Below are 56,344 nucleotides of genomic sequence, written 5' to 3'. Positions count from 1 at the left end.
CGCCGCCTGGATGGAGGCCGGTCTGCGAGGCACCGCGTCGGGGGAGTCCCTGCCCATGCTGTCCGCCGTGACCGGGTCCTTCGCCGGGACCACCATCCTTGTCGTCGTGCTCGTCGTCGCCTCCGCCTACGCGGCTGCCCTGCGCGAGCGTCGTGCGCAGTTCGCGCTGCTGCGCGCCGTCGGTGCGACACCTCGGCAGGTTCGCTCGATGATCGCGGCGGAGGTCTCGATCGTCTTCACCGCCGCGACCGCCGCCGGAGCCGTCCCCGGTCTGCTCCTCGCCCGGGCCGCGACACCGTTGCTCACCTCCGACGAGATCGTCCCCGTCGGCTTCGAGCTCCCGCTGTCCCCGTGGCCCGTCCTGGCGACCGTCCTGCTGCTCGGGGCAACCGGCGCCGTGACCGCCCGTGTCGCGGCCCGGGAGACCGCCCGGCTCAGCCCGACCGCGGCCGTCCGGAGCAGCGCCGTCGAGCCCTCGGTCCTGAGCCCGGGCCGCCGCATCGCCGCGTGGTCCACCCTCGGACTCGGTCTCGGCGTCGCCGGCGTGCCCTTCGTGGTCCCCGGGATCATCGGCAGCGCGACCGGCGCGTCGTCCGCGTTCCTGCTCATCACCTCCGCCGCGCTCGCCGGACCGGCGGTCGTGGCCACCCTGGCCCGCCACGGGCTGGTGCTCGCCCGGGGGACCGGGAGCTCGAGCCTCACCCTCGCGCTGGCCAACGCCCGCGGCTTCTCACGACGGCTCACCGCCGCGATCATCCCGCTCGCGCTGCTCCTGGCGCTCGGCACCGTCCAGACCGGCACCAACCGCGCGGTCCTCGCCGCGACCGGCCTCCAGCTCGAAGAGGGCATCACCGCGGACCTCGTCGTGCGGCCTGGGTCGGAAGAGTCAGGCCTCAGCGCGCAGGACGTCGCCACGGTCACCGCGCTGCCCGGCGTCGACGGCACGACGACCCTGCGCGCGCAGGACGCCGAGGTGCGCACCGACGAGGAGATGGACGGCGTCCCCGGCCTCGGCGCGTTGGCCTGGGAACCGACGGCGCTGCAGGTGCTGTCCGGCGACGGGCTGCTCGTCGACCCCGACGTGCGGTCCGGTGACCTCGCCGACCTCATGACACCGGGCACCGTGGCCGTCGGCCGCGACTCCCTGCTCGGGTCGGGGACCGGGCTCGGGGGAGAGGTCACCGTCCGCGTCGACGGTCAGGAGTCGGCGCTGACGATCGTCGCCGTCTACGACAGGTCGCTCGGGTTCGGCGACTACCTCGTCGGCGAGGACAACCTGCCGGCGGGCAGCACGGCGGACGCACTGCTCGTCCAGACTGCCGGAGGCGACGGGCCGGGTGCCGAGTCGGTGCGCTCAGCCGTGCAGCACCTCGGTCTGCGGGCCGACGACCCCGCCGCCTACGCCGATGCGGCCGTCGACGCCGCGGCCGGCCAGCAGCGCCTCTCCGCCGTCCTGCTGGCCGCGCTCCTCGTCTTCGTGGCCGCCGCCGCGGCCAACACCCTCGCGATGCTCGCCGGGTCGAGGCGCCCCGAGCACGCCCTCCTGCGCCGCACCGGCGCGACCCGGCGCCAGGTCCTGACGACCTCCGTGGTCGAGGCGACCGCCGTCGCGGTGGCCGCCCTCGTCATCGGGACGCTCTCCGTGCTCCCCGCGCTGGTGGGCGTCGGGTACGGGCTCGTGGGGTCGGTGACGGCAGGCTTCGACCTGCCGGTCTTCGCAGCGCTGGCTCTCGCCGTCGTCGCGGTCGCCGGCTCGACGACGGTCGTCGGGGCTGTGCGGGCGACTGCGACGCGGCCCGTCGTTCCCGTCGGGTGAGGTCCGTGGCCCCGGCGGCACGATGCCCTGCCTCCAGGCCAGGAACTGCTGTCGACGGGGCACGGACTTCTCCTCAGTCGTCTGCGCTGGTCTGCGTCGCGTCCTCCGTGAGGAGCAGCCCGAGCAGTCCCGGCAGGTCCCGGTCGATCTCCGCGCGACGGAGGGTGAGAGTGCTGCCGTTGCCGTGGTCGCGCTGGGTGACCAGCCCGGCCTCGCGGAGCACCTTGAAGTGGTGGGTCTTGGTCGCCTTCGACACGGGGAGGTCGAAGGAGCCGCAGGCGCGCTCGCGGTCGTCGGCGTCGTGCGCCAGGTCGACGACGACCTGGCGGCGTGACGGGTGGGCGAGCGCGGTGAGCGCCGCGCCCAGGTCGAGCTCTCGTGGCATGACCCCTCCTTCAGGTATGGCTTGCGTCGTACCTAGGTCGATCTCTACAGTGCAGGTATGTCCATCACCATACCTTCGTCCTCTGGTCCCGTCGCCCTCGTCGGAGTCGCGCGACCACGTCCCGAGCGCGCAGCAGACCTCGCCTCGCTGCTCCAGTCCTTCGTCGCACCGACCCGTGCCGAGGAGGGGGCGGTCGACTACGTCCTGCACACCGCCGAGAACGGCGATCTCGTCTTCTACGAGCGGTGGCGGTCGGCCGAGGACCTCGCGGCGCACCTCGCCCTCCCGCACATGCAGGAGTTCCAGGACCACCGCATGGAGTACCTCGCCGAAGACCTCCAGATCCGCTGGCTCACACCCGTCGGCGACTGACGGCACGAGGGAGGCGCCGTGGTCACCGCGCTCACCAGATCTCCTCTCGACGACGTCCGTCGCGCAGCGCGCGCACGACCCGTCTGCTGACGACGGCACCGACCACGAACCAGACCGCGCACACGAGCAGCTCCCTGGTCATGAGTGTCGCGACCAGGGCGGCGTCCCCGCCGTCCTGGAGGACCCGCATCGCCTCGACGGCCGCGGTGAACGGGAGCGCCGACGCTGCGTGCGCGAGCACCGCCGGATAGGACGACAGCGGCACGACCACCCCAGCGGTCAGCGGCAGGACCCCTTGAGCGACGTTCGCCACGAGGTACGGATCGCTGGCGCCCACAGAGAGCGTCGCGACCCCGACGGCAGCCAGGCTGGCTCCGACGGTGACGACAGGCAGCAGGGCGACCGTGCCGACGAAGGCCTGCGCGGAGCGTTCAGGGTCGACGAGCAGCACCGCGAGGCTGGATGCCACAGCGACCGCAGCCCCGAGGACCGCCGGTACGGTGACCTTGCCCAACCAGTACGGCAGGTAGAAGAACCGTGACATGAGAGCCTCTTGCAGCACCCCGATCTGCCGGTCCCTCGTGACCTGCCCGACGGTCCCGGTGATGATGCTCAGCCCGTAGGCGAGGATGATCGCCGCGTAGGCGGTGCGGACGAGGTCGTCACCACCCAGAGACGCCGAGACGGCGACGATGAGGAGCACCTCGAGCAGCGGCACGGCGACGAGGGACGTGAGCGCGGTCGACGCGGTCGTCAGCTCCGGGGTCGACACACGAGCGATCCGCAGCGACGTCCCGACAGGTCCACGGCTCGTCATCTCAGACCACCTCCAAGGTGCCCGTGACGCGAGCCCGACGTGCCGCGCGAGAGAGCGCCCACCGGGCGGCGGCACCCCAGAGGAGGCACAGGCCGACGCAGGCGAGGACGAGCGTGGCGAGCTCGGTGCCGGTGGGCTGGTCCAGGACGATCCGCACCGCAGGCGTGGTCGGCAGCGCGTAGGTGAGGGTCACGACGGCCGAGGGAACGGCCGCCGGGATCCCGAACACGCCGCTCAGGAGCACCAGGGGCACGGTGAGGAGCCCTTCGTAGGTGATCGCGTTCGGGGTGAGGACGAAGACTGCCGACACCAGCGACGAGATCGACAGGCAGGAGAGCCAGAAGAGGAGAACACCCAGGGCGAGGACCGTCCACGAGCCTGCCGACGGGACACGACCGAAGACGGCCGAGCCCAGCCCGGCGAGCGGGAAGGCGAGAAGGCCGAAGGTCGCGGCAGACGCGACCAGCGGGAGCAGCGTGCGTGACGGCGAGGACGGGGTCATCAGCAGGTGCACCAGCGTCCCCTGGAACCGTTGGAAGCCGATCATGCCGGCGGCGACCGTGCACACCGACCAGGTGCCGACCATGCCGGCACGCAACCAGAGCGGTTCGCCGTCCGGTGCACCGTTCCCGTGAGCCGCGAGCAGCTGGAGGGCGAGGATCGACAGGGTAGATGTCACCATCAGCTGGGAGAAATAGGTGTTCTTCCCGAACAGGCGCAGGTGGAACACGAGCATCCGCAGCCAGGGCATCAGCCGGGCTGCCCGACGGTCACGAGAGCGAGGTAGCTCTCCTCCAGGGTCGCCCGACGGGTCACGAGGTCTGGCGGGACCGCCCCGTGAATCTCGACGAGCTCGCCGGTGAGCCTGTCCAGGGCAGGCTCACCGGTCCACGGCAGACGGAGGTGCGTGCGGCCGTCACGGACGTCGGTCGTCACGGTTCCCAGACCGCCGATCGCGGCGATCCGGTCGAGGTCGGCGTCGGTCAGCACGTCCACGGACAACGTGGTCACGGTCGTCACGCCTGACCGGGCGACGACATCCGCCACGTCTCCCTCGATGACGATCTTCCCGGACATGATGAGTGCGAGGGACGTCGCCAGCTGCTCGGCCTCGGCCAGATAGTGGGTGGTGAGCAGGATGCCGGTGCCCTGGGCGGCCAGGTGCTTGACCAGGTCCCGGATGTCGCGGGCGATCTCCGGGTCTAGGCCGTTGGTCGGCTCGTCGAGAAGCAGCAGCCGTGGCGCGTTGAGCAGCCCTCGGGCGATGTGCAGACGCTGGCGCATCCCTCGGGAGAAGGCGTCGACCGCGTCGTCAGCCCGGTCCACGAGGGCGACGGCGTCGAGGGCGTCCCGGACGCGGCGCTCGCGGTCTCCACGACGCACACCGAGCACGTCCGCGAAGAAGAGCAGGTTGTCGCGTGCGCTCGCCCGCAGGTAGAAGCCGCGCTCGCCCCCGAGCACCAGGCCGAGACGCGACCGTGCCTCAGCGGGTGACGCGACGGCGTCGACACCGTCGATGACCACACCGCCAGACGTGGGGGAGAGGAGGGTCGAGATCATCTTGACCGTGGTCGTCTTGCCGGCGCCGTTCGGCCCCAGCAGGCAGAGCACCTCCCCGGCGTCGATCCGGAGGCTGACGTCGTCCACGGCGACGTGCCGGCCCGGGCCGAACTCTCGCCGCAGGTGGTGGGCCTCGAGAGCTGGAACGCTCACGCCTGTCCTCTCGTCGTGCAGTGGTCGTCCTCCGTCGAGCGCGTGCGGCTCTGCCGGGGGCTGACTCGATACTGTGCGGGGCCTCGACGTATGACAAGACAAATCGCGATGGGCAAGGTCACGCCGTCTCCGAGTGACAATCGAGTGATATCGGCAGCGTGATCCTCCGGACTGATGCTCGCCGTCGCCAGTTCGTCGTCTGTCCTCCGCGATGCTCCACTCACAGCGCTGCTCCTTCTGGCGGGGGTGGTCTGGGCCACTCATGCCTCCGGCGTCGATACGGTGTTCGGATGCACGACCACCGACGAGCCGCAGCGCGCCGCACCCACCTGAGCCTCGGGCTCGGTGAGCTCGCGGCGGCTGCGGTCTTCGTGCTGGTAGGGACCACCGTCGTGAGCCCGTGGCTCGGTGACGACAGCTCGTTCGCGCTGTGGGCGGCCCTCGTTCCGCTCGTCGTCGTCTTGGTCCAGGGCGGCGCCTACTGGCTGCTGGCGCGCCGGTGGGTCCTTCGCTCGTCGATGCCCGCGCCCGTGGCGCAGGTCTACCGCGCGCTCCGGGCCGTCGACCCGGTGCTCCTGGCTGCTGGGCTCGTCGGCGTGCTCGCGTGGCTCCCGGAGCGTCCCGTGGCGACGCTCGCGGTCCTCGGCATCTGGGCCTTCGGGGTGGTGGAGTACGTCAACTACTTCGTCGTCCGTCTCGCGTACCCGGCGCGCGGCTGGGTCTCCGACGTCCGCCGGGGGAGACGCCCCCGCCTGGTCCGCGACCTCGCGCGGTAACCTGACCATCGCGCCTGCGGGGGACGGCTCCCGCTCGACCGCGCTCACGACCTCGAGAGGGACCGTCACGATGAGACTCCGGACCGCGTCCGCCTGCCTGGTCGCGCTCGTGCTGCCCCTGAGCGGCTGCATGACGCCCGCCCCGAAGGACTCTTCCCCCGTGGTCGCCGCCCCGAGCCCCGCCCCGAGCCCGACACCGTCCGACGACCCGAGCGACGAGCCCACCGAGGAGGAGCTCCGCCCGCTCGACCCGGAGGCGGACCCGACCGGGTCCACGTCCTCGGGAGCCGGCTCCCCGTCGGCGACCGAGGAGCAGATGTTCGGCAGCGGCGTCCACGACCTGCTGGCCGACGTCGAGGCCGCCGACCTCAGGTCCAGCGACGCGATCTGCCGGGGCGCGGGCCTGCTGCTCTCCGAGATGAGCCGCTCGCAGGTCGAGGCCCGTCAGGACGCGATGGCCGAGGAGGACCTCGATGCGCTCAAGGACCTCCTGGCGCTGTGCGACAAGGTGCTGTCGAGCTGACTCAGAGGTCGACGCTCCACACGGTGACGTGCAGGTGGGTGCCGCGGAACTCGATGTCCTCTGTCCCGCGGACCGTGAACCCCGTGGCGGCGCACAGCGCGTTCGACGCGAGGTTGTCAGCGCTCGGGAAGGCCGTGAGCAGCGGGAACCGACCGTGCTCCCGTGCGTCGTCGACGACGAGCCGGACAGCCGCCGCTGCGTGCCCGCGCCCCTGCGCCTCGGGCACCACGAACCAGCCGGTCTCGTGGACGTCGGCACCGCGCCACGTCGTCGACCACCAGCCGACCGCGCCGACCGGGTCGCCGTCGGCGACGATGCGGAACATGCGGGCCTCGCCCGTCTCCCAGTACCGCAGGTATCGCTCGTGCCGGTCGAGGACCTGCGCCTCGGTCTCCGGTCCGCCGAGGTGGGCCGTCATGCCGGGCGCGTTGCCGGCGCGGAGCAGCGCGAGGTCGTCGTCCGACCACCGGGCGAGGCTCACCTGTGCCATACCCCGAGCATAGGAGCCGCCGGGAGGGCGTCGCTAGGCTGAGGCGATGACGTCGGTCAAGCAGGTCCAGGTCACCTTCGACTGCGCACAGCCGGGACTGCCCGCTGCCCGTCATCCTGCCGGCTGCTCGACGCCGGGTCGTGACCGCGGCCGCCATGCCACCGCCCGCCCCGCGCGCAACGACGCCGGCACGTCGAGGACCCGCTGGTTGCGGCTGCCGCGAAACGGCAGCGTGAGGTCGCGCTCGGCGAGGGTAAACGGTCCGTCGACGAGCACGTCGAGCTCGTGCAGCAGCGCGACCTTGTCGGCGCTCGCGGTGAGCAGCTGCTCGAAGGTGTAGCCGGACCACGCCCAGACGTCCTTGCGGCGCCCGTGCTCGGCGCGCAGCCTGCGGGTGACCCGCAGGCACACGGAGGTGTTGAGGAACGGCTCCCCGCCGAGCAGGCTCAGGCCCTGCACGGACTCGTGGCCGAGGTCCGCGAGGATCTGGTCCTCGAGCCCGGCGGAGTACGGCTGCCCGTACCGGAAGCTCCACGCGGCCTCGTTGAAGCACCCCTTGCACGCGAAGAGGCACCCGCTGACGTAGAGGCTGCAGCGCACGCCCTCGCCGTCGACGAACACGAAGGGCTTGTAGTCGGCGACGTGGTCCTGGCTGAGCCTCGCGGAGAGCCAGTCCGGCTGTGGCTCGCGCACGGCTCAGGCCTCGGTCGTCGGCCGGGGTCGGAGCGCGCCCTCGTCGCCCGCGGGCATGTGCTTGACGCGCGAGGAGATCTCGACGTGCCGCCCGTGCACCATCGGCCGCGCCTGCGGGTTGCCGAGGTACCCGCAGGTCCGCTTGACCACGTCGCAGGTGCGAGGGTCGGAGTTGTCGCACCCCGGGCACGCGAAGCCGCGCGCCGTCGGCGTGAAGTCGCCGGAGAACCCGCAGGCGTAGCAGCGGTCGATCGGCGTGTTGGTCCCCAGGTACCCGACCCGGTCGTAGGCGTAGTCCCACACCGCCTCGAGCGCTCGCGGGTTGTGCTGGAGGATCGGGTACTCGCAGTAGTGGATGAAGCCGCCCGCGGTGAGCTGCGGGTAGTCCTTCTCGAAGTCCAGCTTCTCGAAGGGTGTGGGGTTCTTCCGGACGTCGTAGTGGAAGCTGTTGGTGTAGTAGTCCTTGTCGGTGATGTCCTCGACGGACCCGAACTTGGCCTTGTCGAGGCGGCAGAACCTGTCGGTGAGGCTCTCCGACGGCGTGGAGTACACCGAGAACTTGTAGGAGTGCTCGTTGGTCCACTGCTGCGCGCGGGCGGCGAGCGTCCCGAGGATGTCGAGCGTGAAGTCCTTGGCTGCGGCGTCGCCTTCCCACGCCCCGCCGAAGAACGCTGCAGCGGTCTCGTAGAGCCCGATGTACCCGAGGGACACCGTCGCGCGGCCGTCCCGGAACAGGGTGTCGACCGCCTCGTCGGGGTCGAGCCGCTGCCCGAAGGCGCCGTACCGGTAGAGGATCGGGGCGTTGCCGGGCGTCGCCTCGCGGCACCGGTCGACCCGGAACAGCAGGGCGTCGCGGACGGTGTCGAGCCGCTCGTCGAGCAGCGCCCAGAAGGTCTCCGTGCTCCCGTGCGACTCGAGGGCGATGCGGGGCAGGTTGAGGGTGACGACCCCGAGGTTCATGCGCCCCTCGACCACGTCCTCGCCGTGCTCGTCCTCCCAGCCCTGGAGGAACGACCGGCACCCCATGGGTGCCTTGAAGCTCCCGGTGAGCTCGACGATCTTGTCGTAGCTGAGCACGTCGGGGTACATGCGCTTGGTGGAGCACTCGAGAGCGGTCTGCTTGATGTCGTAGTTGGGGTCGCCTGCCTCGAGGTTCACCCCGCGGCGCAGCGTGAAGATCAGCTTGGGGAAGATCGCCGTGCGGTGCTCCCCGCCGAGCCCCTCGATGCGGATGCGGAGGATGGCCTGCTGGATCTCGCGCTCGAACCAGCCCGTGCCGAGGCCGAAGCCGAGCGACGTGAACGGCGTCTGCCCGTTGGACGTGAACAGCGTGTTGATCTCGTACTCGAGGGACTGCATCGCGTCGTGGATGTCCTTGCGGGTCTTCGCCTCGGCGTACTCGCGGCGACGCCCCGGCTCGCTGACCCACTCCATCGCGTCGGCGAGGTGCTTGGCGAAGTTGCGCTCGGCGTAGGGCGCGAGCAGCTCGTCGATGCGGTTCACGGTGCAGCCGCCGTACTGGCTGGAGGAGACGTTGGCGATGATCTGCGTGATCTGCGCCGTGGCCGTCTGGATGGAGCGCGGGGGCTCGACCTCCGCGTTGCCGATGCGGAACCCCTCGCCGAGCATCGACCGGAAGTCGATGAGGCAGCAGTTGGTCATCGGCGAGTACGGGTGGTAGTCGAGGTCGTGGTAGTGGATCTCGCCCTTCTGGTGGGCGTTGGCGACGTGCGCCGGGAGCATCGTCAGGCCCACGGCCTTGCCGACCGCGCCCGCGGTGAGGTCGCGCTGGGTGTTGAAGACGTCGCTGTCCTTGTTGGCGTTCTCGTTGACGACGCTGCTCGCCTTGCTCAGCAGCTCGCCGATCGAGTGGTTGACGTCCGTCGTGCGGTTGCGGGCCACGTCGCGGCGCACGCGGTAGGCGATGTACGCCTCGGCGACCTCGTAGTGCCGGCTCTCGAGCAGCACGTGCTCGACGACGTTCTGGATCTCGTAGATCTGCACCGTGTCCGTGAACCGTCGGGCGATCTCGGCCCCGACCTGCTCGGTGAGGCCGAGCACCGCCGGGCGGACGAGCTGCGCGGGTCCGACGTGGACGTCGGCGAAGGCCGAGGTGAGCGCGCGCTCCACGCGGGCCGGGTCGTACTCGGCGACCCGGCCGTCCCGCTTGAGCACCGCTGGTGCGAGGCGGGCGGCCGCGCCGACCGGCGCGGCTGCCTCGTCCCTGTCCGTTGCTGCTGCGGTCTGGTCTCCCTCGACGACTGTCACTGCGGGTCTGCTCCCTCGGGTCACGGCTGCTGGTCCGACGCCCACCACCGCGAGCCGAACCAGATCACCGATCTGAAGGCCACTACATACGGGGTTGGTGCGTTGTGAAGAGACTAGATCTTGTGTTCTCTTCGCAGCGGGCCCTAGGTCCCAGGTGCCCCCGGGACGGCAGCCCTCAGGCGGTCGTGACCTCGACCTCGCCGGAGCCGGCGGCGCCGAAGACGATCCGGCGGGTGGCGATCTTGTCGGTGAAGAACCTGTCGTGGCTGACCACCACGACCGCGCCGGGGAAGTGCACGAGGGCGCGCTCCATCACCTGCGTGCTCGAGAGGTCGAGGTGGTTGGTGGGCTCGTCGAGCACCAGCACGGACGCACCCGACAGCAGGCACTGCGCCATGGCGACACGTGAGCGCTGACCACCGGACAGGTTGCCGATCTTCTGCTTGAGGTCCGCGTCGGAGAACTGGAACATCGCGAGGAACCTGTTGACCGACTTGCGGGTCGCGGTGAGCGCGAGGCTGTCCGGCATCGCGTTGACCGCGTGGCTCACGGTGTCGGCGTCGTCGAGCTCGTCGAGGACCTGGTTGTACGAGATCACCGAGGTGCCCTTGGTCCACGCGGCCTGCCCGGAGTCGGCGTCCTCCTCGCCCGTCAGCACCCGCAGGAGCGTCGACTTGCCGGAGCCGTTGGCACCCAGCACGACGATCCGGTTCCCGCGGCGGATCTCGAAGGTGAGTTCGTCGAACAAGCGCTTGTCGCCGTAGGCCTTGCTCAGGCCCTCGACGCGGCACATGACGTCCTTGACGTGCAGGCCGCCGTAGATCTCGGTGATGATCTGGTCGACCGGGCGCGGGGCGCGCGACTTCTTGATCTTGGCGAGCTGGTTGCCCAGGCCCTTGCTCGCGGCCTTCGCCGCCTCGCGCCGGTCGGCGATGCCCTCGGACTCGAAGGCGAGGAGCTCGGACTCGTGGACGAACTGCGCCTCGAGCGTCTTGAGGCGGAACTGCTTCTGCACCACGTACTCCTCGAAGTTCCCCGAGTACTCGTGCAGGTGGAAGTTCTCGACCTCGATGGTGCGGGTGATGACCGCGTCGAGGAACTTGCGGTCGTGCGAGACGACGATCGCCGCGCCGCGGAAGTCTCGGAACCACGCCTCGAGCCACTCGACACCGGCGACGTCGAGATAGTTGGTGGGTTCGTCGAGCAGCAGCACGTCGGGGCGCTCGAGGACGATCTTGGCGAGGGCCGCGCGGTTGCGCCAACCACCGGAGAGCTCGTCGATCGAGCAGGTGCGGTGCGCCTCGTCGAAGCCGAGGGTGGTGAGCGCGGTGTCGATGTGGCGGGAGTAGTCCCAGCCGTCGAGGTGGTCCATCTTCTCGAAGAGGTCTGCCTGGCGCTGCACGAGGGCGTCGAGCGCGGGCCCGTCGGTCGGGTCGGCGGCGATGGCGGCGTCGATCGACGCGAGCTCGGCCTCGACCTCTTTGATCTCGACGAAGAGCGCGTCGAGCACCTCGGTGATGGTCGCGGTGCCGTCGAGCTCGGAGAACTGCGAGAAGTACCCAATCTTGAGCCCCTGGTCGAGGGTGACCGTTCCGCTGTCCGGCTCGACCTGACCGAGCACCAGCTTGAGGAGCGTCGACTTGCCGGACCCGTTCTTGCCGATGAGGCCCACACGGTCTCCAGCCTCGAGGCGGAAGAACGCCTCGCGGAGGATCTGGGTGGAGTCGTAGCGCACGTGGACGTCGTGCAGCCGGATCAGGCTCATCAGGTGTGACCTCTCGGGTGGGGCGCGCAGCTCGGAGAAGTCCGGCCTGGGGGCGGGGTCGATCCTACCGAGTCCGTCGCCCGCTCGGCTGCGTGCGCCCTCCGTCCGACGCGCGCACCGACCGGGGTCTTCCCACCGGGGCTCGCGCAGGTCTAGTTTGCGAGGTGAGTCACCTCTGCGTCCCGGTCCGCCGGGGCGCAGACCTGCGGACGCCGGCGTCCTCGGGTCTGTCGGTCCCGGTCGTGCACCACGCCGCGCTGCGGCAGGAGGTAGGCGTCAGATGGGCAAGAAGCCGAAGAGCCCCGAGGGCTCCAGGGGTGCCGGGGGCACCGAGACCGCCGTCGCGAAGACGACGGTCCTGCAACGGTCCCTCGACGCGATCGAGCGGGCCGGCAACAAGGTGCCGCACCCGGCCGTGATCTTCGTCGGGCTCATCCTCCTGGTGATCGTGCTGTCGCACGTGTTCTACCTCGCCGGCACCTCGGTGACCTTCGACCAGGCGTACGTCAGCGAGCAGGTGACGCCGAGCGGCGAAGAGCTCGTCGGGGACGAGGCGCTGCAGAGCGAGGACCCGCAGGTCGAGCAGGTGACCGTGGGCGTCGAGTCGCTGCTGAGCGCCGACGGCATCCGGTTCCTGTTCACCTCGGCCGTCGACAACTTCAACGGCTTCGGCGTGGTCGGCGTCATCCTCGTCGCCATGATCGGTGTGGGTCTCGCCGAGGAGGCCGGGCTGATCGGCGCCTTCATCAAGCGCCTCGTGAAGATCACGCCGTCGCGCTTCATCACGCTCATCGTCGTGTTCCTCGGGGTGCTGTCCTCGATCGCGACGGACGCCGGCTACCTCGTGCTCATCCCGCTCGCCGCAGCGGTCTTCCACTCGCTCGGGCGGCACCCGCTGGCCGGGCTCGCCGCGGCCTTCGCCGGTGTCGGTGGCGGGTTCGGCGTCAACCTGCTCATCACGCCCATCGACGGGATGCTCACCGAGATCACCAACGAGGCGATCGCCGACCCCGCCCAGCACGTCTCGATCACCGGCAACCTGTACTTCGCGATCGTCTCGACCGTCGTCGTCACCCTCGTCGCGACGCTCGTGACGGAGAAGTTCGTCGAGCCGCGCCTGGGGACCTACCGGGAGGACGAGGCGCCCGCGCCGCTCGGCACCGCTGCCACGCCCGGACCGGACGACCGGGGTGTCTCGGTGGCAGAGCCCGGGGGAGAAGGCACGACGACGATCGCGGCGGCAGGCACCGCACCGCAGGCCGCGGGAGATCTCACCGCAGCAGAGCGTCGCGGGCTGCGGTGGTCTGGGTACGGCCTCGCCGGGGTGACGGCCGCCGTCCTGCTCCTCGCGCTGCCGTCCTGGGGGCCGCTGCGCAACCCCGAGACCGGGAGCCTCGTCGAGGGCTCGCCGCTCATGGGCAGCATCATCGTGCTGATCTTCGTCTACTTCTTCATCATGGGGCTCTGCTACGGCCGCGGTGCCGGGACCATCCGCACGACCACCGACGTCATCGACCCCATGGTCAAGACCGTCGCCGGGCTCTCCGGGCTGATCTTCCTCCTGCTCGTCATCAGCCAGTTCATCGCGTACTTCAACTACTCCAACCTCGGCACCGTCGCCGCGGTGGGCATGGCCGACGCGCTCGAGCAGGCGAACCTCGGCACCGTGCCGCTCATCATCGGGCTCGTCGCCATGACCGCGGTGATCGACATCTTCATCGGCGGGGTGGTCCCCAAGTGGGCGATCTTCGCCCCGATCTTCGTGCCGCTGTTCATCCAGCTCGGCATCTCCCCGAACCTCGCGGTTGCCGCGTACAGGGTCGGGGACTCCCCGATCAACGTCGCGACGCCGCTCATGCCGTACTTCGCGCTCATCGTCATCTTCGCCGAGAAGTACCGCCGGAAGGTGGGTGTGGGGTCGATCATCTCGCTCATGCTCCCGTACACCGTCGCGCTGCTCGTCGTGTGGACCGCGCTGCTGATCGGCTGGTACCTGCTCGGGCTGCCGCTGGGACCCGGCGCGGACGTCTACCTCTGAGGATCCCGCCGCAGCTCAGAGGTCGAGCGCGAAGTGGTGGCTGACGATGCTCATGCGCTCGCGGAGGTAGAAGCGGTGCGCGCCGTGGCGCTGGACGCCCGAGTCGAGGTCGAGCACGGTGCAGCCGACGGAGACGGCGTGCTCGCGCAGGTGCGCGAGCAGCAGCTGGCCGACCCCGCGCGACCGTGCCGCGTCGGCCGTCACGAGGTCGTCGACGTAGAGCTTCTTGAGGGCGGAGGCGTTGACCAGGACGCGCCACCCGGCGACGCCGAGGCAGGTGTCGCCGTCGAAGGCCCCGGTGAACCGCAGTCCCTGGGCAGCGCCGTCGGCGACGACCTGGAGGAGCTCGTCGACGGTCCGGGTGGTGCGCAGCTCCTGGAGCACCAGGGCGGCCTGCGCCCATGCGGGGTGTCCGGCGGGGAGGTCGACGATCTGCACGCGGGGTCCTTCGGTCGGGCGACAGGTGGTCCTCGATCCTAGGTCCGACGACCTGCGGAGATCACCCGGACCGCCGTTCGATCCCAAGGTAAGGTGAGGCTCACCTATCTCGACGGACGACGGAGCTGCACGTGGCACGCACCAACCTCAGCGCGACCCGGCTCAAGCCCGAGGTCTCCGAGCTCCTCACCCTCGAGGTCTTGCGACGCGAGCAGGTCTCGCCCAGCTTCGTCCGCGTGACGCTCGGCGGAGGCGACGCGGAGAAGTTCGTCCCGATGGGCTTCGACCAGTGGTTCCGGCTCTTCATCCCCGTCGCCGACGGCACGCTCGGTCGCCTCCCGCAGAAGCTGGACACCCTGTCCTACCTGAGGTTCCTGACCATCTCGAAGGCCACCCGACCGGTGCTGCGCAACTACACCGTGCGCGCCTACCGTGCCGACGGACCGCGTGGCCCCGAGATCGACGTCGACCTCGTGGTCCACGGCTCTGTCGCCGACGGCACCTCGGGTCCCGCCGCCACCTGGGCCCAGACCTGCACCCCGGGCGACGTCGTCGCGATCCTCGACGAGGGCATCGGCTTCAACCCGCCCGCCGGCGTCGACCGCGTCCTCCTCGTCGCCGACGAGACGGGCCTCCCTGCCGTCGCCGGGATCCTCGCCTCGCTGCCCGCGACCGCCACGGGGACAGCCGTGGTCGAGATCCCTGCCGACGGGGACCAGCAGGACATGACCGCGCCCCCGGGCGTCGAGGTCCGCTGGGTCGTGCGCACCGACCCGCACGCCGTCCCGGGGCGGGCCGCGCTCGCGGCCGTCCAGGCGTTCCCGGTCACCGACGAGCCGTTCTACGGCTGGGCCGTCGGCGAGGCAGCCCTGCCGGTCGCCCTCCGCAGGCACTGGGTCGCCGCCGGGCTCCCCAAGGAGAACATCATGTTCTGCGGCTACTGGAAGGTCGGCAAGGCGCACTGAGGGCATCGGCTTGTCCGGCTGCAGCACCTCCGGCATGCTGTCGCGCGTGACCGTCTCGAGCGCCCCCGTGACCCCGTCGACGCTGCAGACCGTCCTCGTCGGCCCGCCTGCGAGCGGGAAGTCGACCGTCGGCGAGCTGCTCGCCGAGGCGACCGGGCGCCCCTTCGTCGACGCCGACGCGGCCAGCGCCGACTTCTACGCGGAGGTCGGCTGGTCGGTCGAGCGTCTGGGGGAGCGTGCCTCGGAGGTCGGCTTCGCCCAGGCGCACGGCGAGTGGGAGGTGGCGCTGGCCCAGGCGGTCGAACGCCTCGTCGAGACCTCGCCCGGAGCCGTCCTGTCCCTCGGGGTGGGGCACTCGCACGTCACCGACGACGCGCTCTTCGCACGCGTGGTCCGTGCGCTGGCCTCGGCGGACCAGGTGGTCCTGCTCCGGCCGTCGGCCGACCCGGCCGTCTCGCTCGAGGTGCTGCGGCGGCGCTGCGTCGCCGACAAGGGCACCACCTGGCACGTGGGCGACGAGGACTGGCTCGCGATGTGGCTCACCGACGGGCGCGACGAGGCGGTCGCGACGCACCTGGTGCTCACCGGGGACGACACCCCGGCCGAGACCGTGGCGGCCGTCGCGGCTCTCGGCGGCCGCTGAGGTCTCACCCTCGACACCCCTGGGGCTGCTGGAGGGACGCGCGCTAGCCTCGGACGATGCGACTCGTCCGCGCGAACCTCTTCCCTGCCCTCGTCGTCCTCGGGGCGCTCTTCGTCACGGGCGGCGGGATCGTCGTCATGCGGGGCCAGGAGTCGGCGTCTGCGGGGTGGTGGACCTCGTGGTCGTCGCCAGACTCCGTGGGCATGCTCTCGTCCGAGCTCCAGACGGTCAGCACCGTGTCCCTCTGGGGCGCGGCGGTGACCGTCGCGGGCCTGCTCGTGCTCGTCGGCACCTTCGCGTACGTCGCCGGCCTGGGGCACGGCAGGCGCGACGCTGGCGTGGAGCGAGACAGCCAGGCATAGGCACAGGGGCCCTCGGCCTGCTGACCTGCGCGGCTTGGGCGCAGCCGGTCAGGCGACGGCAGTCGCCTGTGAGCCGTTGCGCAGCCGCTCGCCCTGCGCCCGGTCGCGGATGCCTCGCAGCATCCGCTGCGTCATGACCGCGCTCACCCATCCGACCGGCTCGGCGACGGCTGCCGACCATGCTGCGGTGTACCCGTAGCGCTCACGGACGACGAGCCGGCAGGTGTCCTCGCCCGTGGGGACGAGCACGAACGCCCAGGAGAACTCGTACGGGGCGGGGCCGGTCGAGGTCACCGCCCGGCCGTGGTCGTCGAGGACGAGGGGCTCGCGCGGGTCGGTGGGGTCGCAGTCCCCGGAGAGCACGACGGCGCGGCCAGGGACGACCTCCTCGACCGTCAGGGCGACCCGCGGGGCGAGCCGCACGGTGTCCCCGACGTCGAGCGACTGCAGCTCGGGCATCACGCGGTCCGCGCTCCGGACCCCCAGGCCTGCGAGGTTCTCGAGCCGGTCGTAGCTGTAGAAGCCACCCCGGCCCTGGCCGACCTGCACCACCCACGGCCACACCTCGCGGCACGGTGCGTCGATGGTGATCGCACGGGTCGCGACGAGGTCGGGGTGGGCGACGAGCTCGTCGCCCGGGAGCGGGCGCCAGCGTTCGTAGGCGGTCGAGCCCCAGCCGAGCGCCGCAGACCGGGCGGCTGTGATGCAGGTGGCCGCTGCGGCGGCAGAGGCGGCGAGCAGTGCGAGCTGGACGGGACGACGAGTTATCACCCCAGTCAAGCGTGGTGGCCGCGCGTGCCGCATCGGACGAACGTCCCGTACCGGACGTGACGTGGCGCCGACATCACCCTCGATCTCGGCCCCTGAGCGGCGCATACTCAGGGGGTGGGCTCGGTGCGGTGCTCTGGACCGGTCCCGCAGGCAGACCATCCGCCACGACGATCGGGACGACGATGACCACGCTGAACCCCTACCTCAACTTCCGCGGCACCGCTCGTGAGGCGATCACCTTCTACCAGTCCGTCCTCGGCGGCGAGCTGACGCTGTCGACCTTCGGCGAGTTCCAGATGGCTCAGGACCCGTCGCAGGCGGACCTGGTGATGCACTCCCAGCTCACCACCGACGGTGGGCTCGTCCTCATGGCCTCCGACACCCCCGACGGCATGGACCTCACCGTCGGCTCGAACGTCTCGATCTCCCTCAGCGGCGACGACGAGGCCGAGATCCGCGGGTACTGGGACGGCATCACCGCCGACGGCCAGGTGACCGTGCCCTTCGAGCAGGCGCCGTGGGGCGACTACTTCGGGATGGCGGTGGACCGCTTCGGGATCAACTGGCTCTTCAACCTCACCGGCGCCGCCGCACAGGGCTGACACCCTGTCCTGACGCAGGAGTGTTGACGCCCTCGCGTCGTGGTCGACCGGCGTCCGTCGGTCGACCACGACGCAGATGGACATCTCGCTGCTCTCGTGCCAGCCTCGTCCCAGCCCTGGTCGTCGCCCCAGGCCCGCGCGGGACCGGCGGGCCCGTGGCTCCGCCCACCGGCTGAACAGCGGTCGGGCGACGTGCGCCGGCTGCGAGGACCCGACGGTGCCCTGCGGACCGTCGCCGACGAGAGAAGATCGATGGTCACGCTTGCCTATGTCATCGCTGGATCCGAGGCCACTGGTGGCGCGGGGATCCAGGCCGACCTGAAGACGTTCCAGCAGCTGGGCGTCTACGGCGTCGGGACGCTCACCTGCATCGTGTCGTTCGACCCGAAGGCCGGCTGGGGGCACAGGTTCGTGCCGGTGGCGCCCGAGGTGATCGCGGACCAGTTCGAGGCTGCGACGAGCTGCCACGACCTCGACGTGGTGAAGATCGGCATGCTGGGGACCCCTGCGACCATCGACGTGGTCGCCCGCTCGCTCGCGAGCCAGCCGTGGCGGCACGTGGTCCTCGACCCCGTCCTCATCTGCAAGGGCCAGGAGCCCGGCGCGGCCCTCGACACGGACACGGCGCTGCGCGAGCAGATCCTCCCGCTCGCCACGGTGATCACCCCGAACGTCTTCGAGGCCAAGACCCTCGCGGGCATGGACTCGATCACGACGGTCGCGGACCTCGAGGAGGCAGCACGGCGCATCTACGACCTCGGGCCGCGCTACGTGGTGGTCAAGGGCGGCGTCGAGCTCGACGGCCCCGACGCCGTGGACCTGCTCTTCGACGGCGAGGAGGTCACCGTGTACTCGACGCCCAAGATCGGCCAGGAGCGGGTCAGCGGCGCCGGGTGCACCTTTGCCGCGGCAATCACGGCCGAGCTCGCGAAGGGCACGGACGTGCCGGAGGCCGTCGCCGTCGCCAAGCGGCTCGTCACGGCGGGCATCACCGAGCGCGTCAGCTCGAACGCCCCCTTCGACGCCGTCTGGCAGGGCGCTGGGGTCTGAGCAGGCGTTCACGCCCGGACCCAGACCCAGGCGGCCCGGGCGGCGACCGCATCCCCGGGTGAGGGATGATGGTCACCACCGATCGACGAACGAGGTAGCTGTGAGCGAGAAGACCGAAGAAGAGCTGACCGTCTGGATCAAGGAGCAGATCGACGCGTACGACGCCGGGACCATCGACCCCGACCTCGCTGCGCACCTCGACGCCGAGATCCCCGGCTGGAACGACGCGGGCGCGCGCGCCCGGGTGACGCCCGAGCCCGCGATCGAGGACACCGAGGCCATGGCCGCGTGGATCGAGGTCAACCGTGCGGCGCACGTCGCCGGATCGCTCCCCGAGGGGCGTGCCGCGTACCTCGACTCGATCGCGCCCGGCTGGTCCGAGCCGACCGCGGCCGACGAGCAGCCTGCAGCCGACGAGAAGCCCGTGGAGTCGACGGAGGCCTGACCTCCGCTGTGCCACTCGTGCCGCTGCGCGCAGCACGATGCCCTCGCCCCCTTCTGGGGGCGAGGGCATCGTCGTCTGCGGGGAGCGGCCGTGCTCAGCGGCGGGCGCGGCGGACCAGGGCCCACGTGGTCGGCAGGGCGGCAGCCACCAGGAGGGCCTTGACCGTGTCTCCGACGAGGAACGGTGCGACGCCCAGGCGCAGGGCGGTCGCGAGGTCGACGTCGAGGAAGGCCATGAGCCAGGGGACGCCGCCGGCGTAGACGACCACAGAGGCCAGCAGCACCAGACCGACCGAGCGCAGCGGGGTCTTGTCCTGCCCGCGTCGGGCGAGGTACCCGGCGAGGGCGGCCGCCGGCAGGTACGCCAGGATGTAGCCGAAGGACGCGAAGGCCCACCCGCTACCACCGTCACCGTAGACGGGCGCTCCGAGCATGCCGACCAGGACGTAGAGCGCGATGCTCAGGCTGCCGCGTGCGGTCCCGAGCGCCGCGCCGGTGAGAAGCACGCCGAGCGTCGCGAGGCTGATCGGCACGGGCGTGAAGGGCAGCGGGACCGCGACCTGCGCGAGCACCGTGACCACGAGCGTGCCGGAGAGCACGAGCAGCGTGTCGACCGCGGTCTGTGAGAGCGCGACGGGCCGGGGCAGCAGGTCGGCCAGGACGAGCCGGTCGAGAGGTGCTCGACCGGGGCCGAGCGGGAGGGCGGTGGACATGGGAGGCTCCTGACATGAACGGCGTTCAAGTAGTTGAACGGCGTTCAAGGTATCTGGCCTGTGCGGTAGCGTCAAGCACCGCGAGCGACCCCGCGCCCCCGCAGGCGCACGCACCACCAGACCTGCACCTCCGACGTCCAGCCAGAAGGGTGAGAGCGCAGACCGTGGCACTGACCAGCAAGGACGTCGTCGACGCGGCGATCGCCATCCTCGACGAGTACGGTCTCGGCGACCTCACCATGCGGCGGCTCGCGACCGCGCTCGGCGTCCAGCCCGGCGCCCTGTACTGGCACGTGGCCAACAAGCAGGCGCTGCTCGGTGCCGTCGCCGACACGATCCTCGACGGTCTCGACGACGACATGCCGTCGGGCGACTGGGACCTGCGCTTCAACGAGCTGGCCCACCGGCTGCGCGCGGCGCTCCTCGCGCACCGCGACGGCGCCGAGGTGGTCGCGGCCGCGCACGCGCTGCGCACCGGGCGGGGGAGCACCCTCGTCCTGCTCACCCAGGTGCTCACCGACGCCGGCTTCACCGAGGTCGAGGCGGAGCTCGCCGCGCTGGCGGTGCTGCACTACGTGCTGGGCCACACCGTCGACGAGCAGGGGCACGCCCAGTCGGCGGGCCTCGTCGCGGGCGCGGCGTCACCGGGCGCGACGGAGGGGATCGCCGACGGTCCGCAGACCGTTGACGACCCCCTCCTGGGTGAGACCGCGCGCTTCGGCTTCGGCCTCAGCGTGTTCGTGGACGGGCTCCGGGCCCGGCTGACCTGACCGGTCCGCCCGAGCCGCCCGGCCCCTGCCTCAGGAGACCCCGAGGTCCGAGATGATCTGGACGCGGGGCATGGTGGCGAGGAGCACGCCGGGCAGCGTGATCTTCGACCGGCGTACCCCCGAGCCGATGACGATCCACCCGGCCTTGGCGCCGTCGTCGAGGAGCACGGGCCACTGCTTGCCCAGCCCGATCGGGCTGATGCCGCCGTACTCCATGCCCGACTCGGTGACGGCGCGGTCGACGGGGACGAACGACGCCTTGCGCACGTTGAGCAGCGACTTCACGGTCCCGTTGATGTCGGCCCGCGACGACGCGCGCACGGCGGCGGCCGCGGTGCGCTCGACGCCCTCGCGCTTGCCCGCCACGAGCACGCAGTTGACCGACTGGGTCATCGTCACGTCGTAGGCGTCGCACATCGCGGCGGTGTCTGACACCTCGGGGTCGATCTCCGCCACGAACACCTTGTCCGCGACCGTCGGGTCCGCCTCGGCCCACTCGAGCAGCGCCGCGTGCGTCACGGGGGCGAGGAGCTCGGGGTGGTCGACGGCGCGCAGCCACGTGAGCGTCCCGATGGACGGGGTCGCGGCCGGGGGCTGTGTGCTGTCGGTCCCGGGGTGGGCGATGCCGGACGTAGAGATGTCGGGAGTGTGGTGGTCAGGCATGGTTGCAGGCTATCCCAGCTGGAACGTGGCGGTGAGCGTGGCCCGCGCGATCGTGTGGAACACGGCCGTGAAGTGCACCACGGCGGGGCTGACCTCGGGGTCGAGGTCGAGGGTGTCGACGTCGAGGGCGTGCACGGCGAACACGTAGCGGTGCGGGCGGTCGCCCTGGGGCGGGGCCGCGCCGAGGTAGTCGAACTCGCCGCCGTCGTTGCGCACGTGGAAGGCAGCGCCGGGCAGCATGAGGTCGCTCGACCCGTCGCCCTGGGCGAGCTCGGTCACCTCGAGGGGCACGTCGACGACGTTCCAGTGCCACCAGCCGGAGGGGACCGGGGCGTCGGGGTCGAACATGCTCACCAGGAACGACTGGGTCGCCTCGGGGAAGCCGGACCAGGTCAGGTGCGGAGACGTGCTGCCGCCACCAGCGGAGAACTCGTCGGCGAGGGGGGCGCCCTCGGTGACGTCCTCGCTGGTGAGCGAGAAGGACGGGACGGCGGGGAGGAGGGAGTAGGGCTCGGGTGCGATCGCGCGGCTCAGATCCATGTCTCCATCATGGACTCTCGGGAGGGGGCGACGCACACCCGGACCGTGACGAGGCCCGGACCACCAGCCACGGGTCGAGCGACACCGAGCGCCGCGGGCGGTGCTGCCCGTCGCCGAGCCGGGCCGTCAGCAGCTCGACAGCGGTCCGGCCCACCTCGCTCTTGGGCGGGCGGACCGCTGTGAGCGCCGGCTCGGCCATGCTCGCGACCTCGTCGTCGTAGGCGACGACCGCGAGGTCCTCGGGTACCCGGACCCCGTGGTCCGAGCAGAGCTGCAGCAGCGCGACGGCCTCCGGGTCGGAGTGGACGAGCAGGGCGGTGGTCCCGGTCTGCCGGACACGCCCCAAGTGCTCGAGGAGCGCCCGCTCCCGGGCCTCGTCACCGGGGGCGTCGGCCCGCCCGACGAGGTCGTCGCCGCAGGGCATCCCGAGCTCGTGGCAGGTGCGCCGCCAGCCGTCGGTGATGAGGTCGGCGTGCGGGCTCGTCGCCGTGACGACGCCGACGCGGCGGTGGCCCTGGGCGTGCAGGTGCCGCACAGCCAGGCCGGCGCCGAAGGCGTGGTCGGTCCGCACGTGCTCGAGGTGCTGGGTGTGCACGTCCGGGGGAGGCTGGCGCTCGACCAGCACGACCGGCACCTGGAGCGCGTCGAGCCACCGCAGCAGGTCGTGGCCCTCCTCGCCGTCCACCTGAGGAGCCACGAGAAGGCCGTCGACCTCCTGCGACTCGAGCAGCCGCCGGATGTTGGTGCGGTCCGCGCTCGCGCTGTACGAGGAGCCGCGGACCACGACACGGTCTCGGCCGAGAGCAGCCGCGGCGCGAGCGCCGTGGACCACCTGCGGCCAGTAGAAGCTCAGGGAGGGCACCACCATGCCGAGGGTGAACCGCACGGTCTCCGGGCCGGCCTGCCCCTGCGCCGTCCGCCCCCTGCGCCCGAGGTCGAGGTCGCTGCGCAGCGTCGCGCCGCCGTGCACGCGCGTGACGAGCCCTGCCTCGGCGAGCGCCGTGACGTCGCGACGGACCGTGATCTCGCTGACGCCCAGCTCGGCGGCGAACCGGCTCACGCGGACCGAGCCGTCCCGGCGGAGCTCGTCCATGAGCCGCTCGCGCCGCTGGAGCGCGAAGCGGTGCGGGGACCCGTGGTCGGGCGGCGTCCCGGTCACGGCTGGGCTCCCGCGGTCACCGTGACGGTGAAGCCTGCGTGGTCCTGCCCTGCCGGGACGAGGACGAGGTCGAGCCGGGTGAGGCGCTCGCCCCAGACGCCGGCGAGCAGCGGGTCGTCGACCTTCCGGGTCGTCAACCGCGCCGTCGCGGCAGCGGCGTCCCACCGCAGCACCGCGTCCCGCGAGGTCCCCGGTGCGCGGACCGAGGCCTCGCCCTCGTCGGTGAGGCGCACCTCGCCGTGCAGCAGGAGCCGGACCTCGTCGGCCGGGACCTGGTGGTCGCCGCCCTGGCCGTCGTCGTCGTGGCTGCCGTCGTCCGTGCGGGTGCGAGTGTCGAGGACCGTCACCTCCCTGCGGGCGCGGTCGAGGGTCGCCGTCCGTCGCCACGTCCCGGGAGTCGTCCCGGGGTAGGCGTCGGACAGGTCGAGGGACAGCGACGACCGGTCCGCGCTCGTCTCGACGTGCACGTCGGCCGCGCCGTGGTCGCGACCGGCCGCCTGCTCGGCGCCGGCGACGACAGGCACCGTGTGCCAACCGCTCTGCATGGTCCAGATCTCGTACCGGTCCGGCCCGAAGGTCTGCGCGGTGTAGGTGGGCTGCCCCGCGTCGACCACCACGGGCACGCCGTCGAGGGCCACCGAGACCGAGCCGACGTCGTTGTGGTTGTGGTGCTCGCCGTTGTGCCCACCCTTGACCGCGAGGGTCAGGCCCTCGGCGCTGCCCGCCGTCTCACGGGCCACGAGCAGCTGGACCGAGGGGAGCCACGTCTCCCGCGGCAGGGGCGGGTCGACGGGTGCCGCCGCCACCCACCCCGGGGTCGAGAGCCCCAGCAGCGCCCGACCCAGCCCGGCGTCCTCGGTCACCACGGGCGCTCCGGGGCGGCGGTGCGAGTCGGCGTGCGCGGTGACGGCGGGGTCGTCGATCAGCCTGCCCCAGCGGTGCAGCACGTGCCACGGCTGGTCGGCCGGAGGGCGCGCCGGACCGTCGGCGACGTTGACGTACCAGGGGCCGGCGACCTGCATGCGGTGCGGGAACCGTGCGGTCTCCCGGACGGTGGGCACCCCCGTCGCGTCGAGCGCACCGCCGGTCGCGGCCGACAGCAGCTCGAGGGCCTCGAGCGCCCGGCCCGCGCCGTTCCACCAGTAGCTGTAGCCCTCGTCGATGGCGCCGTCGGGCGGGACCGACGCCACGAAGCGGTCGAGCCCGTCGACCACCAGCCCGACGAGCGTCGCGGCCTCGTCCGGGTCGTCGACGAGGCCGAGGGTCGCCGCCAGGACGTTGCCGTGGATCCACGGGTTCCAGTTGTGCACGTCGCCGTCGAGACCCAGCCAGTGCCAGTCCCGTCGTCGGACGAAGGGCTCGAGGACCCGGGTCCGGGCCTCGTGCCGCACGCGTGCCCGGATACCCGGCGCACGGGCGTCGAGCGCCTCGCCGAGGAGGGCGTCCACCCACGCGAGCTGCCCCACCACCTCGCCCGCACCCAGGTCGAGGTACGGGTCGGTCACGGTCGGCGTCACCGACCCGTGCACCGTGAAGGTGTCGTCGTGGGCGGCCCACGACCAGCTGCTCTGCTCGCACAGCAGCAGCACGCCGTCGACGGTCTCGTCGAGCCACGCGACGTCACCCGTCCAGGCCGCCGTGAGCGCCGCGCGGCTCAGCCGGCGCTGGCGCTCGCGGACACGGTCCTCGTAGGCGGTCCGGTTGCCGTCGCGGAAGTACCGCGCGTAGTGGCTGGCCAGGGGAGCAGGCCACGGGGCCGCCAGGTCCGTCTCGGCGCGCGTGGCGACCGCGGCGAGCGTCGGGGCGTCGACGGACTCCCAGTGGCTGCGGTCTCCCGCAGGGGTCACCGGCAGGCCCAGGGCGAGCGTGCGGACGAGGTCGCCGTGGTGCAGGGCCTTCCCCCACGCGGCCACGAGCGGCCCGGGGGTGCTGCGCGCGGGGGAGGCACCCTGGGGCGTCGGGAGGTTCTCAGGTGCCATGCTCTGCTCGCTGCCCCTCGAACCACGATGTTCGAGTCTGATCGAGTGTGTCGGTCTGTGATCGACCTGGTTGCCGCCCATCGTAGCGTCGGGCTTCACTGGGCTCCCGCGCCAGCATCTCGACGAGGAGAGCCATGACCACGCCCCGGCACACCCAGCCCCCGCGACGCCCCCGCACCATGGCCCTCATGGCGCCCGACGTCTTCGAGCAGCAGCTCGACGCCGTGCGCCTCGACCGCCTCGCCGGGCTCGCGACCCTCACCGACCTCGTGTGGACCGACACCGTCGACACCCCCGACGTCCGCGAGCGCGCCCGCGACGTCGAGGTGCTCCTCACCTCCTGGGGCGCACCCCGCCTCACCGCGGAGCGTCTCGACCACCTGCCCGCGCTGCGGGCGGTGGTGCACTGCGCGGGCAGCGTCCGCGGTCTCGTGAGCGACGCGCTCTGGGACCGCGGCATCCAGGTGACGACGGCCGCCGACGCCAACGCCATCCCGGTCGCGGAGTTCACGGTCGCCGCGGTGGTCCTGGCGAGCAAGAAGGCCCCTGTGCTGAGCGCCCTGGCACGTGAGCACCGCGAGGACTGGTCGTACCGCGGCACGGTCGGGCCCACGAGCACCTTCGGCCTGACGGTCGGGGTCGTCGGGTTCTCCCGGGTCGGGCGTCGCGTCGTCGAGGGGCTGCGGGCGCTCGAGGAGTGCACCGTCCTCGTGGTCGACCCCTACGCCGACCCCGCCGAGGTGGCCGCGGTCGGCGGGCGGCTCGTGAGCCTCGCGCAGATGCTCCCGCAGGTCGACGTGCTCTCGCTCCACGCGCCGTCGGTCCCCGCGACGGACCGGATGATCGGTGCGGCCGAGCTCGCGGCCCTCCCGGACCACGCGACCCTGGTCAACACGGCCCGCGGCAGCCTCGTCGACCATGACGCCCTCGCCCGCGAGTGCCGCACGGGGCGCCTGCACGCGATCCTTGACGTCACCGACCCGGAGCCGCTGCCCGCGGGCTCGGCCCTCTACGGGCTGCCCAACGTCATGCTCACCCCGCACGTCGCCGGGTCGCTGGGCACGGAGACCCTCCGGATGACCGCGAGCGCCCTCGACCAGCTCGAGCTCTACGCGTCCGGTCGCCCGCTCACCGCGGCCATGACGCGCGAGCGTCTGGAGGTCAGCGCGTGAGCCGGCCCGGCGTCCCCGGCCGTGGGACCCTGCTCGGTCGCGTCCCCGCGGACCACGCTCTCTCGCCGTGCACGGGGTGGACGCGGGCGCACTGGGCGGCGCTCGCGGACGACCTGCTGCTGTCGACGCGTCCGTTCACGAGCCCGGACGGCTCGCACGTCGACCTGCCGGGCCGCACCGGTGGGTACGGGCGGGACGTGGACGGTCTCGAGGGCTTCGCCCGGACCTTCATGCTGGCGGCCTTCCGGCTGGCGGGGGAGCGGGGGCACGACCCGCTCGACCTCGCGGGGCGGTACGCGGCGGGCTTCGCGGCCGGCACCGACCCGACCTCGCCGCGGCGCTGGACGCGCCCGGACGAGCACGGCCAGGCGAAGGTCGAGGCCGCGGCCCTCGCGATCGGGCTGGACATGACCCGGCCGTGGATCTGGGACCGCATGAGCCCGACCGTGCAGCAGCAGGTGGTCGACTACCTCGCGACGGTGGTGGGCGGGGAGTACCCGCAGACCAACTGGGTGTGGTTCCGCATCGTCGTCGAGACCTTCCTGCGGTCGGTGGGCGGCCCGTACTCATCGGAGGACGTCGAGTCCGACCTGGCGGCCCACGACACCTTCGTCCGGGAGGGCGGCTGGTACGCGGACGGGCCCGAGCGCAGCTTCGACCACTACACGGGCTGGGCGCTGCACCTGTACCCGGTGCTGTGGGCCCGGATGGCCCCGGACGACCCGCTCGTGGTGGCCCGGCGCCCGCGCCTGGACGCGCACCTCGACGACTACCTGCGGCAGGCGGTGGCGCTGGTCGGTGCGGACGGCGCCCCGCTGTTCCAGGGCCGCAGCCTCGTGTACAGGTTCGCGGCGGCGGCGCCGTTCTGGGCGGGGGCGCTCGCCGGGTCGTCGGTGCTGACGCCCGGGCAGGTGCGGCGCGCCGCGTCGGGGGTCGTCCGTCACTTCACCGAGCACGGTGTGCCCGACGAGCGCGGGCTGCTGACGCTCGGCTGGCACGGCGCGTGGCCCGACCTCGCGCAGCACTACTCGGGGACGGGGTCGCCCTACTGGGCCTCCAAGGGGCTGCTGGGGCTCGCACTGCCCGCCGACCACCCGGTGTGGACGGCCGTCGAGGAGTTGCTCCCGGTCGAGCGGGGAGACGTGCTCGCCGTGGCCCCGGCACCTGGCTGGCTGGTCTCGGGGACCCGCGACGACGGCATCGTCCGGGTGGTCAACCACGGCACGGACCATGCGCTGCCGGGGGACGACGTGAGCGACTCCCCGCTGTACGCGAGGCTCGGGTACTCGACCGTCACCTCGCCCGTCATGGGGCGGCGCGGCTGGACGGACCCGGTCGACCAGTCCGTCGCGCTCGTCGGGCCGGACGGCAGGCTGAGCCACCGGTCGGGCTTCGAGGCGCTGAGCGCGGGGACGGTGCGGCTCGAGGGTGGCGCAGGGACGGCGCCGTCCACCGCCGACACCGTCGGCACCGTCGCCGCCGTCGGGTTCTCCCGGGGGCGTGCGCACTGGGTGCACCCGGCCGGCGAGGTCCTCGACTACGGCTCGGGCCACCGGGGCGACGTGACCTGGGGGCCGTGGGTGACCACCGGGTCGGTGGTCCGCGGCGCCTGGGAGGTGCGCCTGGTGCGGGTCGCTCCAGCCGAGGGGGCGACGAGCGGCAGGCTCCGGGTCGCCGGGTGGGCCGTGTCGGGCGACCGGGCGCCGGTCCCGGTCGTCGACGGGGCGTCGACCCTGGTGAGCGCCCGGGCGTCGACGCCGACCCTCGTCTCCTCGGTCCGGGCCGCGGTCGGCGAGCTGGTGCCCGGCGTGGACGTCGAGCACGACGCCACGGCACTGGGGGCCTGCACCGCGGTGCCGTGGCTGACCACGGCGGGGGAGCCCGGCGAGGACTGGTACGCGGTGGTCGTCCGGCTGGCCGGAGCCACGGTCGACCCGGGGCCGACGCCGCGGGTCCGCGTCGAGGAGGACGTGGTCCACGTGACCTGGGGCGACGGTCTGCGGTGCCGCGCGGAGCTGCCCGGCGACGGTGCGCGGGGGGACCGCCTCGACGGGTGAGGTCTGGCTCCCGTGGCTGTCGGGTGTCGGTGGGGTGACGTATCGTTGTTCGAACAGGTGTTCGACACGTCACCTGTCGAGCGCCCTCCAGCGCTCCGCACGACGACGCCGGCAGGTGACCCCCGATGCACGCCCGACCTACCGCGCACCTCGAGGGCGCTGCCACCACCGCGCACCCTGACGACGACGCCCGTCCTGACGAGGTCACCAGCACCCCCGAGGCGGCGCGCACCGACCCTGCCGCGCGCGCCGCGCGAGCCCGTGAGGCGCTGCGCGCAGCCGAGCAGCGCACCGGCGCACGGTCCCTCAGCGTCGTGCCGGCCGCCGAGGTCGCGACCACCCTCGGCTCCGTCGACGCCGCACGCTCCGCCGTGCGCTCCGCGCCTTCGAGCCCGACCCTCTCCAGCCCAGCCCAGCTGGCGCTGACGGACCAGCCGGACCTGAGGGCACAGCCGACCGCGCCGGTCCCGTCAGCCCAGCCCGCTCCACCAGACCGACCGGTGCCGCTCCAGGCGGTCGACACGATCATCAGCACCGAGCGCCCACCCCTGCCCGTCCCCGCCGAGCTCGCACCGCTCCTGCCCGCAGGGCTGCGCCGCGGCATCACCGTCCAGGTCGACGGGTCGACCTCCGTGCTCCTCGCGCTCCTCTCCGAGGCGTCCCGCGCCGGCTCCTGGGCAGCCGTGGTCGGCGCCCCCAGCATCGGCCTGCTCGCCGTCGCCCAGGCCGGCATCGACCTCAGCCGCCTCGTCCTCGTCCCCGCCCCGGGCGCGCAGGCCGCCCCGGCGCTCGCGGCCCTGCTCGACGGCATGGACGTGGTGGTCGTCGGCCCCGAGGTCTCGCTCCTCGGAGCCGACCGCCGCAGGCTCGTCGCGCGGGCCCGGGAGCGGGCGAGCGTCATCGTCTCCCTGCGCCCGTGGCCCGGCGCGCACATGACCCTCGCCGCCGAGCGCAGCCGCTGGGCCGGGCTCGGGGCCGGTCGCGGTCGGCTGAGCAGCCGGGAGATGACCGTCACCCGCACCGACCGCGCCCACGGGACCACGTACCGCCACACGGTCACGCTGCCCTTCGCCCGTCCGACGGTCGCAGCCCCCGGCGTGGCAGCACCCGCACCTGTCGCCGCACCCGTACCGGTCACCGCGGCCGTACCGGTCACCGCGGCCGTGCCGGTCGAGACACCGGCCGCCGTCGCCACGGTGCACGTCACCCAGCCGACGCTCGCGCAGGTGGGCTGATGACCGCCACCAGCCCCGCCTCGACCAGCCCTGCCTCGACCAGCGCGGCCGCGACGCTGCACGTCCCGGGCGCCTCCGCGCACCGCACCGCCGTCGTGTGGGTGCCGGACTGGCCTGTCGTGGCAGCCATGCGCGCGGCCGAGGTGCCGGCGCAGCAGCCCGCCGCCGTGCACGACGGGCGGCGCGTGGTCGCCAGCTCGGCTCCGGCACGAGCCCAGGGGGTCCGTCGCGGCATGCGCCTGCGCACGGCGCAGGAGTGCTGCCCCGAGCTCGAGCTGCTGCCTGTCGACGACGCCCGTGACACCCGGGACTTCGAGCCCGTCGCGGTCGCCGTCGAGACGCTGGTCGCCGGCCTCGAGATCGCCCGGCCGGGGCTCCTGCTGCTGCCCGCCCTCGGAGCCACCCGCTACCACGGCTCGGAGGAGGAGCTCGCGCGGCGCCTCGTCGAGACCGTCGCCGAGCGCACCGGTCACGAGTGCCAGGTCGGTGTCGCCGACGGCATCCTCGCGTCCCTGCTCGCGGCGCGCACCGCCCTGCTGCTCCCGCCCGGTCAGACGCGCGAGTTCCTCGCCGCCCACCCTCTCGACGCCCTGCTGCACGCGGCCACCAGCCCGGACGCCGTGACCGAGACGCGCGAGCTCGTGCACCTGTGGACCCGCCTCGGGCTGCGCACCCTCGCCGACCTCAGCGCCCTCGCCGAGGCCGACGTCCACACCCGCTTCGGCGAGCGCGGGCGCTGGGCGCACCGCATGGCCCGCGGTGCCGACCTGCGCCCGCCGGCCCGCCGCAGGCTCGAGCCGGACATCGGCGTCGAGACCGCCCTCGACCCGCCCGTCGAGCGCGTCGACACCGCGGCCTTCGTCGCGCGGTCCCTCGCCGAAGACCTCTACGCCCTCGTCCTCGAGCGTTCCGTCACGTGCTCGCGGCTGCGCATCAGCGCGCACACCGAGTCCGGGCTGGCGCTCTCGCGCACCTGGCGCACCGACGACGGCGCCCTCGGCGGGCTGTCCGCCGCGCGGATCACCGACCGGGTCCGGTGGCAGCTCGAGGGCTGGCTGTCGGCCACCGGGGTCCGGGGCGAGGGAGACCCCGAGCCCTCCCCGCTGGTCCGGCTCGCGATCACCGCCGAGGGCGTCGTCGCGGCCGGTGCCCAGCAGGGGCGGCTGTGGGGTGCGGCGAGCGGCGACGAGCTGCGGGCCCGCCGCGTCACCGAGCGCGTCCAGGGCATCCTCGGCGGCGAGGGGGTGCTCAGCGCCACCCTCCAGGGCGGGCGCAGCGCCCAGGACCAGGTGCACCTCGTGCCATGGGGAGACACCCACCCGCCAGCACGAGCCCTCGACCGCCCCTGGCCCGGCCAGCTGCCGCCGCCCGCCCCCGCCACGGTCCCCGCCGAGCCCGCCGACGTCACCCTCCTCGACGCCGACGGTGCCCCGGTCCTGGTCAACGTGCGGCTGGCGACCAGCGGCGAGCCCGCCGTCCTGGTCACCTCGACCGGGCGGCACCGCGTCACCGGGTGGGCCGGCCCGTGGCCCCTCGCGGAGCGGTGGTGGGGCGAGACGGCCCGCCGCCGCGTGTACGTGCAGGTCGTCCTCGAGGACGACACCGCCCTGCTGCTCGCCTGCACCGGCGGGCAGTGGACCTGCGAAGCCCTCTACGACTGAGCCCTCTACGACCGAGCCCTCTATGACCGAGCCCTCTACGACAAGCCGAGACCACGAGCCTGTGAGCACATGACCGACCGCACCCGTACCGCAGCCCGGCCCGAGTACGCCGAGCTGCACGCCCACAGCGCCTTCAGCTTCCTCGACGGTGCCAACCAGCCCGAGGAGCTCGCCGCCGAGGCGTACCGCCTCGGGCTGACCGCCCTGGCCCTCACCGACCACGACGGCCTCTACGGCGTCGTGCGCTTCGCCGAGGCCGCACGCCAGCTCGGGCTGCCGACGATCTTCGGCGCCGAGCTCCACCTGCCCGACGCCGTCGGCACCCTCGACGCGCCCACCGGCGTCCCCGACCCCCGCTCCGAGCACCTGCTCGTGCTGGCCCGCGGGCCGCAGGGCTACCGCAACCTGTCGTCGGCGATCGCCGAGGGCCACCTGTCGACAGGGCGCAAGGGCGCCGCCGACCACAGCCTCGAGGAGCTCGGCGCCCGCGCCGACGGGCAGTGGCTCGTGCTCACCGGGTGCCGCAAGGGTGCGGTGCGCAGCGCCCTGGGGTCGGGGCCCACCTGGGACCCGCGGGGCGCGGCCACCCAGCTCGACCGGCTCGTCGCCACCTTCGGGCGGGACAACGTGGCCGTCGAGGTCACCAGCACCGGCGACCCCTACGACGACGAGCGCAACGAGCACCTGGCAGCGCTCGCCCACGCCGCCAGGGTCGACCTCGTCGCGACGACCGCCGCGCACTACGCCCACCCCCGTGACGCCGACCTCGCCGCCGCGCTGGCCGCCGTCCGGGCACGCTCGAGCCTCGACGACATGGACGGGTGGCTGCCCGGGGCCCCGTCGGCGCACCTGCGCTCGGCCGGCGAGATGCTCGCACGCCACAGCGCCCACCCCGAGGCGGTCACGGCCGCCGCGCGCCTCGGCGCGGAGTGCGCCTTCGACCTGTCCCTCGTCGCCCCGAACCTGCCGCCCTACCCCGTGCCCGCAGGGCACACCGAGGCCACCTGGCTGCGCGAGCTCGTCCGGCGCGGGGCCCTCCACCGGTACGGCCCGCGCGAGTCCGAGCGCGTCCCCGGCGCCTACGCGCAGATCGACCGCGAGCTGCGCATCATCGAGGACCTCACCTTCCCCGGGTACTTCCTCGTCGTCTACGACCTCGTCGAGTTCTGCCGGGTCAACGGGATCCTCGCCCAGGGCCGCGGCTCCGCGGCGAACTCCGCGGTCTGCTACGCCCTCGGCATCACCGCCGTCGACGCCGTCGCGCACGGGCTGCTCTTCGAGCGCTTCCTCGCGCCCGAGCGCGACGGGCCGCCCGACATCGACGTCGACATCGAGTCCCAGCGGCGCGAGGAGGTCATCCAGCACGTCTTCGACACCTTCGGGCGCCGGCACGCGGCCCAGGTCGCCAACGTCATCTCCTACCGGCCCCGGTCCGCCGTGCGCGACGCGGCCCGGGCGCTCGGCTACGACACCGGGCAGCAGGACGCGTGGAGCAAGCAGATCGAGCGCTGGGGGTCGCTGCGCCCTGCACCACCGTCGCCCGAGGCCGTCGCGGCAGGGATGCCCGAGGGCAAGCCCTACGGCGCGCTCGAGCAGCGCGAGCGCATCCGTGACCCGCTCGTGGAGCCGACAGCCCGTGACGACAGGGCGATGGCCCGCGAGGGCATGTGGGTCAAGGGTGGGCACGCGCCCCAGCGTGACACCGAGGACATCCCGGACGCCGTCGTCGACCTCGCCGAGAGGTTCCTGCGGCTGCCCCGGCACCTCGGCATCCACTCGGGCGGCATGGTCATGTGCGACCGTCCGGTGATCGAGGTGTGCCCCGTCGAGTGGGCCCGCATGCCCGGGCGCACCGTCCTGCAGTGGGACAAGGAGGACTGCGCCGACGCGGGGCTGGTCAAGTTCGACCTGCTGGGCCTGGGCATGCTCACCGCGCTGCGCATCGCCTTCGAGCAGGTGAGCACCCACGAGGGCGTCGAGCTCACGCTGCACGGCCTGCCGCAGGAGGACCCGGGCGTGTACCGGCTGCTGTGCGCGGCCGACACGATCGGTGTGTTCCAGGTCGAGTCGCGCGCGCAGATCTCCACGCTGCCCCGCCTGCAGCCCGACTGCTTCTACGACATCGTCATCGAGGTCGCCCTCATCCGCCCCGGGCCCATCCAGGGCAACTCCGTCCACCCGTACATCGCCCGCAAGCGCGGGCGGGAGAAGGTCACGTACCTGCACCCGCTCCTCGAGAAGTCGCTCGGCAAGACGCTCGGTGTCCCGCTGTTCCAGGAGCAGCTCATGCAGATGTCGATCGACCTGGCCGACTTCACCCCGACCGAGGCCGACGCGCTGCGCCGCGCCATGGGCTCCAAGCGCTCGACCGAGAAGATGGAGGCGCTCCACGAGCGCCTGCTGAGCGGCATGGAGAAGAAGGGCATCGACCGCGTCGCGGGGGAGGAGATCTTCGACAAGCTCAAGGGCTTCGCCGACTTCGGGTTCCCCGAGTCGCACGCCTACTCCTTCGCGTACCTCGTCTACGCGAGCGCGTGGCTCAAGGTGCACCACCCCGAGGCGTTCTACGCGGGGCTGCTGGCCGCCCAGCCGATGGGCTTCTACTCGCCCCAGTCGCTCGTGGCCGACGCCCGCCGCCACGACGTGCCCGTGCTGCGCCCCGACCTGCTCGCCTCGCAGCCCCAGGCGGCCGTCGAACCAGCCCCTGGGAGCGCGCGCGGGCTGGCCGTCCGCCTGGGCCTGGCGTCGGTGCGCACGGTGACCACCGAGGTCGCCGAGCGTCTCGTCGCAGAACGCACGGAGCACGGACCGTTCCTCGACCTGCGGGACCTGGCCCGTCGGGTCCGGCTGACCACGGCCCAGCTCGAGGCGCTCGCGACGGCCGGCGCGCTCGACTGCCTCGGCGTCGAGCGCCGCGAGGCCCTGTGGGCGGCGGGCGCGCTCGCGCAGGAGCGACCCGACACCCTGCCCGGCGTGTCGGTCGGGGTCTCCGCGCCGATGCTCCCGGGGATGAGCGAGGTCGAGACGGCCGTCGCCGACACCTGGTCGACGGGCGTGACCACCGAGTCGTACCCCACCCAGTACGCGCGCCCGGGGCTGGTGCGGGCCGGGGCGATCACCGTCGAGGAGTGCCGCACGGCGGAGGAGGGTCGGCGTGTCGCCGTGGGCGGGGTGGTCACGCACCGCCAGCGCCCAGGCACCGCGCGGGGTGTGACCTTCCTCTCACTCGAGGACGAGACGGGGCAGCTGAACGTCATCTGCTCGCCCGGTCTGTGGCAGCGATTCCGGCGTGTCGCCCGGACTTCTGCGGCTCTCGTGGTGCGCGGGCGGCTGGAACGCAACGACGGCGCCACGAACCTCGTCGCCGAGCACCTGTCGGCCCTGTCCTTGCAGGTCACGACAACTTCACGAGACTTCCAATGAACCGAGGGGTTTTCATCCGCACGCGAGCCGACCAATGTGGCTACTCTGAATCGATGCCCAGGATCGGACCACTCGTCGCGTACCCGCTCACCCCACGTGGGGAGGACGGGCGTCTGCTGACCGGCTCGTTCGAGCGACTGGTCGACGACGCGATCACCGCAGGCGCGAACGCCGTCGGTGTGCTGGGCAGCACGGGCGGCTTCGCCTACATGCCGCGCACCGCCCGCAAGCGCATCACCCGCAGCGCCGTCGAGGTCGCCGACGGCCGGGTGCCGGTGATCGTCGGCGTCGGCGCGCTGAGCACCGCGGAGGTCCTCGCCAACCTCGCCGAGGCGCACAGCGTCGGTGCGAGCGGCGCGCTCCTGCAGCCCATGGCCTACCAGCCGCTGACCTTCGACGAGATCTACGGCCTCTACAAGGACGCCTCGGCCGCTACCGAGATCCCGCTGTGGGTCTACAACAACCCCGCGACCACCGGCCACCGGTTCTCCGTCGAGCAGCTCACCAAGATCGGCCGCCTCAGCGCCGTCGCGGGATTCAAGGACCGCGCCGCGAACGCGACCGACGCCAAGGACCGCATGGAGCGCATCGCGGGGGCCATGCCGCCGCGGACCGCCCGGCAGATCGACTGGGGGTTCAGCGGCGACGGCATCGGTGCCCAGGTGCTGCTCGCCGGCGCGTCCACCTGGCACTCCGGGCTGGCCGGCGTGCTGCCCGAGATCTGCGTCGCGATCGCCCAGGCCGCCACGTCCGGGCACGCCCCGCACGCCCGCGTGCTCCAGCGCCAGCTGACGCCGCTGTCCATCATCGTGCGGCAGTACGGCGGCATCCGGACCGCGCACAGCATCGCCCAGATGCTCGGGCTCGACGCCGGGACGCTCCCGCGCCCCCTCTCGCCGCTGCCCGCCGACGCCCGCACCCTGGTCCGCATGGCCCTCGAGGGCATCTCGGTGGCCGACGCGCCGGACGAGGACGACGCCGCCCCGGAGCACGACACGCCGACGGCGGACGCCGCACCGCAGGCGGTCGAGGTCGTGGAGCGTCGTGCGGCACCGGCACCGGCACCGGCCGAGACCGACGTCGAGCCGGTCGCTGAGCCCGTCGCTGAGCCGAGCCCGGACGTCTTGCTCGACGCTGCCCCCGAGCCCGAGCCCGAGCCCGAGCCCGAGCCCGAGCCCGAGCCCGAGCCCGAGCCCGAGCCCGAGTCCGTCGTCGTGGCCGAACCTGCCGTTGAGCCTGAGCCTGAAGCCCCGGTGGCGCGCCGTGCCGCTCCTGCGAGGACGCGGGCTGCGGCACGCACGGCGTCGGGCGCTGCCGCGGACGTGACGCCGGACGCCGGGTCCGGTGAGCAGACGCCGGAACCGCGCGCACGAGCCGCGCGCCGCCCGGAGCCGACCAAGACCGGGGCTGTCATGGTGACACCAGAGGCAGCCCTGCCTTCGCGCCCGGCTCCGGTCCGCTCTGACGACGCCTCGACCTTGGTGCCGGCCGCTACCCCCGCGGCGAGCCCAGCGCCTGCCGCACCTGCGTCTGCCACCCGGGCTCCGACCGCCCCGGCGACAAGTCCGGCGCCGGCCTCTGCTGCTACCGCCGTCCCGCCCCCGCGGTCCCTCGGACGCAGCCGGACGGAGCAGCCGCGCCGCGTCCGCACGCCGCCGACGCCGGTCACGGACGAGGACGAGGTCACGCCCGACGACACCACGTCGGGCAGGTCCGGGCGCCACTCGGGCTGACAGACCCCGCGTCACGCCCGCGCGGAGCCCGGTCCGGTTCGAGACCTCGCCCCGCGTGTCCTAGGGTCGTGGGATGCGAAGCGTCGAGCTCATCGAGTCCTGGCCGGTCGAGAACGTCGGGACGGCGGTCGTCGCGTCGAGCGGCGAGGTGCTGGCCTCCCACGGTGACCTGGACCGCGTGTTCCCGCTCGCCTCGGTCTCCAAGCTCCTCACGGCCTATGCGGCCCTCGTCGCGGTCGAGGAGGGCGCTGTCGGGCTCGACGACCCGGCCGGACCGGACGGCGCGACCGTCCGCCACCTGCTGGCGCACACCGCCGGGTACGACTTCTCGGAGCGCACCGTCCGTGCGGCGCCGGGGGAGCGGCGCATCTACTCGAACGTCGGCTTCGAGGTGCTCGCCGAGACCATCGCCGAGCGCTCCGGCATCGACTTCGCGAGCTACGCCCACGAGGCCGTCCTCGTGCCGCTCGCCATGACCTCGACCGACGTGTCCGGCTCGCCGGCTGCCGGCGCCAGCTCCACCGTCGCCGACCTCGCGCGCTTCGCCGCCGAGCTCCAGCAGCCCACACTGCTGCACCCTGAGACGGTCGCCGAGGCGACGTCCGTGGTGTTCCCCGGGCTCGACGGCGTCGTCCCGGGCTTCGGCCGTCAGCGCCCCAACGACTGGGGCCTGGGCTTCGAGATCCGCGACGGCAAGACGCCGCACTGGACGGGTGCGCAGAGCTCGCCGAAGACCTTCGGCCACTTCGGGCAGTCAGGGACCTTCCTCTGGGTGGACCCCGAGGCACGGCTCGCGTGCGTCGCGCTGACCGACCGCGACTTCGGTCCGTGGGCCGCCGAGGTGTGGCCGACCTTCACCGACGCCGTGCTCGCCGAGCACGGTCGGTAGCCCAGACCCGCCTGGGTCCAGGTGGCTCCGGCCGGCTGGATCTCCCCGAGACGCAGAACGACCCCCGTGTGTGGACACGGGGGTCGCGCTGCCTGCTGTCTCAACAGTCTGGTACCGGACGCTGAGGTCCGGAAGTCTGGATCAAGCATACGCCCTCACGGAGCGCCTCGGTGCTCACCCCAGGTGCCGTGCTGCTGCGGCGTGCACCGCGGCCGAGGTCTGGTCGAGGGCGGACGTCCGCAGGGACCACTGCTGCCAGTAGAGCATGACGTCGGTGCGGTGCTCGGGGTCGAGCTCGACCAGCGCGCCGGAGCGGAGGTCGTCGAGGCACTGCTGGTCGGGCAGCAGGCCCCACCCCATCCCGAGCCGGACGGCGTCGGCGTAGTCGGCCGACGACGGGACGTGGTGCCGCGGGGGGACAGCCGCCGGGACGCCACGGGCGCGGAGGTAGGCGTCCTGCAGGTCGTCCTTGCGGTCGAACACGACGACGGGGGCGGCGCGGAGGGAGTCGACGTCCGGTCCGTCCGAGGCCGGGGGCTCCGAGAACCACCGGTCGGCGAAGACCCTCGACGCCACGACCCGGTAGGTCATGACTCCCAGCCGGCTGACGGTGCATCCCTGCACCGGCCGTGACGCGGTGGTCACGGCGGCCATCACCGTGCCGTCGCGCAGCAGGGCGGCGGAGTGGTCCTGGTCCTCGCGGTGGATGTCGAAGCTCACCGCCCCGGACAGCGGGGCGAGTGCCCCGAGGACCCAGGTCCCCAGGGAGTCGCTGTTGATCGCCACGGGGACGACCGCTGGGCTGGTGCTCTGGCCGGCGCCGGCCACCTCGACCTCGGTGTCGTGGACGAGCGCGGCCACCTGCCGGGCGAGCCGCAGGTACGGGGCGCCCGCGTCGGTCACGGTGACGGGCCGGGCGCGCCGCACCAGCACCTGGCCGACGGTGGTCTCGAGCGCCTTGATCCGCTGGCTGACCGCCGGTGGCGTGATCCGGAGCGCGTCGGCCGCCGCCTCGAAGGACTCCTCGTCGACGACGGCGGCGAGGGCGGCGAGGTGGTGGAGCTCGACAGGTGACATCAGCCGATCTTATCCGTCGTCATCCCGTGTTATTCGACGTAGGACGGTGCGGTTCCTAGGTTGGGTGCGTGCCCACCTCACTCCTCGCAGCCCTGTCCGGCGCGGCCTTCGGTCTCTCGCTCATCGTCGCCATCGGCGCCCAGAACGTCTTCGTGCTGCGCCAGGGCCTGCGACGCAGCCACGTGCTGCCCGTCGTGCTGGTGTGCGCGGTATCGGACGTCGTGCTCATCTCCGCCGGTGTCGCCGGCCTCGGCGGGATCCTCGACCGGGCGCCCGGGGTCGCCACGGCTGCCCGCGTCGCCGGCGCAGCGTTCCTGCTCGGCTATGCGGTGCTCGCCGCGCGTCGCGCGCTCCGACCGGCCGAGGTCGAGGGCCTCGAGGCCGAGCGCGGCACGGGGTCCCGGAGCGCAGCGGTCCTCACGGCGCTCGCCCTCACCTGGCTCAACCCGCACGTCTACCTCGACACCGTGCTGCTCCTCGGGTCGGTCGCCGCGTCGCACGGTGACCTCCGGTGGTGGTTCGGCCTCGGCGCGACGACAGCGAGTCTCGTGTGGTTCACCGCCCTGGGCTTCGGGGCCCGCCTGGTGGCACCGCTGTTCGCCAGGCCCGGGGCGTGGCGCGTCCTGGACGGCGCGATCGCCGTCGTCATGCTCGCCATCGCGGTCGGGCTGCTCGCGGGCATCTGATCCCTCGCAGCCAGCCCCGCGCCGAGCCAGCCGTCCTGGAGGCGCGTCCTACTCGCCGGTCGTCCCGTCGACGGCCTCGCGCAGCAGGTCGGCATGGCCGTTGTGGCGCGCGTACTCCTCGACGAGGTGGACGAGGACCCAGCGCAGGCTCGCGGTGCGTCCGTCGGCGAACGGTCGCCGTGCGAGCGTCTCCAGACCGCCGTCCGCGAGGGCCTCGGCCACGGCTGTCCGCGACCGCTGGGTCGCGGCATCCCAGAGCGAGTGCAGCTCGTCGGGGGAGTCCTGCGCCGCAGACGTCCAGTCCCAGTCGGGTTCTACCGTCCAGTCGACGTCGTCCCACGGGGCGCACCGCTCCTCGCCGCGGAGCCAGCGCACCGACCAGTCGTCCTCCACGTAGGCGAGGTGCTTGAGCAGGCCGCCGAGGGTCATGGTCGACACGCCGACGGTCGTGGCGAGCGCCTCGGCGTCGAGACCGGCGCACTTCCACGCGAGCGTCGCCCGGTGGAAGTCGAGGAAACCGAGGAGCGTCGACACCTCGTCCCCGGCCAGCGGTGGTTCAGGGCGGCCCTGCTCGTCGACGTCGGTCACGGTGGGAAGCCTAGCGGTCGGCGGCGCAGGTGCTGGCGGCGTGCTCGCAGGTGGGCGCATGATGGGACCCTGAGCGGGGTGGGTCGACGACCCGGCCCCGCACCGCCCCGTCCGGTGGCCTGCGCCGTCGGCTCGGTCGATGACAGGAGCACCATGGCCGGAGTCTCGCACGACATCGCTCTCGTGGCCCACGACAACAAGAAGGTCGAGCTGCTGCGCTGGGCCGAGTTCAACCGCGGGACCCTGTCCCACCACAACCTGTTCGCGACAGGCACCACCGGCACCATGCTCGAGTACGAGCTCGGTCTGCCGGTGACACGCCTGCTGTCCGGTCCGGTCGGCGGCGACCAGCAGATCGGCGCGAAGATCGCCGAGGGGCTGATCGACATGCTCGTGTTCTTCTGGGACCCCCTCGAGCCGCAGCCGCACGACCCCGACGTCAAGGCGTTGCTGCGGATCGGAGCGGTGTGGAACGTCCCCATGGCGTGCAACGTCCCGACCGCCGACATGCTCATCTCGTCGCCGATGCTCGCCGACAGCTGGACCGGCCGCCCCGAGATGGTCTCCCGTGACTGGGTGCGCCAGACCGAGGCGCTCTGAGCCTGGGTACAGCTAGCGCGAGCCGCCGGACAGCGCCGCCGTGACGATGGCGAGCGCCTGGGCCGGGGCGAGCCCCAGCTCAGCGGTGCGGGCCCGGTAGGCCTCCGCCGCAGCCTGGGCGAGGCGCTCGCCCGGGTCCCCGTGCGGCGACACCACGGTGCCGTTGCGACCGCGGGTCTCGACGACCTCGTCGTGCTCGAGCGCGCGGTACGCCTTGGCGACGGTGTTCGCCGCGACGCCGAGCTCGGTGGCCAGCGTCCGCACCGGGGGCAGCCGCGCGCCCGGCGCGAGGTCGCCGGACCGCACGGCGGCGAGCACCTGGGTGCGGATCTGCTCGGACGGGGGAGCGGTGTCGTCAGGGTCGATCGTGAACATGTGTGCTGGTCCTCAGGTCGGGTGCGCCCGAGCCTAGCGGCAGGACCGTGACAGCCTCACCCCTGCGGCACGATCTGCTGGATCGCCCAGGTGTTGCCGTCAGGGTCGGTGAACCCGGTGAAGCGTCCCCACGGCAGGTCCTGCACCGCCGGGGCGTCGACCCCGCGCGCGAGGAGGTGCTCTCGCGCCGCGTCGGCGTCGTCCACGACCACCTGCAGCCCGTGCAGAGAGCCCGGCGGCATCTCGGTCATGGTGAGGTCGAGGACGATCGAGCACGCCGAGCCGGGTGGCGTGAGCTGGACGAACCGCAGCTCCTCGGAGACGGTGACGTCGTGGTCGGCCACGAACCCCACCTGGTCGACGTAGAAGGCCTTCGCGCGGTCGATGTCGCTGACCGGGACCTGGACGAGCTCGAGCCTGAAGTCCATGAGACTGCTCCTTCACCGAGGGGCGACGCTGACCTCTCGATCATCGTCCTCACGCCCCGTCGGCACCAGACCCGGGCCCGGTCCAGCCGAGGCACAGGTGGCCGAACCCGTCGGCCTCAGCCGCGGTCGACGTAGCGGAACGCGTGGACGACGGCGGGTCCGCCGACAGCACGGACTCCGACCACGCGACCGGTGAACCCGCCTGCCACCTCGGTCGACAGGTAGCGGCCGTCGACCCGGGCGAGCTCGGTGTCGGTGCCGTCCTGGGAGACGAGCAGCCGGAGGTCGTCGGGACCCGCGTGCGTCGGGTCGGCGGCCTCGACCACCAGGGTGACGCGGCGTGCACCGACAGCGACCTCGGCGCCGACCTCGCTCTCGAGCGGACCGATCCGAACGACCGCGCGGGCGACGCCTGCCTCGAGCAGCACCTCGCACCAGTGCGCGTCGTCGAGCCGTACCCGCAGCGCGACGCCCGACGAGACCACGCTCTCCGGAGCCGCGTCCGATGGTGCTGCTGCGTCGACGTCTGCCTCGGCCCGCCAGCGCAGCCCTGCGGTCCGTGCGGCGAGGATGCTCGCGTCGCCCGACGGCGACTGGACGGGTGCCAGCACGAGCCGACCCCGCCCCTGCTCGCGGACGACCTCGTCGACCGACGCGCTCGGCACCACCCAGCGGGGGTGGAGCCCTGGCCCGTCGAGCTCGTCGACGAAGGAACGGTCGACCGGGACCTGTGAGAACCGGTGCTCGTCGACCACGGGCCACCCGTCGACCCAGTCGACGCCGGCGAGGAAGGTCTCGCGGCCGTTGACGTGGAACAGCGGGGTCGTCCCGGCCGGGCGCACCCCGAGGTAGACGACGGCCCAGCTGCCGTCGGCGAGCTCGACGAGGTCGGCGTGCCCGGTGTTCTGCACGGGGTGCGTGGTGCTGCGGTGCGTGAGCATGGGGTTGTGCGGCGCGGGCTCGAACGGCCCCTCGGGCGAGGTCGACCGTGCGACGGCGACGGTGTGACCGCGCTCTGTGCCGCCCTCGGCGATCACGAGGTACCACCAGCCGTCGTGCTCGTAGAGGTGCGGGGCCTCGGGGTGCGCCAGACCGCTGCCCTGCCAGAGGCGGTGCGGTCCGTCGAGCACCTCGCCGCTGGTGAGGTCGACGCGCGCCTGGGTGATGCCCGGCGCGTCGGCGGTGGTCGAGCAGTAGGTGACGTAGCAGCTGCCGTCGGCCGACCACGCGAGGTCGGGGTCGATGCCCACGAGCCCGGGGATGCGGGTGGCCGACGACCACGGTCCGCCCGGGGCCTCGGTCGAGACGAGCAGCTGGCCCCCGCCCCCGGACACGTCGGTGGTGACGAGCCAGAAGCGCCCGTCGTGGTGGCGCAGCGTCGGGGCGTACACGCCCTGGCTCGCACCGGCGGTCGCTGCCGTGAACTGGTCGTCGCGCTCGAGCACGTTGCCCACGAGGGCCCAGGTCAGCAGGTCGGTGCTGTGCCACAGCGGGACGCCGGGCGAGTACTCGAAGGAGGAGCAGGCCAGGTAGTAGTCGTCGCCGACACGGCATATCGAGGGGTCGGGGTGGAAGCCCGGGACGATCGGCTGCACGCTCGTGAGCGTGGCGTCGGCGGGTCGCCGCGGCGCGGTCTCCTGGTCCGAGAGCCCAGGTGCGGCCGAGGCGGAGACGGGTGTGGTGGTGGTGGAGGTCATTTGATTCCTGTCACGGCGATGCCTTGGGTGAAGTAGCGCTGGAGGGCGACGAACAGGAGCAGCACGGGAGTGATCACCAGCACCGACCCGGCGAGCAGGACGCCGTAGTTCGTCGAGTTCTGGCCGACCGAGTACAGGGACAGCGCCACCGGGAGGGTGTACATGTCCTCGGACTGGGCGACGACCAGCGGCCAGAGGAAGTTGTTCCACGAGCCGAGGAAGGTGAGGATCGCGAGCGTGGCGAGAGCGGGCCCGCACAGCGGCATGATGATCCCCGCGAAGATCCGGACCTCGCTGGCCCCGTCGATGCGGGCCGCCTCGAGCAGGGCGTCCGGGATCTCCTGGATGAACTGGCGCATGAGGAACACGCCGAGCGGGCCGGCGAGGAACGGCAGGATGAGTGCCGCGTAGGTGCTGACGAGCCCGAGCTTGCTCACCACGACGAACAGCGGCACGAAGGTGACGACCCCCGGGACCATGAGCGTGACGAGCACGAGCGCGAAGACGATCCTCTTGCCGGCGAACTCGAGCTTGGCGAGGGCGTAGCCGACCATCGAGCAGAACAGCAGCGTGCCGAGCACGGTGAACAGCGCGACCACCACGCTGTTGACGAAGTAGGTGGCGATGTCGAGCCGGCCGAACCAGGCGGTGAAGTTCTCCCAGGTGAACGTCTCGGGCCACCAGGTCGGCGGTCGGCGCAGCAGCTCTTGCTGCGTCTTGACGGACCCGAGGTACATCCAGACGAAGGGCACCAGGGTGACGACGACGGCCCCCGTGAGGAGCGCGTAGACGACGGCGCGGGCACCGAGGCCGCGGCGCGGGCGCCGGGTCCGTCGGGACGCTGGGGAGGACGACGCCGTGCGGCTGGGACTCGTCCGGGTGGTGGGGGCGTCGGTGACGGTCATGACGTCAGCCCTTCTGTCGGAAGGTCCGGAACTGCACGAGGCTGAGCAGCGCGATCGCCACGAAGAGCACGTAGCTCGCTGCCGACGCCGTGCCGTAGTTGCCGAACCCGAACTGGTTGTAGGTGAAGTAGCTGATCGAGAGCGTCGAGTCGAGCGGCCCGCCCTTGGTCATGACGAAGGGCTCCTCGAAGAACTGGAGGAAGCCCACGGAGAGAAGCACGCCGCCGAGCAGCATCGTGGGGCGCAGCAGGGGGAGGGTGATGCGGGTGAACCGCTTCCAGGCGCCCGCCCCGTCGACCTGCGCGGCCTCGAGGACGTCGGTCGGGACGCTCTGCAGCCCGGCGAGGAAGATGATCATCAGCGTGCCCATGTTGCGCCAGACGGCGAGCAGGATCATCGCCGGCATCGCCCAGCGCGGGTCGTTGAGCCAGTCCGGTCCCTGGATGCCCACCCAGCCGAGGACCACGTTGAGCAGTCCGTCGGGCTGGAGGATGAAGCGCCACACGACGGCCACGGCGACGATGCTCGTCACGACGGGGGCGTAGAAGCCCACGCGGAACGCGGTGCGGAACCGGGTGATGCCGTTGTTGAGCGCGATCGCCAGCGCCAGCCCGCAGACCATGGTGAGCGGGATGCCCACCACCACGAAGTACACGGTGTTGAGCAGCGCCCGCACGAACTGCGGGTTCTGGAACAGCGCGGTGAACTGCTCGACCCCGACGAACCCGACCGCGAGCGGGTCCGGGATGTCCGTCGACCGGAAGTCGGTGAACGACATGACGAACGAGCTGAGCAGCGGGAAGACCATGAAGATCGCAAAGCTCAGCAGGAACGGCAGGGCGAAGGCGTAGGCGACGACGGTGGTGCGCCGGCGGCGCCGGGCGGCGAGACCGGGCCCACCGGGACGGCGGACCGTCCCGGTGGGCCCGGTCCTGGTGAGGACGGTCACTGCCCGGTCCCGAGGGAGTCCGCCGTGCTCTGCAGCTCGCCGAGGGCGACCGCCGGGTCCTTGTCGCCGCGCAGGATCTGCTCGAGCTGGGTGTCTGCCGCGGCAGAGACCTGGGGCCAGGTGGTGAGGGTCGGGGCGATCTTGACGCTCTTGAGCTGCTCGCCGAAGCCGGCGACCTTGGGGTCTGCGGTGAGCGTCGGGTCGTCCCAGGCGGACTCCTGGGCGGGGAGGTCGTTGACGGCGCTGAACCAGTCGACCTGGACCTCGGGCTGGCTGAGCCACTCGACGAGCTTCCACGCGGCCTCGGGGTTCTCGGCGTCCTTGAAGACCGCGAGGTTGGCGCCGGCGGCGAAGGAGGTCGAGGTGCCGTCCGGCGACGCGGGGACGAGACCGACGCCGAACTTGTCCTCGAAGCCCTCGCCCCCGGCGGTCTTGAGCCCGGGGATGTCCCACGGCCCGCTCATGAACATCGGGACGGAGCCGTCGACGAAGGCCGCGGTGGTCGAGCCGGCCTCGGCGTCAGGGTTGCGGTTGGCGATGCCGTCCGCGAAGAAGCTGTCGATGTAGTCGACGGCGCCGGTGACCTCGGGGGTGTCGAGCGTCCAGGTGGTCTGGTCGGCGTCCATGACCTCGGCCCCGTTGGACCACGCGAAGGGGAGGCTGCTGAGGAACGAGTTCCAGCCGCCGGAGGGGAGCGCGACGCCGTACTCGGCGCCGGCCTCGTCCTGGTAGGCCTGGGCGAGGGCCTTGAAGCCGTCCCAGTCGGTGGGGAAGGTGTCGAACCCGGCCTGCTCGGCGAGGTCGGTGCGGTAGAACAGCACGCGGGTCTCGACGTACCACGGGACGGCGTACTCGACGCCGTCGAAGGTGGTCGACGTCGTCGCGAAGTCGAACATGCCGGAGGTGTCGATCGCCTCGGGCTTGGGCTGGAGGGCGTTGGCGAAGGTGGGCATCCAGTCGCTGCCGAGCATGCCGATGTCGGGGGTCGTCCCTCCCGCCACGGCCGTCTGGTACTTGTTCTGCGCGGAGTCCCAGGGGACTGCGGTGACCTTGACGGTGACGTCGGGGTTGGCCTCCTCGAAGGGCTTGATGAACTCGGTGAGCGCCTCGCCCTCGGTGCCCTGGGCCCAGATGGTCACGGTGCCGGAGGCAGGGCCGCTCGTGAGCTCGACGGCGTCGTCGGCCTGTGCGGGGGAGTCGGTGTCGCGGCCGCAGCCGGCGAGCAGCAGTGCTGCGGCTGCGGCGATCGCGGTGGGGGCGAGCAGTCGTCGTCGGATCATCATCGTTCCTGTCGTGAGTGCACGTCTCGTGCCGGCGGTGGGAGAGCTGCCGTGGCTGTGCGTCGGTGCGCAGCCATGTCTCGCAGACAGAATCTAAGCGCTTAACAACGGCAGCGCAAGACCCTGCCGCGAGGGGGTGAGAGGTGGGAGAGGGCGGCGCTGCTCAGGAGCAGCCGCAGCTCCCGCCGAGCACGAAGGCCGACCCGAGGAGCTCGTGCCGGTCGGCGTCGCTCTCACCGGCCAGGATGTCGGCGAGGATCTGCACCGCAGAGCGCCCGACGAGCTCCATCGGCTGCCGGACGGTGGTCAGCGGGGGAGCCGAGAGGCGGCTCGCGAGGATCCCGTCGAAGCCGGTCACCGCGACGTCGCGGGGAACCGTCACCCCGGCTGCGCGCAGCGCGTCGACGGCGGCGAGGGCCGACTGGTCCGTGTCGCACACCAGGACTTCGGGCAGAGACCCGGAGGCCAGCAGCCTCGCGACGACGGCGATGGTCGTGGCGTCGTCGCCGGCGTGCACCGGCAGCACCTCGGGGACGGGCAGCCCGGCTGCCTGCATCGCGGACGAGAACCCGTCGAAGCGTTGGACGAACTCGGGTGTGCCCAGCTCGCCGAGGTAGGCGACGTCCCGGTACCCGTGGACCTCGAGGAGGTGGCGGGTGAGCTCGAGCATGCCCTCCCGGTTGTCCACGAAGATCGTGTGGACGCCCTCCTGCCGCACCGCCCCACCCAGCTCGACCACCGGGATCCGTGAGGCCACCTGGGTGAGCGTCTTGTCGGGCATGGCCCCGGCGAAGGCGATGAGCGCGTCCACCCGACCGGCGACGTCGATGGCGTGCGGCAGGTGCGGGGTCGTCCGGGCGCCGCCCAGCATGAGGGCGAAGCCGCGTCGGCGGCACTCGAGCTGGACGCCGCGCTGCACCTCGTCGGCGTAGAGCGGGAACAGGCGCCCCTCGCCGACCGTCCCCGGGACGACGTCGAGCTCGTCCGCGTCGAGCAGGTAGTCGAAGGCGTACAGCCCGATCGCGCCCGTCCGGCCGCGGGCCAGCCCGCGCGCGCTCGCGCTCGGCACGTAGCCGAGGCTCTCCGCGGCGGCGAGCACCTGCTCGGCCGTCGAGGCCTTGACCCGCTCGGGCTTGCTGAAGACGAAGGAGACCGTGGCGATCGAGACGCCTGCGGCCTGCGCGACGTCGTAGACCGTCGGCTTGCGCGGCGCGTCGGCACTCCTGCGGTTCTCGGGCACGACGGACAGCCTAGCCGCGAGGTGCGCGTGCTGGTCGGGCCAGCGCTGCGCCGGGCGACGGGGTCGAGGCGCGGGTGCGGTCGACGGGCTCTGCCGAGGCGCGCCCCGCGTCTCACGACCAGGCGACGTAGGCGACCACCAGGAACGCCGGCAGGAGGAAGTCGATCACGAGGATCGCGGTGTTGTTCACCGCGTAGTTGCGGGACCGCACGATGCTGCGCACGTGCCCGAGGCCGCAGCCGACGCGGTAGACGGAGCTCGCGATGATGATCGCCAGCCAGTACTCCGTCCCGTGGCTCCCGGCGAGCACCCCGGTCACCCCGAAGGCGAGGCCCGCGAACCCGACCTCGAGCTCGAAGGGCGACCGGTCGAAGCCGATCGACCGGGAGATCGCGCCCGAGAAGAACAGGTGTGAGATCCCCGCGCCGATCCCCGCCCACCCGATCATGTAGACGACGGCGTTGACCAGGAGCGTCCGCTGCCAGTCGTCGTCCCGCGAGACGAGGACCGGGACTGCGGTCACGACGAAGAGGATCACGCCGATGAACGGCAGCAGGCCGAGCCACCTGCTGGAGGCACGCCCCGGGGTCGGTGCTGGTGCGCCCGCTGGTACGGGGAGGTCTTCCGCTGCTCGTGTCATCGTCGTCTCCGTGGCTCGGTCTCGAGAGCTGCCTGCGCCGGTGCGTCGATCGGGTGCGTGCCGGAGCGTGTGCCAGGTCAGGTCCGCCCCTGCGGGATCCGAGCGTCGTGGCGTCTGGGACGAGGTGTCGGTCGGCGTGGTCACGACGAGGGCCTCACGACCGAGCGTAGGGACCCCGGGGCACGACGTACGGCTCACCCCGGGGTGAGATCGAGAACCACCCGTGGTGGACCCGGAGCGCCGCAGAGGCGCCCGTGGACGACGAAGCGGCCCCGGGTGAACCCGGGGCCGCTCCGTGATGCTGGTGTCGTGCTGTCCTGCGCTGTGTCCGGAGGGGGACTTGAACCCCCACGCCCGTTAGGGCACTAGCACCTCAAGCTAGCGCGTCTGCCATTCCGCCACCCGGACAGGTGGACCTTCGGGGAGCGTTTCCGTTCCCTTGGGTGCGACGGAAAATCTAGCACGGTTTCGAGGGGGTGCTCGACCACCGGGGCCGGGTTGTCCGAGAGGTCTGACAGGTCCGGCTCCCGCCGCTCGCGATCCTGCCGACCGCTTGCCAGCGACCCCGCCCACCCTTGCCAGCGGCGCGACGTCGTGCCAGCCTCGGGAGAACCACGTCGTCGGGTGACGGTGCCCGGCGCGCGACAGCGACGGAGCGAGCCATGGGGATCGTCCAGATCGACCTGTTCACCACGCTCGACGGCGTCGCGCAGGCGCCCGGCGGGCCAGAGGAAGACCCCGAGGGCGGCTTCGCGTTCGGTGGGTGGCAGGCTCCGCTGTCCGACGGGACGGTCGGCGAGCAGGTCGTCGCGGGCATGGAGACGATGGACGCGCTGCTCCTCGGGCGCAGGACCTACGACATCTTCGCCGAGTACTGGCCCCGCCAGCAGGGACACATCGCCGACGTGCTCAGCTCGGTCCCGCGGTACGTCGCCTCGCGGCATCCGCTGCGTCTGGCCTGGGAGGGCGCCGAGCAGCTCGGCCCCGACCTCGGCGACGCCGTCCGCGGGCTCAGAGAGCGGCACGCGGAGACCCACGTGATCGGCAGCCTCGACCTGGTGCAGACGCTCCTCGCCGACGGTCTGTTCGACCGGCTCAACCTCTGGGTCTACCCGCTCCTCCTCGGCGCGGGGAAGCGGGTGTTCGGCACCGGCACGGTCCCCACGAACCTCCGGCTCGCCGAGCCGGTTGTGACGACACCGGGCGGCGTCCAGCTGCAGCGCTACGAGCGCCTCGACGGGACACCAGCGGTGGGGACGATGTCGGCGGGCGACGCGGAGGGTCGATAGTCCGAAGGGGACGCCCCAGGACGACGGAGCGGCCCCGGGTGAACCCGGGGCCGCTCCATGATGCTGCTGTCGTGCGCTGTGTCCGGAGGGGGACTTGAACCCCCACGCCCGTTAGGGCACTAGCACCTCAAGCTAGCGCGTCTGCCATTCCGCCACCCGGACAGGTGGACCTTCGGGGAACGTTTCCGTTCCCTTGGGTGCGTCGGAAAATCTAGCACGGTCTGGACCCAGGTGTGGAATCCGTCGGTGCCTTCGTGACGCGCACCACGTGGCACGATGCTCGGGTGACCTCCGTGACCAGCAGCTCTGCGCCCGAGGTGCTCGTCGTCTGGGGGAGAGGCTCGTCCTCCGGTGGCCCGGACGACCTGCTGCGTCACGCCGTCGCCGCACACCTCGAGATGGACCCCGGCGAGGTGCAGACGGGCCGCCTGTGCCCCCGGTGCGCGAGCAGCGACCACGGGCGACCGGTCGTGCTGAGTGCTGGTCGCGCAGCAGGCCGAGGCGAGCAGCGTCCCGTCCACGTGAGCCTCAGCCGGGCCGCCGGACGGACCGTCGTCGCCGTCACGACGGCGGGCCCGGTCGGCGTCGACGTGGAGCACGTCGACGCTGCGGGCTTCGACACCTTCGCGCGCGTCGGCCTGCACCGCGACGAGACGGACGGCGACGCCTCCTGGCGCACTCGGACCTGGGTCCGCAAGGAGTCGCTGGTCAAGGCGACCGGAGACGGGCTCATGGTCGACCTGCGGGACGTCCAGGTCACCGCGCCGGACGACGCACCAGAGCTTGTCCGCTGGGAAGGGCACGACGCGCCCGGCGGCGTGGAGATGGTCGACCTCGACGTGCCTGGGCAGGAGCCGGGTCAGCCCGCGCTCCTCGCGTCGCTGACACTCCTGTTCCCAGACGGTGCCAGCCGAGCACCCACGGTCATCACCACCCGGTCCGCGGCCGACCTCAGCGACCGCTGAGCGCCTGCCGCGCTCAGCCCTTGAGCCGGCGCAGCAGGGAGCGTCGTGCCTTCGGCAGCTCGGGCAGCGCGGGCTCCGCGAGCCACGCGGCGAACAGGTCGACGAGGTCCTCTCCGGACTCGCGCGTCGCGATCTCGACGAGGTCGGCGGTCGTCACCGAGCCGTGCCGGTGCTCCGCCACCCACGCCCTGAGGGTCCGCCAGAACGCGTCGTCCCCGATCGTGCCGCGGAGGGCGTGCAGGGTGAGCGCCCCGCGCTTGTAGACCCGGTCGTCGAACATGTCGTTGGTCCCCGGGTCGCCGAGGACCAGGTCCTGGGGGAGCGCTGCGAGGCGCGCGTGGTGCTCGTCGGCCAGAGCGTCGGCGCTGCGTCCGCCCGACGCCTCGGACCACACCCACTCGGCATAGCAGGCGAAGCCCTCGTGCAGCCAGATGTCCTGCCACCGCGAGGCGGTGAGGCTGTTGCCGAACCACTGGTGCGAGAGCTCGTGGGCGATGAGCCGCTGGGACTCCCAGCCGGTGCTGAGGAACCCTTGGCTGAACACGGACAGCCCTTGCGCCTCGAGGGGGATCTCGAGGGCGTCCTCGGTGACCACCACGGTGTACGCGGCGAAGGGGTAGGGGCCGAAGGCGTCGACGAACACGTCGAGCATCTCGCCCTGCCGGGCGAAGGCGCGCTCGACGGCGCTGGCCGCGGTCGGCGGGAACACCGCGTGGACGGGCGTCGGCCCCTCGTGGAGGGTGCGCCGGACGTAGCGACCGATCTGCACGGTCGCGAGGTAGGTGGCCATGGGCTCGGGCTGCTCGTACACCCACGTGGTGGTGCTGGCCCGGCGCCGGCTGCTCGTCAGGGTCCCGTTGGCGACCACGTGGTACTCCGAGGGCACCGTGAGGGAGATCCGGTAGGTGGCCTTGTCGGACGGCCTGTCGTTGCAGGGGAACCAGGACGGCGCACCGTGCGGCTGGGAGGCGACGATCGCGCCGTCGGCCAGCTCTTCCCACCCGGCCTCGCCGTCGGGCCCGGGCATCGGGCGCGGCGTGCCGGCGTAGGTGACGACCACCGTGAGCTCCTGCCCGGCCTCGACCGGGCGACGCGTCTTGACCACGAGGCGCCCGGGGCGCTGGGAGTACCGGCCGGGCTGGGCGCCGTCGACGGTCACCTTGGAGACCCGCAGCGCGTGCAGGTCCAGGGTCAACCGGTCGAGGTCCTCACGGGCGACCACCCGCAGCGACGCGGTGCCGGACAGCTTGTTGGTCTCGACCGAGTAGTCGAGCTCGAGGTCGTACCCGAGCACGTCGTAGGCCGGGTCTCCGTGACCGGGGACATAGGGGTCGGCGGTGGGCTCGACCGTCATCACGCGGTCACCGGCTCTGCCGGGGAGGGCGTCGGGGCTTCCTCGTCGACCCAGGGGCCGATCGGGTTGCCGACCCAGCGGGTCTTGTCGGGCACTGACTCACCTCTCATGACCAGGGACACCGGGCCCACAGTAGCGTGCCTGCCGAGAGTCGCAGCGGGGAGCACGACGCTCCCTGGTCCGAGGGTCGCGCCCTGCTTGAGCACGACGGCGTCGAGGCTGAGGACCCGGTCGTGGAACAGGTGCGTCTGCACCACGCAACCGCGGTTGACGGTCACGCCGTCGCGCAGCTCGACGAGGTCGGCCTCGGGCAGCCAGTACGTGTCGCACCACACACCGCGGCCGACGCGTGCGCCGAGGGATCGCAGCCACACGGCGAGCACCGGCGTGCCGAGCGTGCCCCGCGCGAACCACGGGGCGGCGACCACCTCGACGAAGGTGTCCGCGAGCTCGTTGCGCCACACGAAGGAGCTCCACAGCGCGTGGTCGGTCGCCGTGACCCGGCCCACGAGCGCCCACTTGGCAGCAGTGGTCACGGCGGCGGCGAGCGCACCGGCGACGAGCAGCACGAGACCTGACACGAGCGCGGCGGCCCCCCAGCCGTGCGAGCCGGCGACCGCGACGAGCACCGTGACGACCCCGAGGCTCAGCGACGCGGCGACCATCACGGGGACGAGCCGGCAGACCTCGACGAGCGCACGGGCCACCCGCAGCCGCGTCGGCGGGTCGTAGGTCCGGCTCTGGTCGACGTCGCTCGCGGTCCTGCGCAGCCGCGTCGGCGGGCTGCCCAGCCACGACGTGCCGCCCTTGGCCTTGGTGCGTCGCGGCGCCGCCGAGAGCACCGCGACGAGCCCGCCCTTGGGGACCTTGCGTCCCGGCGCCGCCATCCCGGAGTTCCCGACGAAGGCGTGCTTGCCGATCTTCACCTGCTCGACGCGCAGCCACCCGCTGCCGAGCTCGTACATGCCCAGCATCGTGTCGTCGGCGAGGAACGCTCCGTCGTTGACGGTGGTCAGGCTCGGGATGAGCAGGACCGTCGAGGCCTCGACGTCCTCGCCGACGTCTGCCCCGAGCGCCCGCAGCCACGCCGGCGTGAGCGAGCTCGAGTACAGGGGGAACAGCCAGGTGCGCGCCTCGTCCAAGATCCGCAGGACCGCCCAGGCGCGCCACGCGCCCGGTCCGTGCACGGCATGGATGCCGCTCGTGAGCCCGCGCGAGAGCAGCCGCACGCAGGCCCACACGAGCGCCGCGAGGACCACGAGCCCGACCACGCAGGCCACGGGCAGGAGCACGAGAGCCCGCAGCGCGGCACCGCCGGCCGAGCCTGCGTCGGCGACCGGGCCGATCACCACGGCGAGGGCGCACGCGACCGCGACCACGGGCAGGCCGCTGATCGCGACGGCGGTGGCCGCGTAGGCCCACACCCAGCGGCGACGCCGGGGCGGACGGTCCTGCTCCCACGGGCCGCGGGCGTCACCCGTGCGCTGCGCGGGCGCCCCGGCCCACGCGGCGTCGACCGGGACCGTCCCGAGGACCGCGGACCCCGGTGCCACCTCGGCGCGGTCGCCCACGACCGCGCCACCGACGAGCGTCGTGCGGGCACCGATCCGGGCCCGCTCGCCGACGGTGATCGCGCCGACGTGCAGCACGTCGCCGTCGAGCCAGTGCCCGACGAGGTCGACCTCGGGCTCTACCGAGCAGCCGTCGCCGAGCGTGAGCATCCCGGTGATCGGCGGGATCGTGTGCAGGTCGACGTCCGCGCCGACCCGCGCGCCGAGCATCCGGGCGTAGGTGGTCATCCAGGTGGCACCGGCGAGGGACGTCGCACCGAGCTCGTCGGCGAGGCGCTCGGCGAGCCACAGCCGCAGGTGCACCCGACCGCCGCGCGGGTAGCGTCCCGGGACGACACCGCGCAGCAGGAGGCGGGCGCCGAGCGCGGCGAGCGCCATCCGGCCCGCCGGCAGCACCAGCAGCACAGCCCCGAGCCCGATCCACCACCACGAGGCCTGCGGAAGCCAGGTGACGGAGAACATGTCGCCCACCACCGTGCTCACGGCCGCGAGCCACACGAGCCACCGCAGCCCCGCGACGGTGCGCAGCGGCACCGACGCGAGGACCTGCGCGGCCTGGGTCGCGGTCGGCACCGGGTTGACCTCGGTGTTGCGCAGGCCGGTGGGCGCGGCCATGCCGTCGAGCGCGGCAGCCAGGGCGCCGACCGACGGGTTCTCGTACACGTCGGCGACGGTCACCTCGGGGAACTGCCCGCGCAGCTGTGACACGAGCTGAGCGGCGGTGAGGCTGCCGCCCCCGAGCGCGAAGAAGTCGTCGGAGGTCGAGGTGACGACGGCCCCGAGGATCTGCAGCCAGAGCTCCTGGACCCAGCCCGCGGTCCCGTCGAGCGTCTCCGCGGCAGGCTCGGCTCCCGCGCTCGGCAGCGGCCACGGCAGGGCGTCGCGGTCGATCTTCCCCGAGGTGCGGGTCGGCAGGGTGTCCAGCTGCGCGATCCGCGGGACCAGCGCCGAGGGCATGGTGGCCCGGAGCGTGGCCATCGCACTCGTCAGGTCGAAGCCAGGACCGGGGGTGAGGTACCCGACGAGGATCGTGTTGCCGGACCGGGTCTTCCGGACGGCGGCCGCAGCAGCCTCGACCCCCGGGAGGGCCAGGAGCGCGCTGTCGACCTCGCCGAGCTCGACCCGGCGCCCGCCGATCTTGATCTGGTCGTCCGCGCGCCCCACGAACAGCAGACCCTCCGGGTCGTTGACTACGAGGTCGCCCGACCTGTAGGCGCGCTCCCAGCCGAGCGACGGCATCGGTGCGTACTTCTCGGCGTCCTTGACCGGGTCCAGGTACCGGGCCAGCCCGACGCCGCCGATGATCAGCTCGCCGGTCTCGCCGTCGGCGACCTGCTGGCCCTGCGCGTCGACCACAGCGAGGTCCCAGCCGTCGAGCGCCGTCCCGATCCGCACGGGCGGCTCCGTCGTCAGCCGCGCCGCGCAGGCCACGACCGTTGCCTCGGTCGGCCCGTAGGTGTTCCACAGCTCACGGTCCGCGGTCGCGAGCCGCGCACCGATCTCGGGCGGGCACGCCTCGCCGCCGAGGATCAGCAGACGTACGCCGTCGAGCGCCGTCGGGGGCCACAGGGCGACGAGCGTCGGCACCGTCGAGACGACGGTGACGTCGTTGGCCGTCATCCACGGGCCGAGGTCCATGCCGCTCTTGACGAGCGACCGCGGCGCCGGCACCAGGCACGCACCGTGGCGCCACGCGAGCCACATCTCCTCGCACGACGCGTCGAAGGCGACCGACAGCCCCGCCATGACCCGGTCGCCCGGGCCGAGGGGACGGTCCTGGAGGAACAGCCGCGCCTCGGCGTCCACGAAGGCGGCCGCGGAGCGGTGCGAGACCGCGACGCCCTTGGGGGTCCCGGTCGAGCCGGACGTGAAGATGACCCACGCGTCGTCCGACGGCGTCGGGCCGTCGTGGCGGTCGGACCTGGCAGAGGCCCGCGGACCGCGCTCGGCGACCACCAGGCCGTCGCCGACCACTGCCGCGACGCGCGCCTCGTCGAACACCGTGCGGGCCCGCTCGTCGGGGTCGTCCTTGTCGACCGGCACGTACGCCGCCCCCGCCTTGAGGATCGCGAGGATCGCGACGTACAGCGCCGTCGTCCCCGAGCTGATCCGCACGCCGACCGTGTCGCCCGGGCCCACCCCGAGACCGACCAGCTCGCCGGCGAGCTCGTCGGTCGCCTCGTCGAGCGCCGCGTAGGTGAGCACCTCGGCCACGTTGTCGAGGGCGGGGGAGTCCGGGTACCGGTCGACCGTCTCGCCGAACACGTCGACGAGCGTGCGCTCTGGCGCCGCGAGGTCGCCGCGCAGCAGCGAGGAGGGGCCTGTCGCAGGCTGGCCCGGGGTGGTGGGTACGGTCATGGTCGGACGATCCCTCGCGCAGGTGAACGATGCATGAATGCTGTGCGACGAGCACGAGCCGCCGCGCTGCGCCAGACTGTCTGGGCGTGCCCGTCGCCGCCCCCGGCTGCACAGCGCGGCGCAGCAGGACGGGACCTCCCGAACGGATAGTGTCGCAGGTGGACGACCCGCATCGGGCGTGCAGGTCAGCAGACGAGAGCAGGAGAGCATCATGTCGGGGCAGCGGGTACGGAGCGCAGCAGTGCGTCGGAGCACGGCGTCGATCCGCCCACCGGTCCCGGCTGCCCCGCAGGACTCCGTCCCGCTCTGGCTCAGGTCCTCCGCCGGCTGGGCCTGGCGCCTCATCATCGTGACCATCGCGATCGGCCTCGTCGTCTTCGCGACCTCACGGGTCCAGCTCGTCTTCATCGCGCTGTTCGTCGCCCTCGTCTTCTCCGCCGTGCTCCGCCCGGTCGTCAACATCTACGCCAAGGTGATGCCCCGGGCCCTCGCGACAGCCCTCGCGCTGCTCAGCGGCATCCTCGTCATCGGCGGGCTGCTCGCCTACGTCGTCGCCTCCGTCGCCGGCCAGTGGCAGAAGCTCTCCGACCAGTTCGAGAGCGGCACCAACCAGATCTTCGAGTTCCTCGAGAACGGACCGCTGCCCTTCTCGATCACGGTCGACGACATGCGCGGCTGGTTCGACGACGGCCTCCAGTGGGTCCAGGACCACGCCGGCGACATCGCCGGCACGGCCTTCGAGCAGGCGGGCACCGTCTTCGAGATCTTCACGGCCCTCGCGTTGGCCTTCTTCTGCACCATCTTCTTCCTGGCCCGCGGCGACAGCATGTGGTCCTGGTTCCTCAACCAGCTGCCCAGCCGGCTCCGCGACACCTGGAAGGTCGTCGGCGGCGCAGGCTGGTACACCTTCTCCGGCTACACCCGCGGCACCGTGATCATCGCCGTCACCGACGGGATCCTCGCGGGCATCTTCCTCACGATCCTCGGGGTGCCGCTCGCCGCCCCGCTCGCCGTGCTCGTGCTCATCGGCGCGTTCATCCCGCTCATCGGTGCCCCCGCCGCGATGGTCATCGCGATGGTCGTGGCGCTCGCGGCCGACGGCATCTGGAAGGCCGCGCTCGTCGGCGTCGGCATCGCCCTCATCGGCCAGTTCGAGGGGCACGTCCTCCAGCCGCTCGTCATGGGACGGCAGGTGTCGTTGCACCCGGTGGTCGTCGCGATCTCGGTGACGGCCGGGACGCTGCTCTCCGGGATCCTGGGCGCGGTCATCGCCGTCCCCCTGGTCGCGGTCGCCTGGGCCGTCTACTCCCAGCTGCGCACCCTCGACCCGCCCATGCCGGAGGACCTCGACGACGACGAGGACGACGACGGAGGAGACGAGTCCGACGACGGCGAGGGCGACGGCGACGAGGCCGCG

General features: G+C 72.6%; 51 protein-coding genes and 2 tRNA genes (2 of these 53 only partly in view). 24 read left to right on the top strand and 29 right to left on the bottom strand.

Annotated features, from left to right (window positions below; genetic code table 11):
* A protein-coding gene (locus tag SKED_RS10595; protein WP_042437979.1) for an ABC transporter permease crosses the window boundary here: on the top strand, nt 1–1,816 show its 3' portion. Its footprint begins 98 nt before the window's first position; 1,816 of the gene's 1,914 nt are visible here — the last part of the coding sequence; the start codon falls outside the window, past its left edge; the stop codon is at nt 1,814–1,816.
* 73 nt (nt 1,817–1,889) lie between these two features.
* On the opposite strand, the gene SKED_RS10590 is transcribed toward SKED_RS10595, so the two are convergent.
* Complete coding sequence (locus SKED_RS10590) at nt 1,890–2,201, bottom strand: ArsR/SmtB family transcription factor (RefSeq protein WP_012867146.1); 312 nt, start codon at nt 2,199–2,201, stop codon at nt 1,890–1,892.
* 57 nt (nt 2,202–2,258) lie between these two features.
* On the opposite strand from SKED_RS10590, the gene SKED_RS10585 reads away from it, so the two are divergent.
* Nucleotides 2,259–2,573, top strand: a complete 315-nt coding sequence (locus SKED_RS10585) for a putative quinol monooxygenase (RefSeq protein ID WP_012867145.1) — start codon at nt 2,259–2,261, stop codon at nt 2,571–2,573.
* Between the two features lie 31 nt (nt 2,574–2,604).
* Here SKED_RS10585 and SKED_RS10580 read toward each other — a convergent pair whose 3' ends face one another.
* The 3 genes from SKED_RS10580 to SKED_RS10570 are packed head-to-tail and all read right to left on the bottom strand — an operon-like array spanning nt 2,605 to nt 5,103.
* Nucleotides 2,605–3,390 carry an ABC transporter permease gene (locus tag SKED_RS10580; RefSeq protein WP_012867144.1) on the bottom strand — a complete coding sequence of 262 codons (786 nt, stop codon included), beginning with the start codon at nt 3,388–3,390 and terminating at the stop codon, nt 2,605–2,607.
* A gap of 1 nt (nt 3,391) precedes the next feature.
* Nucleotides 3,392–4,141 (bottom strand): ABC transporter permease, encoded by a 750-nt coding sequence (locus SKED_RS10575; RefSeq protein WP_012867143.1) that lies wholly within the window; start codon nt 4,139–4,141, stop codon nt 3,392–3,394.
* Nucleotides 4,141–5,103, bottom strand: coding sequence for an ABC transporter ATP-binding protein (locus tag SKED_RS10570; protein ID WP_012867142.1), 963 nt, complete (start codon nt 5,101–5,103; stop codon nt 4,141–4,143). The genes SKED_RS10575 and SKED_RS10570 overlap by 1 nt, the downstream gene beginning before the upstream one ends.
* A 290-nt stretch (nt 5,104–5,393) precedes the next feature.
* Between SKED_RS10570 and SKED_RS10565 the strand changes: the two genes are divergently transcribed.
* Nucleotides 5,394–5,879 (top strand): hypothetical protein, encoded by a 486-nt coding sequence (locus SKED_RS10565; protein WP_012867141.1) that lies wholly within the window; start codon nt 5,394–5,396, stop codon nt 5,877–5,879.
* 70 nt (nt 5,880–5,949) lie between these two features.
* Complete coding sequence (locus SKED_RS10560) at nt 5,950–6,402, top strand: hypothetical protein (protein ID WP_012867140.1); 453 nt, start codon at nt 5,950–5,952, stop codon at nt 6,400–6,402.
* 1 nt (nt 6,403) lies between these two features.
* Here SKED_RS10560 and SKED_RS10555 read toward each other — a convergent pair whose 3' ends face one another.
* From SKED_RS10555 to SKED_RS10540, 4 genes are all read right to left on the bottom strand, one after another.
* Nucleotides 6,404–6,892 (bottom strand): GNAT family N-acetyltransferase, encoded by a 489-nt coding sequence (locus SKED_RS10555; RefSeq protein WP_042437975.1) that lies wholly within the window; start codon nt 6,890–6,892, stop codon nt 6,404–6,406.
* A gap of 111 nt (nt 6,893–7,003) precedes the next feature.
* Nucleotides 7,004–7,585 (bottom strand): anaerobic ribonucleoside-triphosphate reductase activating protein, encoded by a 582-nt coding sequence (nrdG, locus tag SKED_RS10550; protein WP_012867138.1) that lies wholly within the window; start codon nt 7,583–7,585, stop codon nt 7,004–7,006.
* 3 nt (nt 7,586–7,588) lie between these two features.
* Complete coding sequence (gene nrdD / locus SKED_RS10545; protein ID WP_012867137.1) at nt 7,589–9,853, bottom strand: anaerobic ribonucleoside-triphosphate reductase; 2,265 nt, start codon at nt 9,851–9,853, stop codon at nt 7,589–7,591.
* Between the two features lie 175 nt (nt 9,854–10,028).
* On the bottom strand, nt 10,029–11,618 hold the full coding sequence (locus SKED_RS10540) for an ABC-F family ATP-binding cassette domain-containing protein (RefSeq protein WP_012867136.1): 1,590 nt from the start codon (nt 11,616–11,618) through the stop codon (nt 10,029–10,031).
* Between the two features lie 280 nt (nt 11,619–11,898).
* Between SKED_RS10540 and SKED_RS10535 the strand changes: the two genes are divergently transcribed.
* Nucleotides 11,899–13,656, top strand: a complete 1,758-nt coding sequence (locus tag SKED_RS10535) for an AbgT family transporter (RefSeq protein WP_012867135.1) — start codon at nt 11,899–11,901, stop codon at nt 13,654–13,656.
* 15 nt (nt 13,657–13,671) lie between these two features.
* Here SKED_RS10535 and SKED_RS10530 read toward each other — a convergent pair whose 3' ends face one another.
* On the bottom strand, nt 13,672–14,094 hold the full coding sequence (locus SKED_RS10530; protein ID WP_012867134.1) for a GNAT family N-acetyltransferase: 423 nt from the start codon (nt 14,092–14,094) through the stop codon (nt 13,672–13,674).
* Nucleotides 14,095–14,225: 131 nt separating this feature from the next.
* Between SKED_RS10530 and SKED_RS10525 the strand changes: the two genes are divergently transcribed.
* The 3 genes from SKED_RS10525 to SKED_RS10515 are packed head-to-tail and all read left to right on the top strand — an operon-like array spanning nt 14,226 to nt 16,064.
* Nucleotides 14,226–15,059 carry a siderophore-interacting protein gene (locus SKED_RS10525; protein ID WP_012867133.1) on the top strand — a complete coding sequence of 278 codons (834 nt, stop codon included), beginning with the start codon at nt 14,226–14,228 and terminating at the stop codon, nt 15,057–15,059.
* 46 nt (nt 15,060–15,105) lie between these two features.
* The gene (locus SKED_RS10520; protein WP_169310142.1) at nt 15,106–15,702 is read left to right on the top strand and encodes a shikimate kinase; all 597 of its coding nucleotides are present in this window, start codon (nt 15,106–15,108) and stop codon (nt 15,700–15,702) included.
* Between the two features lie 56 nt (nt 15,703–15,758).
* Nucleotides 15,759–16,064, top strand: a complete 306-nt coding sequence (locus tag SKED_RS10515) for a hypothetical protein (RefSeq protein WP_012867131.1) — start codon at nt 15,759–15,761, stop codon at nt 16,062–16,064.
* A 48-nt stretch (nt 16,065–16,112) separates the two neighbouring features.
* On the opposite strand, the gene SKED_RS10510 is transcribed toward SKED_RS10515, so the two are convergent.
* Nucleotides 16,113–16,835 (bottom strand): hypothetical protein, encoded by a 723-nt coding sequence (locus SKED_RS10510; RefSeq protein WP_012867130.1) that lies wholly within the window; start codon nt 16,833–16,835, stop codon nt 16,113–16,115.
* 182 nt (nt 16,836–17,017) lie between these two features.
* Here SKED_RS10510 and SKED_RS10505 point away from each other — a divergent pair, with 182 nt between their 5' ends.
* The 3 genes from SKED_RS10505 to SKED_RS10495 all read left to right on the top strand — a co-directional run bounded on the left by SKED_RS10505 (nt 17,018) and on the right by SKED_RS10495 (nt 18,932).
* Entirely contained in the window at nt 17,018–17,437 is a 420-nt protein-coding gene (locus SKED_RS10505; protein WP_012867129.1) for a VOC family protein, read from the top strand.
* A gap of 252 nt (nt 17,438–17,689) precedes the next feature.
* Complete coding sequence (thiD, locus tag SKED_RS10500) at nt 17,690–18,487, top strand: bifunctional hydroxymethylpyrimidine kinase/phosphomethylpyrimidine kinase (protein WP_012867128.1); 798 nt, start codon at nt 17,690–17,692, stop codon at nt 18,485–18,487.
* Between the two features lie 100 nt (nt 18,488–18,587).
* On the top strand, nt 18,588–18,932 hold the full coding sequence (locus SKED_RS10495) for a hypothetical protein (protein WP_012867127.1): 345 nt from the start codon (nt 18,588–18,590) through the stop codon (nt 18,930–18,932).
* A gap of 94 nt (nt 18,933–19,026) precedes the next feature.
* Here the strand turns inward: SKED_RS10495 and SKED_RS10490 are convergent, their stop codons facing one another.
* Nucleotides 19,027–19,644, bottom strand: coding sequence for a biotin transporter BioY (locus SKED_RS10490; RefSeq protein WP_012867126.1), 618 nt, complete (start codon nt 19,642–19,644; stop codon nt 19,027–19,029).
* A 164-nt stretch (nt 19,645–19,808) separates the two neighbouring features.
* Between SKED_RS10490 and SKED_RS10485 the strand changes: the two genes are divergently transcribed.
* Complete coding sequence (locus SKED_RS10485; protein WP_217167865.1) at nt 19,809–20,414, top strand: TetR/AcrR family transcriptional regulator C-terminal domain-containing protein; 606 nt, start codon at nt 19,809–19,811, stop codon at nt 20,412–20,414.
* A 30-nt stretch (nt 20,415–20,444) separates the two neighbouring features.
* Here the strand turns inward: SKED_RS10485 and SKED_RS10480 are convergent, their stop codons facing one another.
* Genes SKED_RS10480 through SKED_RS10465 form a run of 4 tightly spaced genes read right to left on the bottom strand, consistent with a single transcriptional unit; the run spans nt 20,445 to nt 24,755 of the window.
* A complete protein-coding gene (locus tag SKED_RS10480; RefSeq protein WP_012867124.1) occupies nt 20,445–21,077 on the bottom strand; it encodes a YbaK/EbsC family protein in 633 nt (210 codons plus the stop codon).
* 9 nt (nt 21,078–21,086) lie between these two features.
* On the bottom strand, nt 21,087–21,617 hold the full coding sequence (locus SKED_RS10475) for a YbhB/YbcL family Raf kinase inhibitor-like protein (RefSeq protein ID WP_012867123.1): 531 nt from the start codon (nt 21,615–21,617) through the stop codon (nt 21,087–21,089).
* A gap of 7 nt (nt 21,618–21,624) precedes the next feature.
* The gene (locus SKED_RS10470) at nt 21,625–22,776 is read right to left on the bottom strand and encodes a LacI family DNA-binding transcriptional regulator (protein ID WP_012867122.1); all 1,152 of its coding nucleotides are present in this window, start codon (nt 22,774–22,776) and stop codon (nt 21,625–21,627) included.
* A complete protein-coding gene (locus tag SKED_RS10465) occupies nt 22,773–24,755 on the bottom strand; it encodes a heparinase II/III domain-containing protein (RefSeq protein ID WP_012867121.1) in 1,983 nt (660 codons plus the stop codon). The genes SKED_RS10470 and SKED_RS10465 overlap by 4 nt, the downstream gene beginning before the upstream one ends.
* A 134-nt stretch (nt 24,756–24,889) precedes the next feature.
* On the opposite strand from SKED_RS10465, the gene SKED_RS10460 reads away from it, so the two are divergent.
* The 7 genes from SKED_RS10460 to SKED_RS10420 all read left to right on the top strand — a co-directional run bounded on the left by SKED_RS10460 (nt 24,890) and on the right by SKED_RS10420 (nt 36,925).
* Nucleotides 24,890–25,927: a hydroxyacid dehydrogenase gene (locus SKED_RS10460; protein WP_012867120.1), complete on the top strand. Its 1,038-nt coding sequence runs from the start codon at nt 24,890–24,892 to the stop codon at nt 25,925–25,927.
* Complete coding sequence (locus SKED_RS10455; RefSeq protein WP_012867119.1) at nt 25,924–27,984, top strand: DUF2264 domain-containing protein; 2,061 nt, start codon at nt 25,924–25,926, stop codon at nt 27,982–27,984. Before SKED_RS10460 ends, SKED_RS10455 begins: the two co-directional genes overlap by 4 nt.
* Before the next feature lie 125 nt (nt 27,985–28,109).
* Nucleotides 28,110–29,219 carry a hypothetical protein gene (locus tag SKED_RS10450; RefSeq protein WP_012867118.1) on the top strand — a complete coding sequence of 370 codons (1,110 nt, stop codon included), beginning with the start codon at nt 28,110–28,112 and terminating at the stop codon, nt 29,217–29,219.
* Nucleotides 29,219–30,880, top strand: coding sequence for a DNA polymerase Y family protein (locus SKED_RS10445; protein WP_012867117.1), 1,662 nt, complete (start codon nt 29,219–29,221; stop codon nt 30,878–30,880). Before SKED_RS10450 ends, SKED_RS10445 begins: the two co-directional genes overlap by 1 nt.
* A 69-nt stretch (nt 30,881–30,949) precedes the next feature.
* Nucleotides 30,950–34,303, top strand: coding sequence for an error-prone DNA polymerase (locus SKED_RS10440; protein ID WP_012867116.1), 3,354 nt, complete (start codon nt 30,950–30,952; stop codon nt 34,301–34,303).
* 53 nt (nt 34,304–34,356) lie between these two features.
* A complete protein-coding gene (locus SKED_RS19015) occupies nt 34,357–36,036 on the top strand; it encodes a dihydrodipicolinate synthase family protein (RefSeq protein ID WP_012867115.1) in 1,680 nt (559 codons plus the stop codon).
* A gap of 73 nt (nt 36,037–36,109) precedes the next feature.
* Nucleotides 36,110–36,925 carry a serine hydrolase domain-containing protein gene (locus SKED_RS10420; RefSeq protein WP_012867114.1) on the top strand — a complete coding sequence of 272 codons (816 nt, stop codon included), beginning with the start codon at nt 36,110–36,112 and terminating at the stop codon, nt 36,923–36,925.
* 174 nt (nt 36,926–37,099) lie between these two features.
* Here the strand turns inward: SKED_RS10420 and SKED_RS10415 are convergent, their stop codons facing one another.
* Nucleotides 37,100–38,002 carry a LysR family transcriptional regulator ArgP gene (locus tag SKED_RS10415; RefSeq protein ID WP_012867113.1) on the bottom strand — a complete coding sequence of 301 codons (903 nt, stop codon included), beginning with the start codon at nt 38,000–38,002 and terminating at the stop codon, nt 37,100–37,102.
* Between the two features lie 68 nt (nt 38,003–38,070).
* Here SKED_RS10415 and SKED_RS10410 point away from each other — a divergent pair, with 68 nt between their 5' ends.
* Nucleotides 38,071–38,688: a LysE/ArgO family amino acid transporter gene (locus SKED_RS10410; RefSeq protein WP_012867112.1), complete on the top strand. Its 618-nt coding sequence runs from the start codon at nt 38,071–38,073 to the stop codon at nt 38,686–38,688.
* A 48-nt stretch (nt 38,689–38,736) separates the two neighbouring features.
* Here SKED_RS10410 and SKED_RS10405 read toward each other — a convergent pair whose 3' ends face one another.
* On the bottom strand, nt 38,737–39,276 hold the full coding sequence (locus tag SKED_RS10405) for a DinB family protein (protein WP_012867111.1): 540 nt from the start codon (nt 39,274–39,276) through the stop codon (nt 38,737–38,739).
* 153 nt (nt 39,277–39,429) lie between these two features.
* On the opposite strand from SKED_RS10405, the gene SKED_RS10400 reads away from it, so the two are divergent.
* Complete coding sequence (locus tag SKED_RS10400; protein ID WP_012867110.1) at nt 39,430–39,876, top strand: methylglyoxal synthase; 447 nt, start codon at nt 39,430–39,432, stop codon at nt 39,874–39,876.
* Between the two features lie 12 nt (nt 39,877–39,888).
* Here the strand turns inward: SKED_RS10400 and SKED_RS10395 are convergent, their stop codons facing one another.
* The 9 genes from SKED_RS10395 to SKED_RS10355 all read right to left on the bottom strand — a co-directional run bounded on the left by SKED_RS10395 (nt 39,889) and on the right by SKED_RS10355 (nt 47,798).
* Nucleotides 39,889–40,251, bottom strand: coding sequence for a GntR family transcriptional regulator (locus tag SKED_RS10395; RefSeq protein ID WP_012867109.1), 363 nt, complete (start codon nt 40,249–40,251; stop codon nt 39,889–39,891).
* 56 nt (nt 40,252–40,307) lie between these two features.
* A complete protein-coding gene (locus tag SKED_RS10390; RefSeq protein ID WP_012867108.1) occupies nt 40,308–40,679 on the bottom strand; it encodes a VOC family protein in 372 nt (123 codons plus the stop codon).
* 116 nt (nt 40,680–40,795) lie between these two features.
* On the bottom strand, nt 40,796–42,376 hold the full coding sequence (locus SKED_RS10385) for a glycoside hydrolase family 43 protein (protein ID WP_012867107.1): 1,581 nt from the start codon (nt 42,374–42,376) through the stop codon (nt 40,796–40,798).
* Nucleotides 42,373–43,281, bottom strand: coding sequence for a carbohydrate ABC transporter permease (locus tag SKED_RS10380; protein WP_012867106.1), 909 nt, complete (start codon nt 43,279–43,281; stop codon nt 42,373–42,375). Before SKED_RS10380 ends, SKED_RS10385 begins: the two co-directional genes overlap by 4 nt.
* Nucleotides 43,282–43,285: 4 nt before the next feature.
* Nucleotides 43,286–44,230 (bottom strand): carbohydrate ABC transporter permease, encoded by a 945-nt coding sequence (locus tag SKED_RS10375; protein WP_012867105.1) that lies wholly within the window; start codon nt 44,228–44,230, stop codon nt 43,286–43,288.
* Nucleotides 44,227–45,510 carry an extracellular solute-binding protein gene (locus SKED_RS10370; RefSeq protein WP_042439039.1) on the bottom strand — a complete coding sequence of 428 codons (1,284 nt, stop codon included), beginning with the start codon at nt 45,508–45,510 and terminating at the stop codon, nt 44,227–44,229. The genes SKED_RS10375 and SKED_RS10370 overlap by 4 nt, the downstream gene beginning before the upstream one ends.
* Before the next feature lie 163 nt (nt 45,511–45,673).
* Nucleotides 45,674–46,750, bottom strand: a complete 1,077-nt coding sequence (locus tag SKED_RS10365) for a LacI family DNA-binding transcriptional regulator (protein WP_012867103.1) — start codon at nt 46,748–46,750, stop codon at nt 45,674–45,676.
* Nucleotides 46,751–46,862: 112 nt separating this feature from the next.
* On the bottom strand, nt 46,863–47,390 hold the full coding sequence (locus SKED_RS10360; RefSeq protein WP_012867102.1) for a DUF6790 family protein: 528 nt from the start codon (nt 47,388–47,390) through the stop codon (nt 46,863–46,865).
* A 325-nt stretch (nt 47,391–47,715) separates the two neighbouring features.
* Nucleotides 47,716–47,798 (bottom strand) — tRNA-Leu (locus SKED_RS10355).
* 254 nt (nt 47,799–48,052) lie between these two features.
* Between SKED_RS10355 and SKED_RS10350 the strand changes: the two genes are divergently transcribed.
* Nucleotides 48,053–48,679 (top strand): dihydrofolate reductase family protein, encoded by a 627-nt coding sequence (locus SKED_RS10350; RefSeq protein ID WP_012867101.1) that lies wholly within the window; start codon nt 48,053–48,055, stop codon nt 48,677–48,679.
* A gap of 79 nt (nt 48,680–48,758) precedes the next feature.
* Here SKED_RS10350 and SKED_RS10345 read toward each other — a convergent pair.
* A tRNA-Leu gene (locus tag SKED_RS10345) sits at nt 48,759–48,841 on the bottom strand.
* Between the two features lie 122 nt (nt 48,842–48,963).
* On the opposite strand from SKED_RS10345, the gene SKED_RS19010 reads away from it, so the two are divergent.
* Nucleotides 48,964–49,644 carry a 4'-phosphopantetheinyl transferase family protein gene (locus tag SKED_RS19010; RefSeq protein WP_143755710.1) on the top strand — a complete coding sequence of 227 codons (681 nt, stop codon included), beginning with the start codon at nt 48,964–48,966 and terminating at the stop codon, nt 49,642–49,644.
* A 13-nt stretch (nt 49,645–49,657) separates the two neighbouring features.
* Here SKED_RS19010 and SKED_RS10335 read toward each other — a convergent pair whose 3' ends face one another.
* Entirely contained in the window at nt 49,658–50,998 is a 1,341-nt protein-coding gene (locus SKED_RS10335) for a M1 family metallopeptidase (protein WP_012867099.1), read from the bottom strand.
* Nucleotides 50,998–54,927 (bottom strand): Pls/PosA family non-ribosomal peptide synthetase, encoded by a 3,930-nt coding sequence (locus tag SKED_RS10330; RefSeq protein ID WP_012867098.1) that lies wholly within the window; start codon nt 54,925–54,927, stop codon nt 50,998–51,000. The genes SKED_RS10335 and SKED_RS10330 overlap by 1 nt, the downstream gene beginning before the upstream one ends.
* Nucleotides 54,928–55,138: 211 nt before the next feature.
* On the opposite strand from SKED_RS10330, the gene SKED_RS10325 reads away from it, so the two are divergent.
* A protein-coding gene (locus tag SKED_RS10325; protein ID WP_052293886.1) for an AI-2E family transporter crosses the window boundary here: on the top strand, nt 55,139–56,344 show its 5' portion. 135 nt of this gene lie beyond the right edge of the window; 1,206 of the gene's 1,341 nt are visible here — the first part of the coding sequence; its start codon is at nt 55,139–55,141; its stop codon lies off the right edge, out of view.

Source organism: Sanguibacter keddieii DSM 10542 (assembly GCF_000024925.1).
Lineage (GTDB): Bacteria > Actinomycetota > Actinomycetes > Actinomycetales > Cellulomonadaceae > Sanguibacter > Sanguibacter keddieii.
The sequence above is the reverse complement of the archived record's forward strand: the minus strand, read 5'-3'. Positions and strand labels throughout refer to the sequence as shown.

Bases quoted from the DNA above. Each gene is read 5' to 3' on its own strand.
- SKED_RS10585 (WP_012867145.1), top strand. From the start codon at position 2,259: ATGTCCATCACCATACCTTCGTCCTCTGGTCCCGTCGCCCTCGTCGGA.
- SKED_RS10575 (WP_012867143.1), bottom strand. From the start codon at position 4,141: ATGCCCTGGCTGCGGATGCTCGTGTTCCACCTGCGCCTGTTCGGGAAG.
- SKED_RS10385 (WP_012867107.1), bottom strand. From the start codon at position 42,376: ATGACCTCCACCACCACCACACCCGTCTCCGCCTCGGCCGCACCTGGG.
- SKED_RS10445 (WP_012867117.1), top strand. From the start codon at position 29,219: ATGACCGCCACCAGCCCCGCCTCGACCAGCCCTGCCTCGACCAGCGCG.
- SKED_RS10555 (WP_042437975.1), bottom strand. From the start codon at position 6,892: ATGGCACAGGTGAGCCTCGCCCGGTGGTCGGACGACGACCTCGCGCTG.
- SKED_RS10370 (WP_042439039.1), bottom strand. From the start codon at position 45,510: ATGATCCGACGACGACTGCTCGCCCCCACCGCGATCGCCGCAGCCGCA.
- SKED_RS10480 (WP_012867124.1), bottom strand. From the start codon at position 21,077: ATGCCTGACCACCACACTCCCGACATCTCTACGTCCGGCATCGCCCAC.
- SKED_RS10415 (WP_012867113.1), bottom strand. From the start codon at position 38,002: ATGTCACCTGTCGAGCTCCACCACCTCGCCGCCCTCGCCGCCGTCGTC.
- SKED_RS10505 (WP_012867129.1), top strand. From the start codon at position 17,018: ATGACCACGCTGAACCCCTACCTCAACTTCCGCGGCACCGCTCGTGAG.
- SKED_RS10460 (WP_012867120.1), top strand. From the start codon at position 24,890: ATGACCACGCCCCGGCACACCCAGCCCCCGCGACGCCCCCGCACCATG.
- SKED_RS10535 (WP_012867135.1), top strand. From the start codon at position 11,899: ATGGGCAAGAAGCCGAAGAGCCCCGAGGGCTCCAGGGGTGCCGGGGGC.
- thiD (WP_012867128.1), top strand. From the start codon at position 17,690: ATGGTCACGCTTGCCTATGTCATCGCTGGATCCGAGGCCACTGGTGGC.
- SKED_RS10515 (WP_012867131.1), top strand. From the start codon at position 15,759: ATGCGACTCGTCCGCGCGAACCTCTTCCCTGCCCTCGTCGTCCTCGGG.
- SKED_RS10560 (WP_012867140.1), top strand. From the start codon at position 5,950: ATGAGACTCCGGACCGCGTCCGCCTGCCTGGTCGCGCTCGTGCTGCCC.
- SKED_RS10420 (WP_012867114.1), top strand. From the start codon at position 36,110: ATGCGAAGCGTCGAGCTCATCGAGTCCTGGCCGGTCGAGAACGTCGGG.
- SKED_RS10360 (WP_012867102.1), bottom strand. From the start codon at position 47,390: ATGACACGAGCAGCGGAAGACCTCCCCGTACCAGCGGGCGCACCAGCA.
- SKED_RS10580 (WP_012867144.1), bottom strand. From the start codon at position 3,390: ATGACGAGCCGTGGACCTGTCGGGACGTCGCTGCGGATCGCTCGTGTG.
- SKED_RS10335 (WP_012867099.1), bottom strand. From the start codon at position 50,998: ATGACGGTCGAGCCCACCGCCGACCCCTATGTCCCCGGTCACGGAGAC.
- SKED_RS10330 (WP_012867098.1), bottom strand. From the start codon at position 54,927: ATGACCGTACCCACCACCCCGGGCCAGCCTGCGACAGGCCCCTCCTCG.
- SKED_RS10490 (WP_012867126.1), bottom strand. From the start codon at position 19,644: ATGTCCACCGCCCTCCCGCTCGGCCCCGGTCGAGCACCTCTCGACCGG.
- SKED_RS19015 (WP_012867115.1), top strand. From the start codon at position 34,357: ATGCCCAGGATCGGACCACTCGTCGCGTACCCGCTCACCCCACGTGGG.
- SKED_RS10565 (WP_012867141.1), top strand. From the start codon at position 5,394: ATGCACGACCACCGACGAGCCGCAGCGCGCCGCACCCACCTGAGCCTC.
- SKED_RS10395 (WP_012867109.1), bottom strand. From the start codon at position 40,251: ATGTTCACGATCGACCCTGACGACACCGCTCCCCCGTCCGAGCAGATC.
- SKED_RS10380 (WP_012867106.1), bottom strand. From the start codon at position 43,281: ATGACCGTCACCGACGCCCCCACCACCCGGACGAGTCCCAGCCGCACG.
- SKED_RS10465 (WP_012867121.1), bottom strand. From the start codon at position 24,755: ATGGCACCTGAGAACCTCCCGACGCCCCAGGGTGCCTCCCCCGCGCGC.
- SKED_RS10590 (WP_012867146.1), bottom strand. From the start codon at position 2,201: ATGCCACGAGAGCTCGACCTGGGCGCGGCGCTCACCGCGCTCGCCCAC.
- SKED_RS10475 (WP_012867123.1), bottom strand. From the start codon at position 21,617: ATGGATCTGAGCCGCGCGATCGCACCCGAGCCCTACTCCCTCCTCCCC.
- SKED_RS10400 (WP_012867110.1), top strand. From the start codon at position 39,430: ATGGCCGGAGTCTCGCACGACATCGCTCTCGTGGCCCACGACAACAAG.
- SKED_RS10390 (WP_012867108.1), bottom strand. From the start codon at position 40,679: ATGGACTTCAGGCTCGAGCTCGTCCAGGTCCCGGTCAGCGACATCGAC.
- SKED_RS10440 (WP_012867116.1), top strand. From the start codon at position 30,950: ATGACCGACCGCACCCGTACCGCAGCCCGGCCCGAGTACGCCGAGCTG.
- SKED_RS10350 (WP_012867101.1), top strand. From the start codon at position 48,053: ATGGGGATCGTCCAGATCGACCTGTTCACCACGCTCGACGGCGTCGCG.
- SKED_RS10540 (WP_012867136.1), bottom strand. From the start codon at position 11,618: ATGAGCCTGATCCGGCTGCACGACGTCCACGTGCGCTACGACTCCACC.
- SKED_RS10450 (WP_012867118.1), top strand. From the start codon at position 28,110: ATGCACGCCCGACCTACCGCGCACCTCGAGGGCGCTGCCACCACCGCG.